This is a genomic window from Amycolatopsis sp. TRM77291 (genome assembly GCF_054166285.1).
The window spans coordinates 5226085-5283755 of sequence record NZ_JBSZHF010000001.1; the positions used below are offsets into that span (position 1 = coordinate 5226085).

Annotated in this window: 44 protein-coding genes and 1 pseudogene (1 of these 45 running past the window's edge); 17 read left to right on the top strand and 28 right to left on the bottom strand. The window is 69.5% G+C overall.

The genetic code is table 11. The features are described 5' to 3' along the window. Positions 1-177: 177 nt before the first annotated feature. Positions 178-1668 carry a chitinase gene (locus ACXIZN_RS24195; protein ID WP_257488653.1) on the bottom strand — a complete coding sequence of 497 codons (1491 nt, stop codon included), beginning with the start codon at positions 1666-1668 and terminating at the stop codon, positions 178-180. A 161-nt stretch (positions 1669-1829) separates the two neighbouring features. On the opposite strand from ACXIZN_RS24195, the gene ACXIZN_RS24200 reads away from it, so the two are divergent. Then, a complete protein-coding gene (locus ACXIZN_RS24200; RefSeq protein ID WP_457957032.1) occupies positions 1830-4193 on the top strand; it encodes a Tex family protein in 2364 nt (787 codons plus the stop codon). Positions 4194-4262: 69 nt separating this feature from the next. On the opposite strand, the gene ACXIZN_RS24205 is transcribed toward ACXIZN_RS24200, so the two are convergent. Beyond that, a complete protein-coding gene (locus ACXIZN_RS24205) occupies positions 4263-5993 on the bottom strand; it encodes an acyl-CoA dehydrogenase (RefSeq protein ID WP_457957033.1) in 1731 nt (576 codons plus the stop codon). Between the two features lie 25 nt (positions 5994-6018). Beyond that, on the bottom strand, positions 6019-7356 hold the full coding sequence (locus tag ACXIZN_RS24210; RefSeq protein WP_457957034.1) for a serine hydrolase domain-containing protein: 1338 nt from the start codon (positions 7354-7356) through the stop codon (positions 6019-6021). Between the two features lie 276 nt (positions 7357-7632). On the opposite strand from ACXIZN_RS24210, the gene ACXIZN_RS24215 reads away from it, so the two are divergent. Further along, positions 7633-9297, top strand: coding sequence for a DEAD/DEAH box helicase (locus tag ACXIZN_RS24215; protein ID WP_457957035.1), 1665 nt, complete (start codon positions 7633-7635; stop codon positions 9295-9297). 530 nt (positions 9298-9827) lie between these two features. Here the strand turns inward: ACXIZN_RS24215 and ACXIZN_RS24220 are convergent. The 4 genes from ACXIZN_RS24220 to ACXIZN_RS24235 are packed head-to-tail and all read right to left on the bottom strand — an operon-like array spanning position 9828 to position 13609. Next, the gene (locus ACXIZN_RS24220; RefSeq protein ID WP_457957036.1) at positions 9828-10844 is read right to left on the bottom strand and encodes an iron-siderophore ABC transporter substrate-binding protein; all 1017 of its coding nucleotides are present in this window, start codon (positions 10842-10844) and stop codon (positions 9828-9830) included. A gap of 27 nt (positions 10845-10871) precedes the next feature. Continuing rightward, positions 10872-11765, bottom strand: a complete 894-nt coding sequence (locus tag ACXIZN_RS24225) for an ABC transporter permease (RefSeq protein ID WP_126737371.1) — start codon at positions 11763-11765, stop codon at positions 10872-10874. After that, positions 11752-12534, bottom strand: coding sequence for an ABC transporter ATP-binding protein (locus ACXIZN_RS24230; RefSeq protein ID WP_257488660.1), 783 nt, complete (start codon positions 12532-12534; stop codon positions 11752-11754). The genes ACXIZN_RS24225 and ACXIZN_RS24230 overlap by 14 nt, the downstream gene beginning before the upstream one ends. 16 nt (positions 12535-12550) lie before the next feature. Further along, on the bottom strand, positions 12551-13609 hold the full coding sequence (locus ACXIZN_RS24235) for an ABC transporter substrate-binding protein (RefSeq protein WP_457957037.1): 1059 nt from the start codon (positions 13607-13609) through the stop codon (positions 12551-12553). A gap of 216 nt (positions 13610-13825) precedes the next feature. Between ACXIZN_RS24235 and ACXIZN_RS24240 the strand changes: the two genes are divergently transcribed. Further along, positions 13826-15346 carry a sensor histidine kinase gene (locus ACXIZN_RS24240; RefSeq protein WP_457960590.1) on the top strand — a complete coding sequence of 507 codons (1521 nt, stop codon included), beginning with the start codon at positions 13826-13828 and terminating at the stop codon, positions 15344-15346. Here the strand turns inward: ACXIZN_RS24240 and folP are convergent. Further along, positions 15343-16209 carry a dihydropteroate synthase gene (gene folP / locus ACXIZN_RS24245; protein ID WP_126737369.1) on the bottom strand — a complete coding sequence of 289 codons (867 nt, stop codon included), beginning with the start codon at positions 16207-16209 and terminating at the stop codon, positions 15343-15345. The genes ACXIZN_RS24240 and folP overlap by 4 nt on opposite strands. A 237-nt stretch (positions 16210-16446) precedes the next feature. Here folP and ACXIZN_RS24250 point away from each other — a divergent pair, with 237 nt between their 5' ends. Then, complete coding sequence (locus tag ACXIZN_RS24250; protein WP_457957038.1) at positions 16447-17607, top strand: glycoside hydrolase family 88/105 protein; 1161 nt, start codon at positions 16447-16449, stop codon at positions 17605-17607. A 144-nt stretch (positions 17608-17751) separates the two neighbouring features. Continuing rightward, positions 17752-18756 carry a winged helix-turn-helix domain-containing protein gene (locus tag ACXIZN_RS24255; protein WP_457957039.1) on the top strand — a complete coding sequence of 335 codons (1005 nt, stop codon included), beginning with the start codon at positions 17752-17754 and terminating at the stop codon, positions 18754-18756. A 283-nt stretch (positions 18757-19039) separates the two neighbouring features. Here the strand turns inward: ACXIZN_RS24255 and ACXIZN_RS24260 are convergent, their stop codons facing one another. Then, positions 19040-20611 (bottom strand): alkaline phosphatase D family protein, encoded by a 1572-nt coding sequence (locus ACXIZN_RS24260; protein ID WP_457957040.1) that lies wholly within the window; start codon positions 20609-20611, stop codon positions 19040-19042. Between the two features lie 43 nt (positions 20612-20654). Then, the gene (locus ACXIZN_RS24265) at positions 20655-21311 is read right to left on the bottom strand and encodes a hypothetical protein (RefSeq protein WP_457957041.1); all 657 of its coding nucleotides are present in this window, start codon (positions 21309-21311) and stop codon (positions 20655-20657) included. 143 nt (positions 21312-21454) lie between these two features. On the opposite strand from ACXIZN_RS24265, the gene ACXIZN_RS24270 reads away from it, so the two are divergent. From ACXIZN_RS24270 to ACXIZN_RS24285, 4 genes are all read left to right on the top strand, one after another. Beyond that, positions 21455-24406: a BTAD domain-containing putative transcriptional regulator gene (locus ACXIZN_RS24270; RefSeq protein ID WP_457957042.1), complete on the top strand. Its 2952-nt coding sequence runs from the start codon at positions 21455-21457 to the stop codon at positions 24404-24406. Between the two features lie 107 nt (positions 24407-24513). After that, complete coding sequence (locus ACXIZN_RS24275) at positions 24514-25740, top strand: hypothetical protein (RefSeq protein ID WP_457957043.1); 1227 nt, start codon at positions 24514-24516, stop codon at positions 25738-25740. Between the two features lie 143 nt (positions 25741-25883). Continuing rightward, the gene (locus ACXIZN_RS24280) at positions 25884-27269 is read left to right on the top strand and encodes an FAD-binding oxidoreductase (RefSeq protein ID WP_457957044.1); all 1386 of its coding nucleotides are present in this window, start codon (positions 25884-25886) and stop codon (positions 27267-27269) included. 93 nt (positions 27270-27362) lie between these two features. Next, the gene (locus ACXIZN_RS24285) at positions 27363-28583 is read left to right on the top strand and encodes a glycoside hydrolase family 88 protein (RefSeq protein WP_457960591.1); all 1221 of its coding nucleotides are present in this window, start codon (positions 27363-27365) and stop codon (positions 28581-28583) included. Between the two features lie 168 nt (positions 28584-28751). Here ACXIZN_RS24285 and ACXIZN_RS24290 read toward each other — a convergent pair. Next, positions 28752-29168: pseudogene (locus ACXIZN_RS24290) on the bottom strand (DUF4396 domain-containing protein); the annotation flags it as partial. Between the two features lie 270 nt (positions 29169-29438). Between ACXIZN_RS24290 and ACXIZN_RS24295 the strand changes: the two are divergent. Then, positions 29439-30455, top strand: coding sequence for an autoinducer 2 ABC transporter substrate-binding protein (locus ACXIZN_RS24295; protein WP_457957045.1), 1017 nt, complete (start codon positions 29439-29441; stop codon positions 30453-30455). 1 nt (position 30456) lies between these two features. On the opposite strand, the gene ACXIZN_RS24300 is transcribed toward ACXIZN_RS24295, so the two are convergent. Next, positions 30457-31662, bottom strand: coding sequence for a DUF6923 family protein (locus tag ACXIZN_RS24300; protein ID WP_457957046.1), 1206 nt, complete (start codon positions 31660-31662; stop codon positions 30457-30459). Between the two features lie 4 nt (positions 31663-31666). Beyond that, positions 31667-32431 carry a bestrophin-like domain gene (locus ACXIZN_RS24305; RefSeq protein WP_457957047.1) on the bottom strand — a complete coding sequence of 255 codons (765 nt, stop codon included), beginning with the start codon at positions 32429-32431 and terminating at the stop codon, positions 31667-31669. Between the two features lie 454 nt (positions 32432-32885). Here ACXIZN_RS24305 and ACXIZN_RS24310 point away from each other — a divergent pair, with 454 nt between their 5' ends. Continuing rightward, positions 32886-33911, top strand: a complete 1026-nt coding sequence (locus tag ACXIZN_RS24310; protein ID WP_457957048.1) for a family 2 encapsulin nanocompartment cargo protein polyprenyl transferase — start codon at positions 32886-32888, stop codon at positions 33909-33911. A gap of 57 nt (positions 33912-33968) precedes the next feature. On the opposite strand, the gene ACXIZN_RS24315 is transcribed toward ACXIZN_RS24310, so the two are convergent. Further along, positions 33969-35096, bottom strand: coding sequence for a CapA family protein (locus tag ACXIZN_RS24315; RefSeq protein WP_457957049.1), 1128 nt, complete (start codon positions 35094-35096; stop codon positions 33969-33971). 89 nt (positions 35097-35185) lie between these two features. Between ACXIZN_RS24315 and ACXIZN_RS24320 the strand changes: the two genes are divergently transcribed. Beyond that, on the top strand, positions 35186-35605 hold the full coding sequence (locus ACXIZN_RS24320) for a hypothetical protein (RefSeq protein WP_457957050.1): 420 nt from the start codon (positions 35186-35188) through the stop codon (positions 35603-35605). Positions 35606-35751: 146 nt separating this feature from the next. Here ACXIZN_RS24320 and ACXIZN_RS24325 read toward each other — a convergent pair whose 3' ends face one another. From ACXIZN_RS24325 to ACXIZN_RS24350, 6 genes are all read right to left on the bottom strand, one after another. Beyond that, positions 35752-37068, bottom strand: a complete 1317-nt coding sequence (locus ACXIZN_RS24325) for a DNA polymerase IV (protein ID WP_457957051.1) — start codon at positions 37066-37068, stop codon at positions 35752-35754. Further along, the gene (locus ACXIZN_RS24330) at positions 37055-37378 is read right to left on the bottom strand and encodes a winged helix-turn-helix domain-containing protein (protein WP_093932096.1); all 324 of its coding nucleotides are present in this window, start codon (positions 37376-37378) and stop codon (positions 37055-37057) included. Before ACXIZN_RS24330 ends, ACXIZN_RS24325 begins: the two co-directional genes overlap by 14 nt. Then, a complete protein-coding gene (locus ACXIZN_RS24335) occupies positions 37375-38004 on the bottom strand; it encodes a hypothetical protein (protein WP_126737190.1) in 630 nt (209 codons plus the stop codon). The genes ACXIZN_RS24330 and ACXIZN_RS24335 overlap by 4 nt, the downstream gene beginning before the upstream one ends. A 20-nt stretch (positions 38005-38024) precedes the next feature. Beyond that, positions 38025-38756, bottom strand: a complete 732-nt coding sequence (locus ACXIZN_RS24340) for an ABC transporter permease (protein WP_457957052.1) — start codon at positions 38754-38756, stop codon at positions 38025-38027. Continuing rightward, the gene (locus tag ACXIZN_RS24345; RefSeq protein WP_457957053.1) at positions 38753-39655 is read right to left on the bottom strand and encodes an ABC transporter ATP-binding protein; all 903 of its coding nucleotides are present in this window, start codon (positions 39653-39655) and stop codon (positions 38753-38755) included. Before ACXIZN_RS24345 ends, ACXIZN_RS24340 begins: the two co-directional genes overlap by 4 nt. Before the next feature lie 142 nt (positions 39656-39797). Continuing rightward, positions 39798-41354, bottom strand: coding sequence for an alpha/beta fold hydrolase (locus ACXIZN_RS24350; RefSeq protein ID WP_457957054.1), 1557 nt, complete (start codon positions 41352-41354; stop codon positions 39798-39800). A 290-nt stretch (positions 41355-41644) separates the two neighbouring features. On the opposite strand from ACXIZN_RS24350, the gene ACXIZN_RS24355 reads away from it, so the two are divergent. After that, positions 41645-42817: a macrolide family glycosyltransferase gene (locus ACXIZN_RS24355; RefSeq protein WP_457957055.1), complete on the top strand. Its 1173-nt coding sequence runs from the start codon at positions 41645-41647 to the stop codon at positions 42815-42817. A gap of 126 nt (positions 42818-42943) precedes the next feature. Here ACXIZN_RS24355 and ACXIZN_RS24360 read toward each other — a convergent pair whose 3' ends face one another. The 5 genes from ACXIZN_RS24360 to ACXIZN_RS24380 all read right to left on the bottom strand — a co-directional run bounded on the left by ACXIZN_RS24360 (position 42944) and on the right by ACXIZN_RS24380 (position 48752). Then, positions 42944-44680, bottom strand: coding sequence for an aminotransferase class V-fold PLP-dependent enzyme (locus tag ACXIZN_RS24360; protein WP_457957056.1), 1737 nt, complete (start codon positions 44678-44680; stop codon positions 42944-42946). Next, complete coding sequence (locus tag ACXIZN_RS24365) at positions 44677-45444, bottom strand: amino acid ABC transporter ATP-binding protein (RefSeq protein ID WP_306856040.1); 768 nt, start codon at positions 45442-45444, stop codon at positions 44677-44679. The genes ACXIZN_RS24360 and ACXIZN_RS24365 overlap by 4 nt, the downstream gene beginning before the upstream one ends. Further along, positions 45437-46339, bottom strand: a complete 903-nt coding sequence (locus ACXIZN_RS24370) for an amino acid ABC transporter permease (RefSeq protein WP_126737183.1) — start codon at positions 46337-46339, stop codon at positions 45437-45439. Before ACXIZN_RS24370 ends, ACXIZN_RS24365 begins: the two co-directional genes overlap by 8 nt. Then, on the bottom strand, positions 46326-47294 hold the full coding sequence (locus ACXIZN_RS24375; protein ID WP_457957057.1) for an ABC transporter substrate-binding protein: 969 nt from the start codon (positions 47292-47294) through the stop codon (positions 46326-46328). The genes ACXIZN_RS24370 and ACXIZN_RS24375 overlap by 14 nt, the downstream gene beginning before the upstream one ends. Before the next feature lie 240 nt (positions 47295-47534). Beyond that, positions 47535-48752, bottom strand: a complete 1218-nt coding sequence (locus ACXIZN_RS24380; protein WP_457957058.1) for a glycosyl hydrolase family 8 — start codon at positions 48750-48752, stop codon at positions 47535-47537. Positions 48753-48894: 142 nt separating this feature from the next. Here ACXIZN_RS24380 and ACXIZN_RS24385 point away from each other — a divergent pair, with 142 nt between their 5' ends. Next, complete coding sequence (locus ACXIZN_RS24385; protein ID WP_457957059.1) at positions 48895-49296, top strand: PPOX class F420-dependent oxidoreductase; 402 nt, start codon at positions 48895-48897, stop codon at positions 49294-49296. A gap of 56 nt (positions 49297-49352) precedes the next feature. On the opposite strand, the gene ACXIZN_RS24390 is transcribed toward ACXIZN_RS24385, so the two are convergent. The 3 genes from ACXIZN_RS24390 to ACXIZN_RS24400 all read right to left on the bottom strand — a co-directional run bounded on the left by ACXIZN_RS24390 (position 49353) and on the right by ACXIZN_RS24400 (position 53521). After that, positions 49353-50558, bottom strand: a complete 1206-nt coding sequence (locus tag ACXIZN_RS24390) for a GTPase (RefSeq protein ID WP_457957060.1) — start codon at positions 50556-50558, stop codon at positions 49353-49355. Beyond that, positions 50555-52321, bottom strand: coding sequence for a dynamin family protein (locus ACXIZN_RS24395; RefSeq protein ID WP_457957061.1), 1767 nt, complete (start codon positions 52319-52321; stop codon positions 50555-50557). The genes ACXIZN_RS24390 and ACXIZN_RS24395 overlap by 4 nt, the downstream gene beginning before the upstream one ends. A 123-nt stretch (positions 52322-52444) precedes the next feature. After that, positions 52445-53521 (bottom strand): IniB N-terminal domain-containing protein, encoded by a 1077-nt coding sequence (locus tag ACXIZN_RS24400; RefSeq protein WP_457957062.1) that lies wholly within the window; start codon positions 53519-53521, stop codon positions 52445-52447. Positions 53522-53815: 294 nt separating this feature from the next. On the opposite strand from ACXIZN_RS24400, the gene ACXIZN_RS24405 reads away from it, so the two are divergent. The 3 genes in view from ACXIZN_RS24405 to ACXIZN_RS24415 are tightly spaced (at most 6 nt apart) and all read left to right on the top strand, a layout consistent with a single transcriptional unit that may run on beyond the window. Next, positions 53816-54949, top strand: a complete 1134-nt coding sequence (locus tag ACXIZN_RS24405; RefSeq protein ID WP_457957063.1) for a molecular chaperone DnaK — start codon at positions 53816-53818, stop codon at positions 54947-54949. Beyond that, complete coding sequence (locus tag ACXIZN_RS24410) at positions 54946-57297, top strand: LuxR C-terminal-related transcriptional regulator (RefSeq protein ID WP_457957064.1); 2352 nt, start codon at positions 54946-54948, stop codon at positions 57295-57297. Before ACXIZN_RS24405 ends, ACXIZN_RS24410 begins: the two co-directional genes overlap by 4 nt. A gap of 6 nt (positions 57298-57303) precedes the next feature. Beyond that, on the top strand, positions 57304-57671 hold the 5' portion of the coding sequence (locus ACXIZN_RS24415; protein WP_457957065.1) for a VOC family protein. 97 nt of this gene lie beyond the right edge of the window; 368 of the gene's 465 nt are visible here — the first part of the coding sequence; its start codon is at positions 57304-57306; the stop codon falls past the right edge of the window.

Below are 57671 nucleotides of genomic sequence, written 5' to 3' on the forward strand. Positions count from 1 at the left end.
CCCCGGCCGCTCTGCGCCTCCCCCTCACCCCGCTCTGACCTCTTATGCATTTCGTCCTCTGGATGCGGTAGTTCGCCCTGCCAACTACCGCATCCAGAGGACGAAATGCATGACGTGGAAAGGGCGGGGCACCGTCGCCCGCGCGACGACGGTGCCCCGCCCCGGTCTACTGATGCGTCACGGGAGGCCGGCCAGGCCCGCGCTCACCGTGTTCGACCACGCGTAGCCCTGCGAGGCGTCCCAGTTGATCGACCAGGTCATCGCGCCCCGGATCGTCGGGTACGTCGTCGAAGGCTTGAACGACCCGCAGTTCGTGCCCTTCGCCAGGCAGTTCAGCGCGTTGACCGTGTTGCCGGGCGCCTGGTAGCCACCACCGGCCGCCGAGGTCGACGCGGGCAGGCCGAGCCCGACCTGGTCGGCCCGCAGGCCGCTCTGCAGCTGGATGCAGGCCAGCGCGGTGAGGAAGTCGACCGTGCCCTGCGAGTAGACCTTCTGGTCGCAGCCGAGCATCGAGCCGCTGTTGTAGTACTGCATGTTGACGATCGTCAGGATGTCCTTGACGTTCAGCGCCAGCTTGAAGTACTCCGCCGCCGGGCTCTGCATGTCGATCGTCTGCGGCGCCATGGTGATGATCGAGCCGCCCGCCGCGTGGATGCTGCGCAGCGCCTGCGCCATGTAGGTCGCGTTGACGCCGTTCTCGAGGTCGATGTCGACGCCGTCGAAGCCGTAGGTCGCGATGAGCGACTTCATGCTGTTGGAGAAGTTCGTCGCCGCGGCCGCGGAGTCGACGCGGATCGTGCCCTTCTCACCGCCGACGGACAGGATGACCTTCTGCCCGCGCGCTTGCGCCGTCTTGATGTCGGCCTTGAACTGCGCGTCGGTGTAGCCGCCGAGCTGGCTCGACAGACCGGAGTCGAGGGTGAAGCTGACCGCGCCCGGCGTGGCCGTCGCGTCGGCGAAGGACACCGCGATGATGTTGTACTTCGTCGGGACGTCGGCGAGCTTGAGCGCCTTCGCACCGTTGTAGAAGTTCTGCCAGTAGCCGGTGATCACGTGCTTCGGCAGGTTCCCGGTCGGCGGGGTGCTCGTCGTGGTCGTCGGCGGGTTGCTGGTGGTGGGGGTCGTGGTCGTCGGCGTGGTGGGGGTCGTCGGCGTCGTGGTGGGCGATCCGCCGGGGCCGTCGAGGTTCACGTCGTCGGCGAAGTACGCGGGCTGGCCGTACCAGCCGTGCAGGTAGATCTCGACGCTAGTGGTGGACGCGCCGGTGGTGAAGCTCAGCGAGAGCTGCGACCAGCTGCCGCCGCCGGGGGTCCAGGTGTTCTTGTCACCCGTCCCGGTGCCGGTGACACCGAGATAGGTGTAGCTGCCCTGCACCCACGCCGAAAGCGTGTACGCGGTGTTGGCCTTCACGGCCACGCTCTGCGAGCAGCGGGCGTTGTCCTGCCCCGCCGGGGTGGCGCTGAGCGCGCGAGTGCCCGAGTGGACCGGCGTGGTGACCACCGCGTTCGCTCCGGTGCAGGTCCAGCCGCTCGTTGTCCCGAGTTCGAAGCCGGGGTTGGTCAGGATGTTGGCGGCCGAGGCACTGCCCGAGACCGCGAAAGTCACCCCCAGGCACACGGCCAGTGACGACAGCAGGGCGAGGAACGCGTGTTTGGGCTTCACTTTCACGACTGGCCTCCACGAACGGGTGATGTCGGCCACATCAAAATGGTACAGACCAATACAACTGTCAAGGGTTCGGTTAGAGGAGGCCATACGAAAGTCGGCTCGGCACGAGCGGCAGAATGCAGGGTCCGAGAGCACCCGAGGGCGGATTCAGGAGCGTGGGAGTGAGCGTGCAGGGCCTGCAGACAGTCGAGCAGAAGATCGCCGAAGAACTCGGTGTGCGCGAAGGGCAGGTCAAGGCGGCCGTCGACCTGCTGGACGGCGGATCGACCGTGCCGTTCATCGCCCGGTACCGCAAAGAGGTCACCGGGATGCTGGACGACACCCAGCTCCGCACCCTCGAAGAACGCCTCCGCTACCTGCGGGAACTCGGCGAGCGCAAGGTCGCGGTACTGGAGTCGATCCGCAGCCAGGGCAAGCTGGACGAGGCGCTCGAAGCGTCGATCATGGCGGCGGACACCAAGTCCCGCCTCGAAGACATCTACCTGCCGTACAAGCCCAAGCGGCGGACGAAGGCGATGATCGCCCGCGAGGCCGGTCTGGAGCCGCTCGCCGACGGGCTGCTGAGCGACCCGAACACCGACCCGCAGGCCGCCGCCGCGGTGTTCGTCGACGCCGACAAGGGTGTCGCGGACGCGCAGGCCGCGCTGGACGGCGCCCGCGCGATCCTCGTCGAACGCTTCGCCGAGGACGCCGACCTGATCGGCGAACTGCGCGAGAAGATGTGGGCGGAAGGACGTCTGGCCTCGAAGGTCCGTGACGGCAAGGCCGAAGAGGGAGCGAAGTTCTCCGACTACTTCGACTTCTCCGAGCCCTACACCAAGCTTCCCTCGCACCGGATCCTCGCGATGTTCCGCGGTGAGAAGGAGGAGATCCTCGACCTCACGATGGAGTCGGAGGAGCCTTCGGAGGAACCGCGCACCGGGCCGACCGAGTACGAGAACCGCATCGCCCACAAGTTCGGCATCTCCAACGAAGGCCGCCCCGCCGACAAGTGGCTCGGCGACACCGTCCGCTGGGCGTGGCGCACGAAGATCCTGCTGCACCTGGGCATCGACCTGCGGATGCGGCTGCGCCAGTCGGCCGAGGACGACGCCGTCCGCGTGTTCGCCGCGAACCTGCGCGACCTGCTGCTCGCCGCCCCGGCCGGCACGCGCGCCACGATGGGCCTCGACCCGGGCTTCCGCACCGGCGTCAAGGTCGCCGTCGTCGACGCGACCGGCAAGGTCGTCGCCACCCACGTGATCTACCCGCACCAGCCCGCGAACAAATGGGACCAGTCCATCGCCGAACTCGCCGCGCTCTGCGCCCGGCACAAGGTGGACCTGATCTCGATCGGCAACGGCACCGCGTCGCGCGAGACCGACAAACTCGCCGGCGAGCTGATCAAGAAGCACCCGGAACTGAAGCTGACAAAGGCCGTCGTCTCCGAGGCCGGTGCGTCGGTCTACTCGGCGTCGGCGTTCGCGTCGCAGGAGCTGCCGGGCATGGACGTCTCGCTGCGCGGCGCGGTCTCCATCGCGCGACGGCTGCAGGACCCGCTGGCGGAACTGGTGAAGATCGACCCGAAGTCGATCGGTGTCGGGCAGTACCAGCACGACCTGTCCGAGATCTCGCTGTCGCGTTCACTCGACGCGGTGGTCGAAGACTGTGTGAACGCCGTCGGCGTGGACGTCAACACGGCGTCGGCGCCGCTGCTGACCCGCGTCTCGGGTATCACGACGACCCTGGCGGAGAACATCGTCGCGCACCGCGACGAGAACGGGCCGTTCAAGACGCGGAGCGGGCTCAAGGAGGTCGCGCGGCTCGGCCCCAAGGCCTTCGAGCAGTGCGCGGGCTTCCTCCGGATCCCGGACGGCGACGACCCGCTCGACTCGTCCTCGGTGCACCCGGAGGCGTACCCGGTGGTGCGGCGGATCCTGTCCTCCACCGGCACGGACATCCGTTCGCTGATCGGCAATTCGCGGACGCTGCAGGCGCTGAAGCCCACGGAGTTCGTCGACGACACCTTCGGTCTCCCGACGGTGACCGACATCCTCGCCGAACTCGAAAAGCCGGGCCGCGACCCGCGTCCGGCGTTCAAGACCGCGACCTTCGCCGACGGCGTCGAGAAGATCGGCGACCTCAAGCCGGGTATGCGGCTGGAAGGCGTCGTGACGAACGTGGCCGCGTTCGGCGCGTTCATCGACGTCGGCGTGCACCAGGACGGCCTCGCGCACGTCTCGGCGCTGTCGAAGAACTTCGTCAAGGATCCGCGCGAGGTCGTGAAACCCGGCGACATCGTCAAGGTGAAGGTGCTGGAGGTCGACGTGCCGCGCAAGCGGATCTCGCTGACCCTGCGGCTGGACGACGAGCCCGGCAAACCCGCTCGCGAGCAGGGCGGCGGCGGTCGTGACCGCGGCCAGCGTCAGGGCGGCGGTCAGCGTGGCGGCCAGGGCGGCCGTGGTGGCGGCCGGGACCGCGGCGGCAACTCCGGTGGCGGCGGCGCCATGGCGGACGCGCTCCGGAAGGCCGGCTTCGGCAAGTAGGTCTCAGCAGTACATGAAGGCCCCCATCCTGTACCTAGGCGCAAGGATGGGGGCCTTCATGTACTCGGGTCAGGGATTCATGGCGTAGGCACCCGAGAGGTCCCGCACGAGCGACCACACGTGGTCGAAACGCGCAGCGTCGACGACCGGCTTCCGGATCGAAGCGAGCGCGAGCGCCTGCTGCGCGTCCGTCGAGGACGCCTTCCCGTGCAGCTCGATCGCGGTGAGGCTGAAGGCCTGCACCAGGATGGCGAAGATCTGGTCGACGACCTCGGTCTCGATCCCGGTGATCTCGGCCTGCTCCAGCACCAGCTGCCCGTAGACGACCAGCGTGAACAGCTCGGTCAGCGCGAGGCCGAAGTCGATGTCCTGCTGCTGCGCCTCGTCCGGGGCCGCGTCGGTGAACAGCTTCACCAGCGCCTCGGCCTGCTCGGTGAACCGCGCGACGTTCGGGATCGCGGACGCCTTCGCGTACGCCTCGCGCCAGTCGTGGAACCGCACCTTGGACAGTCCGCGCGCGGGGCCCTGCCGGAACAGGAACTCGTCGTCAGCCGCGTCGGACCGGGTCGGCACCGGCTCGTAGGCCTGCGGCGCGAACAGGTACGCGGGCACGAACTTCGCGATCAGCGCGAGGTTCACCGCCACCGTGCCTTCCAGCTTCGGCAGGCCGTCGATGTCGTTCTTAGACATCGCGAGGTACGTGTCCGCCTCGAAACCCTTGGCCGCCACCACATCCGCGACCAGGCCGATGACCTTCTGCGCCTCGGTGGTCACCTTCATCTTGGTGATCGGGTTGAACAGCAGGTACCGGCGGTCGTCCGCGTTCGCGCTGCGGAAGTAGTCCACGGCGCGGTCGGAGAACAGCTTCATCGCGACGAGCCGCGCGTACGCCTCGACGAATTCCCGGCGCACGTGCGGGAAATCGGTGACCTTCTTGCCGTAGAGCACCCGGTTGTGCGCGTGCGTGATCGCCTCGTACAGCGAGTGCGTCGACATCCCGATACCGCCGAAGCACAGGTTGAACTTGCCGATGTTGACCGTGTTCAGCGCCGCGGAGAAGGCGTCGGCGCCGACGTGCAGAATGTCCTCTTCGGACACCGGATAGTCGTTCAACTCGAACTCGGCGACGTACATCTGCGACGGCACGACGTTCTTCACCACGCGGTAGTTCGGGTGCTCCGAGTCCGCGTAGAAGAACACGTACTGGTCCGGGCCCTCGACGCCGTCGATGCGGCCGAACACGGACACGGTCCGCGCGCAGTTGCCGTTGCCGATGTAGTACTTCGACCCGTTCGCGCGGTAGCCACCCTTGCCGTCCGGGGTGAGCACGAGGTCCGACGAGTAGATGTCGGCCCCGTGCTCCTTTTCGGACAGTCCGAACGCGGCGACGCCGCCGGCCGCGAGCGAGTCCGCCGCGCGTTTGCGGGCGGCCTCGTTCGCGCTCTGCCACACCGGGCCCAGGCCGAGGATGGTGACCTGCCACGGGTACCAATAGTTCAAGCCATAAAAGCCGAGGATTTCCGAAAGCGCCGCGACCCGCGCGGTGTCCCAGCGCTTGTCGGGGTTCCCCTCGGCGTTCGCGCCAGGAGTGAGGAACGTCGAGAACAGGCCTTCCTTGCCCGCGAACTCGATGAAGTCCGCGTAGAAGGTCCGATCGTGGTAGTCCTCGACGAGCTTGCGCTTGCCACGCTGTTCGAACCACTCGATGGCGGCACGCAACAGGCGACGCGTCTCCGGGTCGAACTGCTGGGGGTCGTACCCACCCGGGTTCAGCAACAACGCGGTCGCCTTTTCGCTCATGGTCACTCCTGGTCAGCCGAAGTTACTACCCGGTAACCGTAGCGCCTCGCGTCGCCGTCCGGCCACCGAACTCGATCGAAGTCACCTCCCCGTGGTCGTTCCGCAGGAAGCGCGCGGTGGGCTTGCGGGTGTCGGCGGCGGGGGCGATCGCGTCGCCGCCCACGAAAACGGCCTCGAACGGCGGCGGCGACGGGAAGCCCTCGATGTCGGCGACCAGCTGGGCCCAGAGAGCGCCGTCGCGGTCCTCGACCACGAACGCCAGGTCACCGGTCTGGTAGCGGCCCAGGTACTCGGCGATGTCCGGCTGGGGCACCGGCGGCGGGGTCGGGAGCGGCGGCAGCCCGACCAGGTGTTCCAGGCACCAGTCGACGATCTTCGCGCCCAGCGCGGACCCGCCCGCGCTGTTGGTCAGCACCGTGACGGCGAAGTCGTGTTCCGGCAGGGTGACGAAGTCCGACAGCTGCAAGTTGCTCACGTTGCCGCCGTGCCGGACCAGCCGGGCGGTGCCGTGGGTCGTGTGCAGCCAGCTCAGCCCGACCTCCTCGAACCGCAGCGCGGCCTTGCGTTGCGGCGCGCGCATGAGGTCGCGCGTGGCTTCGCTGATCGGCGGCTCGCCCTCGGCTTCGCCGGTCAGGAAGAACCGGGCCCATTTCAGCTGGTCTCCCGCCGTCGACCACAGCCCGCCGCTCGCGCTGTCCGCACGGGTGAGTCCCACGGTGTGCTCGACCGCCGGTTCGCCGTCGTGCAGCACGTGCCCGACGGCGTGACGGCGCGTGAGCACTTCCCAAGGCAGGTAATACGACTCGGTCATGCCGAGCGGTTCGAGCAGCCGGGCGCGGACCACCTCCTCGAAGGGTTCGCCCGCCACCACCTCGACGACCCGTCCGGCCAGCTGGAATCCGGCGTTGCAGTAGGAGAACACCTCGCCGGGCGGGAAGTTCTGCGGCAGGTCGCCGAACTTCGCGATCGCGAGGGCCAGCGCGTCGTCACCCCACCCGGTCGTGAAGTCGACGTCGCCGAGGAAACCGGCGGAATGCGTGAGCAGATGACGCAGGGTCACCGTCTTGCGCGCCACCGGATCCGCCAGCGGGAGATCGGGAACGTAATCGACGACCGGCCTGTCGAGATCCAGCACACCGTCTTCGACCAGGGCCAGCGCGACGGCCGCGGCGAAGGTCTTGCTGGTGGAGCCGATCATGAACAGGGTGCCGGGATCGACCGGAAGCCCGGTGTCCACACTGGACACTCCAGTGGCGAATACCGACTCCTCGCCCCGGTAAGTCACCCCCACCACCGCTCCGGGGACGTTCGCGCGACGCGCCTCCTCGTCGAGCACCCCTTGCAGTTCCTGAACGTTCGACACCCGTGTCCCCTTTCGTCCGGTCGGGCCAGCGTTTCACCGCGACGCCGCCTCCCGCTCGTCCGAACCGACGAACATCACCGGGCCGGTGCGGGCGATATCACGTAGCCCGGGAGATCACGACCCAGTACACTGGACGACGCGGTCCGCTCAGTTCTGCCTCGGGCCGCGTTTCGTTGTCGAAGACCACGCGCCGCGGCCCCCCGAGGTCTGCGCCGGGCAGGACAACCGTTCCTATCCTTACGGAGATACCAGGGCGCGCTTCGCGCCCACACGCTTATGAGCACACCTACTTTCACCGAACTCGGCCTGCCCAAGACCATCGTCGACGCGCTCGCCGAACAGGGCGTCACCAGCCCGTTCCCGATCCAGGCCGCCACGCTGCCGCATTCGCTGGCGGGCCGCGACGTCCTCGGCCGCGGCCGCACCGGCTCCGGCAAGACGTACGGCTTCGTGCTGCCCGTCCTCGCCCGGCTCGCCGAAGGCCCGACCCGCCGCCGTCCCGGGCGCCCGCGTGCGCTGGTCCTGGCGCCGACGCGCGAGCTGGCGACCCAGATCGAGGCGTCGTTCCTGCCGCTGGCCAAACCGCTCGGCCTCAAGGTCACCACGATCTTCGGCGGCGTCAGCCCCAACCCGCAGATCACCCGGCTGCGTGACGGCGTCGACATCGTCGTCGCGTGCCCCGGCAGGCTCGCCGACCACATGCGCTCCGGCGAGGCGAAGCTCGACCACATCGAGATCACCGTGCTGGACGAGGCCGACCACATGGCCGACCTCGGCTTCCTGCCCGACGTCCGGCGCATCATGGCCGAGACGCCGGAGCGTGGGCAGCGCCTGCTGTTCTCCGCGACCCTCGACGCGGGCGTCGACGTGCTGGTCAAGCGCTTCATGCACGACCCGGTCACGCACAGCGTCGACTCGGCCCAGTCGCCGGTCTCGACCATGAAGCACCACGTGCTGCACCTGGAGGAGACCCACCGGCTGCCGGTGCTGATCGACCTCACCGCCGCGCCGGGCCGCACGCTGGTGTTCACCCGCACGAAGCACCGCGCCAAGCAGCTGACGCGCAAGCTCATGGCCTCCGGCGTGCCGGCGGTCGAACTGCACGGCAACCTCGGCCAGACCGCGCGCACGCGCAACCTGGAGGCGTTCGCCTCCGGCGCGGCGAAGACGCTGGTCGCCACCGACATCGCCGCGCGCGGGATCCACGTCGACGACGTCACGCTGGTCATCCACGCCGACCCGCCGGTCGAGCACAAGGCGTACCTGCACCGCTCCGGCCGGACCGCGCGGGCCGGGGCGTCCGGCACCGTCGTCACGCTGATGACCGACGCGCAGGTCGGCGACGTCCGCGACCTCACCCGCAAGGCGGGTATCAAGCCGACCACGACGCAGCTCGGCCCCGGCCACCCGCTGCTGTCGGAGCTGGCGCCTGGTGAGCGTTCGTTCACCGCGTCGCCGCGGCGGCCGATCGTGGACACGCGGCCGAAGCGGGTCAGCGCCAGCGGCGAGGCCATCCCGGGCAAGGGTGAGGACGAGGACCGTCCGGCCAGCGGTGGGCGTGGCGGCCGCGGTGGACGTGGCCGAGGCCCGTCCGCCGGTGGCCGTGGTGCTTCCGGTGGCGGCCGTGGCTCTTCTCGCGGCGGTCGTGACGCTTCCGGCCGCGCTTCCGACGGACGTTCGCGTCAGCCTCGCGCCGAGGGCGACCGCCGAGGTGCTCCCGCCGGCCAAGGCCGTCGCGCGGGCGAGTCCGCCGGACGTCGCGAAGGCGCGCCCAAGGGCGGTGGCCAGGGTCGTCGCTCCGCCGACTCCCAGCCGCGCCGCGGCTCCGGTGCCGCAAAGTCGCAGTCCTCGCGGACCCAGTCCGGCGGTGCTCCGGCCCGTCGCGGCGGTGCCGCCGCGTTCTCCTCCGGGACCCGCGCCGGCTCGCGCCGCTCGCGCTAACGCTCCCCGCCTCCCGTCACGCGAGTTACGCCCCCAATCACGCGAGTTACGTCCTCAATCACGCGTGTTCCGGCGGCCGTCACGCGTGATCGGATGGACGACACGTGAGTCGTCCGCCTGATCACGCGTGTCGACCGTCTGATCACATGAGTCGGCCGCTGGATCACACGTGACGGCCGTCGGCTCTCACGGGTTTGAGGGCGGACACGTGTGTCTGGGGACGTAACTCGCGTGATTGAGCGCGTAACTCGCGTGGCCAGAGGCGTAACTCGCGTGATTGGGCGCGTAACTCGCGTGAGCAGAGGCGTAACTCGCGTGGGTTGAGGCGTAACTCGCGTGGGTGGGGGCGTGACTCGCGTGGGTGGGGGCGTGACTCGCGTGGAGGAGGGCGGATCAGGCCTGGCGGGCGGCGGCGCGGGCTTCAGCGGCCGCCCGACGCTCCTCGAAGCGCGAAGCCTGCGTGTCGAGGGCCTTCAGGAACTGGTCGAGTNTTCAGGACGTCAGGTGTCTCGAAAGTGGCTTTCGCGACATCAGGAGCCGGCGACGGCCGCCAGCTTCGGCACCAGTTGCTCGATCGCGTACGGGATGCTCAGCACGGTGTTGAACGAGATCGCGGCCCCGACCGGCGGGTTCTCGTAGGTGATGAACAGGTCCCGCTTCTCCGCCGACACCTTCAGCCGCTGGTACACCGGATCGGCCCGCACCCTGGTCTCCGCGTTGACGTCGGAGTTCAGCCACACCAGGCGATCCGCGTCGAACAGGTCGAACCGTTCGGACGAGACCTCGACGACGTTGTTCTCCGGTCTGCTCAGTGCCTTGACCGGTTCGAACGGCCGGAAGCCCAGCTCGGCCATGAAGATCATCTTCGGGTCGGTCGTGGTGAACGCGGAGAATTTGCCCGCCTCGAAGGTGTCGGCGACGACCATCGTCAGCTTCGCGAACCCGGGGTGTTCGGCCCGTGCCTGCGCGAACCGCCGGTCGATGCCGGCGATCAGGTCTTCGGCCTTCTGCGGGAGCCCCAGCGCGCGGCCCACCATCCGGGTCATCTCCTGCCACGGCGCCGCGTAGTCCTCGTACTTCGGCGGCTGCGCGACGACCGGCGCGAGCTGCGAGAGCTTGTCGTACTGCTCCTTCTTCATCCCGCTGTACTGGGCGAGGATCAGGTCCGGCTTCAGCGCGGCGATCTTCTCGAAGTTGAAGTCGTCCCGTTCGCCGACGACCTCCGGCTGCTTGTCACCCCAGCGAGCCTGGGTCCACGGCCACTTCCCGTACGGCCGCTCCTTGAACCAGTCGACGGCGCCGACCGGCCGGATCCCGAGCGCCAGCACGGCGTCGTGGTCGGACAGGCCCAGCGTGACGATCCTCGAAGGCTGCTTCTCGACCGTCGCCGACCCGTATTTGTGCTCGACGGTCACCGGGAAGGTGCCCCGGGACTCCGCCGGCACCAGGCTCTCGTCGGCCGATTGCGAAGAACCACAACCGGCCACCAGCAACGACATCATCAGGGCGGTCAGGGTCGCCTTGACCCGCACCCCAGTAACGGACATGCGGGTAAGGCTAGCCTGACCAAAGTCCTAAAGGGACGCGGTGAGACCACGCGCACGTAGGACCGAACGTTCCAGCGGACGGAACACCACCAGCTCGATACCGACGCCGACCAGCAGGATCAGGAAGATGGCCGACATCACGGCCTCCATGCTGTTGAACGACGAGCCTTCGTGGAGGTACGCGCCGAGACCCTTGCCGAGTGCCGGGGACAGCGCGATCAGCTCGGCGGCCATCAGCGAACGCCACGAGAACGCCCAGCCCTGCTTGAGCCCGGCGAGGAATCCGGGCAGCGCGGCGGGCAGCAGGATGTGCCGCGCGGACGACAGCCTGCTCGCCCCCATCACCTGGCCCACCCGCGGCAGGATCGGCGGGATCTGGTCGATGCCGGCGACCAGGCCGTTGGCGATCGACGGCACCGAGCCCAGCAGGACCACGAAGTAGATCGACGCGTCGTTCAGCCCGAACCACAGGATCGCCGCGGGCACCCAGGCCACCGACGGAAGGCTCTGCAGCCCGGTCAGGAACGGCCCGACCGCGGCCCGGACGACCCGGACCTTCGCCACGAGCAGCCCGAGCGGGGTCCCGATGACCACGCCGATCAGGAAACCCAGCGCGGCCCGATGGACCGACGTCCAGACGAACTCGAAGATCTCACCGTCGACGGTGATTCCGACGAGTTCGTCCCACACCGCCAGCGGCGCGGGCAGCATGGCCTCCGGCCAGAACGCGGCGGCCCACAAGGCCTGCCACAGCGCGACCAGCAACACCAGGAAGACCACCGGCGGCACGAAGCCGCGCAGGAATCGCTTCCCCCGGCTCTCCCGGCGTTCCCCGGTGGGGGTGTCGAGCGAATCGAGCCCCGCGCCGACGGCCTCGTCGGCGTCTGCCGCCGCGGTTTCGGGGCGGTCAAGCCGCGGCATGGGTACTGATCACCTCCCGGAGGTGACCGGTGATCTCCAGCGTCAGCTCCTCGGCGTCGGAGGCCTGGACGTCGCGCCATTCCCGCACGACCCGGCCCGGCCGCGACGAAAGCAGCACGACCCGCTGGCCGAGCCGGACGGCCTCGCGGACGTCGTGGGTCACGAACAGCACCGACGTGCCGGTGCTGCGGTAGACGCGCAGCAGTTCACCCTGCAGGACGTCGCGGGTGATGGCGTCGAGCGCGGCGAACGGCTCGTCCATCAGCAGCAGCGACTGCTCCGGGTCACCGCCGACGCGCAGGGTGGCGGCCAGCGCCCTGGCGAGCGCGACGCGCTGCCGCATCCCGCCGGACAGCTCGTGCGGCCGCTTGTCGCCCGCGCCGCCGAGGCGGACGAGTTCGAGCAGTTCGGCCGCCTTCCGGCGACGTTCGGACCGGCCGAAACCGGCGAGACGCAGCGGCAGTTCGACATTGCGGGCCGCGGTCAGCCACGGCATCAGCGCGGCCTCCTGGAACATGACCGCCGGCCGGGAGGTCTCCAGGGTGATCGAGCCCGAGGTCGGCCGGTCGAGACCGGCGACCAGGTTCAGCAGGGTGCTCTTGCCGCAGCCCGAGGCGCCGAGGAGACAGACGAACTCGCCGGGGGCGACCGTCAGATCCATCCCGTCGAGGGCCACGACGGCGCGGCCGGTCGGCCCGAAGGCCTTTCGCACCCCGTCGAGGCGCACGGCGACACCGGTGGACAGGCCGGGCTCCAAGGTGGTCGTCATCGCTGATCCCCTCCGGTCACTTCGTCAGCCCGGGCGCGTTCACGCCGGGCTTGCCCTGCTCTTTGAGCACGGCGTTCAGCGGGCCGAAATCGGCGAACCCCTTGAGGTCCACCGCGGACTTCACCACGCCCGCGGTCACCGAGTCCTGCGCGAGCTGGCTGAAGGTCGACGCCACCGGGTCGATGCCGAGTTCGATACCGGAGAACGCGCGGTCGAGAACGGCCTCGCTCAGTGTGCTGCCCGCGAGGGCCTTGAGCTCGCCGTTGACGACCTTCTTCGCCTCGGCGGGGTTGGTCTTCGCCCACTCGATGGCGGCGAGTTCACCCTTGAGGATGGCGGTGACGGTCTCCGGGTGCTGCTGCAGGAATTCGCTGCGGACGATCACGACGGTGGTCGGGAACTTGCCTTCCGGCCACAGCGTCTTCTCGTCCAGCAGGACCTTCGCGCCCGCGTCCAGCACGAGCCGCGAGGACCACGGCTCCGGCAGCCAGCCGCCGTCGAGCTCGCCCTTCTTGAAGGCGTCGAAGGTCTTCGGGTTGTCGAGGTTGGTGATCTTGACGTCGGGCAGCTTCTTCTCGGCGACGAACTTCTTGAGCGCGACGTCCTGGGTGTTCGCCAGCGACGGCGTCGCGATGTTCTTGCCGGTGAGCTGCTCGGGCGCGGTGATCTCGGGCTTCACGACCAGCTGCGCGCCGCCGGTGACCGCGCCGGAGACCAGCTGGATGGAGCCCTTGGACTTGGTGAAGGCGTTGATGGCCGGACCGGAGCCGATGAACGCGATGTCGAGCGAGTCGCCGAGCAGCGCGTTGACCTCTTCGGGTCCGGCGTTGAACGTCTGGGTGGTGAGCTTCGTCGAGCCGAGCTCCTTGGCGAAGAAGCCGTTCTTCGCGCCGATCAGCGCGGGCGCGTGGGTCACGTTCGGGAAGTACCCGACGCGCACCTCGGCCGCGGCACCCTGGCTCTTCTGCTCCACCTCGGTACCCCGGTCGGCACGCGAGCACCCGGCGATCCCGCTGGCCAAGGTCAAGGCGGCGAAGGCCGCGGCCAGCAAGCGGATTCTGTGGTGGGTGCGCACGGAAGGTCGCCTTTCGGAGGGTACGACTCGGCTCGGGTGGTGGCGCGAGAGTCGCATGTTCACCCGCGTACCTGCATCGCCATCCGAATGACGGGAAAGATGCTGAGAATCCTTGACACCAGGCGGAACACCTGTTCCACATTTCAGGACCGGTGTAACGGATCGGGCCGAACGGGCGAATCACGCTTAGTGGTGACGCACCCTCGTACCGTCGCGATGGCGGGCGTGCTGACCGCCGGGATCGGGATGGGCGTCGTCGCGTCGACGCTCAAGATCGCCGACGGCACGCACACCGTGCTCGACACCACCCTGTCCACGACGACGGGGTTCCTCTTCCTCCTCGCCGGCGCCGTCGCGCACGTGCGCCGCGCCTCGAACCCGATCGGCCTGCTCATCGCGCTGGCCGGGCTCGCGTTGTTCACCGAGGACCTGCAATTCGCCGGCGAACCGCTGGTGCACACGGCCGGTCTGGCGCTGTCGGCCGCGTCCAGCCCGGTGATCGCGCATCTCGTGCTCGCCTTCCCGCACGGGAGACTCCGGTCGCGCTGGGAACGGGTGCTCGCCCTCTCCGCGTACGCCGTGGTGTTCGGGTCGGCCGTCCTCGGCCTGCTGGTCAACGACGATCCGCAGAACCTCGCCGCCGTCGCCGCCTCGCCGGAGGCCGAACATCTGGTCAAACGGCTGCTGGAGCTGGTCGGCGCGCTGATCGGCGGCGGGGTCGTGGTGGTGCTGCTGTATCGCTGGCTCACCGGGCGGATTCCGCAGCGGCGGTTGCTCTCCCCCGTCCTCGCGATCGCCGTCGTCGGCGCGGTGAGCACCACGATCGGCAGCGCGCTCGGCTCCGGGCATCCGCTCGCCGAACCCCTGCTGGACGTCTACCGGATTTCGTTCTGCCTGTGGCCGCTGACGTTCCTGATCGGCGTGCTGCGGGCACGGGTCGGCAACGCGGAGATGATCCGGCTCCTGCTGGAACGCGACGGCACCGGGCTGGCCGCGCTCGTGCAGGACGACGAGGTGTGGAAGGACAGCCGGTCGATCGACGCGCTCAACGCGGCCGCCGGGCTGGTGCTGGACAACCAGCGGCTCGCCGCGGAACTGGAGGAGCGCCTCGTCGAGGTCCAGGCCTCCCGCGCCCGCATCGTGGCCGCCGCCGACGACGAACGGCGGCGGGTCGAGCGGGATCTGCACGACGGCGCCCAGCAACGCCTGGTCAGCGTCGTCCTGCTGCTGCGGATGGCGGAGCGCCGGCTCGGGGACGAACTCACCCCCGCCGTCGCGACTCTGCTGAGGAGCACCATCGACGAACTGCAGGCCACGGTCACCGAACTGCGGGAGCTCGCGCGCGGACTCCGCCCCGCGATCCTCACCGAGGCCGGCCTGATCCCCGCGGTCCGGTCGCTGCTGGACCGGGTCCCGCTCACCGTAGATCTCGCGGGCGCGGACGTACCGCGGCTCAGCGGTGCCGTCGAGGCGACGGCGTACTTCGTCGTCTCGGAGGCGGTCACCAACGCCTTGAAACACGCGCGGGCGGGCGAAGTCCGCGTGTGCATCCGCGTCGAGGACGACGGCCTGCGCGTGGACGTCCACGACGACGGCACCGGCACGGCCGACCTCGGCGGCGGCTCCGGGCTGCACGGCCTCCGTGACCGGGTCCGCGCGCTCGGCGGCGAGCTGACCGTCGCGAGCGAACCCGGCTCGGGCACCACGGTTTCGGCCGTCATTCCCTTGGACGGCTAGGCGAGCCCTCGGATGGCGCGTGACGGCGGCCGCGTCCCCTGGATGGACGCGACCATCTCCAGCACCTGACGCGTGCGCCGCACCTCGTGCACCCGGAAAACCTTGGCCCCCTCGGCCACCGCCCAGGCCGTCGCGGCGAGGGTGCCGTCGACCCGCTCCGCGAGCTCGACGCCGAGCGTCTCGCCGACGAAGTCCTTATTGGACAGTGCCATCAGCACCGGCCAGCCGGTGTCGGCCAGTTCCCGCGCGTGCCGCAGCAGCGCCAGGCTGTGCCACGTGTTCTTGCCGAAGTCGTGCGTCGGATCGATCAGCACCCCTTCACGCGGGACGCCGAGCGCGACGACGGCTTCGGCGTGCGCCGTCGTCTCCGCGACGACGTCCGCGACGACGTCCGGGTAGCGCACCCGGAAGGGACGGGTCCGCGGGACGGCGTTCCCGGTGTGCGAGCAGACGTAGCCGGTGCCGAACTCGGCGGCGACCTCGGCCAGTTTCGGATCGGCTCCCGCCCAGGTGTCGTTGATCAGGTCCGCGCCCGCCTCCGCCGCGCGCCTGCCCACCTCGTGGCGCCACGTGTCGACGCTGATCACCAGGCCGGGGTGCAGTTCGCGGATCCGCTCGACGAACGGGACCACCCGTCGGATCTCTTCCTCGACGTCGACCTCCGCGCCGGGGCCCGCCTTGACCCCGCCGATGTCGACGATGTCCGCGCCGTCGGCCACCGCCCGGTCGACGGCGGCGAGCGCGTCCGGATCCGAGAAGGTCGCCCCCCGGTCGTAGAAGGAGTCGGGGGTGCGGTTGACGATCGCCATGACCAGTGCGCGGTCCCGGGCGACGCGGCGCCCGCGGAAGGTCAGCTCGTTCACGCACCGATCGTAGGCGAGCGGACGCCCGGCCGGTGAGTACCGCCCATCGGGACCGTCCCGGCGACCGGGAGCGCCCATTCGAGTGGCGTATCTGATATATGACGTAAGAGATCGGATCTCTCTTGACTCGCCGTCGAAGCCGCGGGTAGACGTTGTTCAGCCGGGATGGCGACGGACGGCGGATCGGCATCCCGGCCACTCACTCCCCCGGTTCCCCCGGCGCAGGAAGGGCCTCGAATGTCCCCAGATCCTCTTCGCGCGGCACGGCTTTCCCGGCGCACGGTCCTGGCGGGAACCGCGGGCGCCGTCGGCGCGCTCGCCCTGCCCGGCGTGGCCGCCGCGGCGCCGGTGGACTGGTCGCGCGCCGTCGTCGACTCGACGATGAAGCGGCACACCCCGGCCACCCTCGGCGGCTGGGGATACACCCGCGGGCTCTACCTCTACGGCCAGTACCTGGTGTACAAGCGCACCGGCGAGCAGTCCTACCTCGACTTCATCCTCGCCTGGTACGACAGATTCGTCACCGAAAGCGGGATCTCCAACAACTTCACCAATCTGGACGCGATGCGCTCCGGGCAGATGTTCCCCTTGCTGTACACCGAAACCGGTCAGGCGAAGTACAAGACCGCGGCGGACCAGTTGCGCGCCAGGTTCCCGTCCTATCCCCGTACGTCCGACGGCGGGATGTTCCACGCCACGAGCCGGGTCGGCCAGCTGTGGGCGGACGGCGTGTACATGGCGCAGCCGTTCCTCGCCCTGTACGGCAAGACGTTCAGTGATACCGCCTACTGCTACGAAGAGGCCGCGAAGAACGTCAGCGTCTACTTCGACCGGCTCAAGGAGCCCGCGAAGGGCCTGCTCTACCACGCCTACGACGAAGACGGCTCGGAACCGTGGGCGTCGGGCCCCGGGCGGCATTCGAAATTCCACTGGGGCCGCGCGATCGGCTGGCTCGGGATGACGGCGATCGACCTCCTCGAAATCCTCCCCCGCGACCATCCGCGACGCCGTCGTCTCGTCGACGTCGTGAAATTCCTCGCCGCGGGGTACGCCCGCTGGCAGGACCGGGCTTCGGGCCGCTGGTTCCAGGTCGTCGACCGGGGCGGCGACAAGGACAACTGGCTGGAGACCTCGGCTTCGGCGATGTACACCTTCCTGCTCTCCCGCGCGGTGGAACGCGGCTACGTCGGCCCCGAGTACCGGCCCGTGGCCGCGAAGGGGTATCGCGGGGTCTTGTCCCAGGTTTCGACCGGAGCCGACGGAATGACCGACATCTCGAACATCTCCGAAGGCACGAACGTCGGGGACACGGCGTATTACTACGCGCGTAAACGCAACACCAACGATTTCCACGGTCTCGGCGCGTTCCTCATCATGAATGAGCAACTCGCCCGCTGAGGACGCCGCATCGGCCGAAGGGCGCTTTCCCCGCTTCCGACCTGGGGAAAGCGTCCTTCGGCCGTTTCGCGGGCGGATTCCGGGTATTGACCCGAGGCGCTAACATCGCGTGCTGCGACGCCCACTCCCAGGAGGGACGACCGGATGCGCGAGACGCCGCCCCCGGCTTCTTATACCCGGCTCGAACTCGGTGACACCAGCACGATCCCGGTCGGTGTGACGGTTTCCCCGCACATCTCCCTGGTTTCGATGCTCGTCGAGGTCGTCGGCGGGTACGACCGCGGCCTGCCCGCCGCCTGGCGCCGTCAGGTGGGTTCGGCGATCCCGGAGCAGGGCTACCGCGCGGCGAGCTCGCTCGCCCGCCGCGGCACCTCGGTGCAACCGGACTTCATCGTCCCGATCAGTCCCGGTGAGGACTCTTCCGCCGCGGCTCAAGCGGAAATGCTGCGTGAGCTGACGGAATCGGACGTCCTGAAAGGCCTGGAAGAGGTCTTCGGCGACCGGGTGCCCGCGCAGTGGCGGCAGGCCGCCGACCATCCGAGACGCTGGGCCGCCTCGCTCGCGGACGCCTTCACCGCGACCAGGCTGGCGACCGAAAACCTCTGGGCCAAGGCCCGCCCCCTGCTCGACCGCGAGATCGAACGGATCGGCGTCGCCTCCGTCCGTGGCGGGACCGACGCGGTGCTCGGCCTGCTGCGGCCGCATTTCCGGTTCAGCGACGGCTGTCTGCTGCTGCCCGACGCCGAGCCGGCGAAGTACGCCGTCCGTGGCCGCAAACTGATCCTGGTCCCGATGCTCGCGGGCAGCCGTTCGGTGGTGTCCAACTTCGACGAAGAGGACGCCGTCTGGATCGGCTACCCGCTGCCGGGGATCGACGGCCTGCTCGACGGCGGCAAGGCCGAACCGGCCCCCGGCGTCGACGGGCTCGACCTGGTCGTCGGCGCCCACCGCGCGAAACTGTTGCGGCACCTGGGAAAGCCCGCCCGGATGGGTGAGATCGCGAATCTGCTGTCCTGCGCCGCGAGCACCGCGACCTACCACTGCGAACAGCTCGTCTCGGCGGGGTTGATCCAGCGGCACCGCGAGGGCCAGGTGGTACTCGTGGCCCGGACTCCTCGCGGTGACGCGCTGGTGGACCTGCTGTCCTGACTCAGGCCACCCGGCACGTTGCGAAAGTGGCTTTCGCAACGCTGCTCCCGCCGCCCTGGCGCCGCCGCCCCTGGTGTCGCGAAAGCCACTTTCGGGACACCTGATGTCTCGAAAGTGGCTTTCGCGACCCTTCCCCAGTCGCTAAACCCGCTGGAGCCCCGGCTTCCCCGCTTCGACCACGTACGAACGGTCCGCGGCCAGGACCACCTTCGAGAAGTCGTACTCGCTGGTNTTCGGGACACCTGATGTCTCGAAAGTGGCTTTCGCGACCCTTCCCCAGTCGCTAAACCCGCTGGAGCCCCGGCTTCCCCGCTTCGACCACGTACGAACGGTCCGCGGCCAGGACCACCTTCGAGAAGTCGTACTCGCTGGTGTCCGAAACCGTCATGAAGTCCGCCCGCATCTGCGTTTGCGACGCCGTCACCCGGACATAACCGCGCTTTCCCCGGCAGTACTTGATATGCGGGTTGTGCGACAGCCACGTCGACGACGGATCGGTCGCGGTGTCGCTGTTGCTCGTGACCGAGGTCGTCACCAGTTCCGAACCGAACACCGGGTCGCTGTGGTTGAAATAGTCGCGGCGCAGGTCGGCCGCCCAGTGCCGGTGGACGTCGCCGGTCAGCACGATCGGGTTCGGCACCTTGCGGTCCACGATGCCCTTCGCGATCCGGTCTCGGGAAGCCTCGTAACCCTGCCAGGAATCGGGGCTCTCACAGGTCGCCTTGTTGCCGTCGCCGTCACGAGTGGCGAAGAAGACCTGCTGGCCCAGGAAATCCCACTTCGCCGGGTGCGTCTCCAGCGCCTTCAGCAGCCAAGCCTCCTGCGTCGTGCCCAGGATGCTGCGCGACGTCGAACGCATGTCGGTGCACGACGGGCCCGTCGTACCGGACGGATCGGTCACCTGCGCGTTGCGGTACTGGCGCGTGTCGAGCATGTGGAACCGGGCGAGGTTGCCCCAGCCGAACTGCCGGTACAGGCGGATCGACGCGCCGCTCGGCTTCGCGGTGGACCGGATCGGCATGTTCTCGTAGAACGCCTGGAAACCGGCGGCCTTGCGCTCCGCGGTGGCCGGGCTGGTGGTGCCGTTCCAGTTGTTCATCACCTCGTGGTCGTCGAAGACCACGACCCACGGCGCCATCGCGTGCGCGTTCTGGAGGTCGGCGTCGGTCTTGTGCTGCGCGTGCCGCGCGCGGTACTGGGCGAGCGTCGTGACGTCCTCGGTGAAGGCCAGCCTGCGCGGATTCCGGTCGGCGGCGGCGCGGCCGGACTTCCGCTCGTACATGTAGTCGCCGAGGAACAGCACCAGATCCGGGTTGTCGGCGAGCATGCCCTTGTACGAGTGGTACCAACCTTCCTCCCAGTGCTGGCAGGAGGAGAAGCAGTACTTCAGCTGATTGACCGCGGCACCGGCGGCGGGCGCGGTCCGCGTCCGGCCGACCGGCGAGATGTGCCCGCTGGTCTTGAACCGGTAGAAGTACTCCCGTCCCGGCTCGAGCCCCACCGGTTCGATGTGGACGCTGTGCCCGGAAGCGCGGGCCGCGGTCACGGTGCCCTTCTGCACCACCGAGGAGAACGCCTGGTCGTTGGCGATCTCCCAGTCCACTGTGTACGAAGCGTCCGGCATACCGCCGAAACCGTCGGGGTTCAGCGGGGCGGGGGCGAGCCGGGTCCACAGCACGACACTGTCCGGCAGCGGATCACCGGAGGCGACCCCGAGCTGGAACGGGTCGTGGATGGCGGGCGCCGCCGCCAGCGTTCTCGCGTTCGCCCACGAAGGCACCGTCGACGACAACGCCGCCGCCGAAACCGCCGCGGCCCCACCGAGGAGTACCGCACGCCGATTCACCTGGCCCATGAAAATTCAACCTTTCGAAGTGGGGAAAGAACGGGGAGGGATTTCACGCGGCGTAATCGGTGATGCCGCCACTACAGGCTTCGAGCGCCGGATTGGCGGCGGCGTCGGCGACGCAGACCTTGTAATAGACCCACGATCCCTTCGCGACCGGCACGGCCTTGTCGACGTGGGTGCCGTTGCCGCCGGAGGCCCAGACGTAGAACGGGCCGGCGCCGCCCTTCAGCCAGTACGCGACGACGGCGGACTTGCCGTCGGCGTTCCGGTCGTAGACCAGGAAATGCGCGTCCGACGAGCGGAACTGCCCCTCCCCCGCGCAAACGCCGGTGGAACATTCGGCGCTGCCGGAACCGACCCCGCAGTCGGGTGCGATCCGCTGGTCGGAGCCGGTGTAGACGTAGCCGTCCGAGATGTAGCCGCCGAGCGCGGGGACGTAGTCCCACAACGTCGTGGTGCCCAGCGGACCGGTGACCGAGGTCCCGATCGTCTGGCAGTCGATGGTCACCGTGGCGCCGTTGGCCACCGTGCGCACCGCGGTCGCGGAGGTGCTCGGGGCGCGGCGGACATTCAGCGGATCACCCGCCGTCTTCACGGTCCCGGTGGCCGCGGCCAGTGCGGGAGTGGCTCCGGCGAGGCCCAAGGCGCCCGCCGTCACCAGCACGAGAAAGAAACCGGCGAGCCGCCGGACACTTGAACGCTTCATGACCGCAGCGTCGACCGGCGTCGTACACATCACGTACAAACGCCGGCCGCTGTCTGCACATGCATGCGAATGGATCTAGCCAACCATGGCGGGACGGCAATATTATCGGCGGATATGGGGCTCCTGCCGTATTGGCGGTTTAGGTGACTATTCTCGGGTTTCGCGTTCTCGGTCCGCTCGAAGTGGCGGTGGACGGGCAGGTGGTGCCGCTCGGCGGGCCAAAACCCCGGCTGCTGCTGGCCGCTCTCCTGCTCCAGCCCAACGTCGTCGTCTCCACCGAACTGCTGATCGAGGTCCTCTGGCCTTCGTCGGCTCCCCGTTCGGCGGCGGCGAACATCCGCACCTACGTTCATTCGCTCCGCAAACGCCTCGCCGACCACGACCCCGAACTCGGGGAACGCATCGGAAGCCGGGCGTCCGGCTACATCCTCAAGGCCGCCCCCGACGAGATCGACCACATCCGCTTCGGCGAATTGGCCGCCCGCGCGCAGGACGCGCTCGGCCACGGGGAAGCCGAATCGGCCCTCGACCTGCTGGATCAAGCGGAAGCGCTGTGGCGCGGAGAAGTTCTCGAAGGCCTCCCCCACGACCACGGCTGGGGCGCGACCGTCGCCAGGCTGACGGAACTGCGGCTCGCGGTACAGGAACAGCGGCTGCGCGCGCGGATCGAACTCGGCCGGACCGCCGAGGCCGTCGCCGAACTGCGCGGCCTGGTCACCGAACATCCCCTGCGCGAAGAGCTCTGGCAGCAGCTGATCGTCGCGCTGCGGGCCGACGGCCGCACCGCCGACGCGATCGAGGCCTACGAAACGGCCGAAAAGGTGCTCGCGGAGGAGCTCGGCACCGAGCCGGGCCCGCGGCTGCGGGAGCTGCGGGCCTCGCTGGTCCTCACCCCGTCCGCGACCCAGGACGCGGTGGCCGCCGCCCTCACCGTGCCGATGACGCCGGTCTGCCAGCTGCCGCTGGACCTGCCGGATTTCACCGGCCGCGACGAGGTGGTCAGCGCGCTCGTCGGCCTCTTCCACGAGCGTCGTACCCAGGGAAAGCCCGCGATCGCGGTGCTCTCGGGGGCGCCGGGGATCGGCAAGTCCTCCGTCGCGATCCGGGTGGCGCACGCGGTCCGCGACGATTTCCCGGACGGTCAGCTGCACGTCGACCTCGCCGGGACGTCGTCCTCGCCACGTCCCCCGATGACCGTGCTCGCCGAGTTGCTCCGCGCGCTGGGCGTGCCCGACGCGGGGCTGCCGCGTGATCTCCCCGAGCGCGCGGCGTTGCTGCGGTCGCGGCTCGCGACCCTGCGGATGTGCGTCGTCCTCGACGACGCCGGCAGCGCGGCGCAGGTCCGCCCGCTGCTGCCCGGCGCGGGTTCCTGCGCGATGCTGATCACCAGCCGGATCCGGATGCCGGATCTGGCCGGGGCCACCCCGGTCGACGTCGACCTGCTGCCCGAAGCCGAGGCCGCGACGCTGCTCGAAGGGATCGTCGGCACCGAAAGGGTCGCGGCGGAGCCGGAGTGCGCGACCGCGATCCTGCGCCACTGCGGATATCTGCCGCTCGCGATCCGGGTCGCCGGGGCGAAGCTGACCCACCGGCCGGGCTGGACGTTGCGCGTACTGGCCGACCGGCTGCGCGACGAAAGACGAAGATTGGACGAACTCCGCGTCGGCGATCTCGCCGTACGGGCCAGTGTCACGCTCAGCTACGACCTCCTGCCGATGTCGGCGGCGACCGCGTTCCGCGGCCTCGGCGGGCTGGGTTCGGTCCAGTTCCCCGGCTGGGTGGTCGCGGCCCTGCTCGGCCGCACGCACGGTGAAGACGTCCTCGACGTGCTGGTGGACGCTCATCTGGTCGAGCTCAGCGGCTCGGACGCCACCGGCGAACCCCGTTACCGCCTGCACGACCTGTTGCGGTGTTACGCCCTCGAACTCCGGGCGCAGGACGTCCCGCTGAAGGCTCGCGACGCCACGAAACGAGTGCTGGAGGGTTATCTCGCGCTCGCGGTCGAAGCCGCGGACCGGATGCCGATCCATTTCTTCGGGCTCTACCGGGACGACACGGCCGTCCAGCCCGCGCTACCGCCGGGCACCGCGCATCTGATCGAGGATCCGGCCGCGTGGTTCGCCGCCGAACGGCACACCTGTGTCGCCGCCGTCTCGCTCGCCGCCGATCTGGGCTTCGACTCGCTGGCCTGGCGTCTCGCCGCCGCGCTGGCACCGTACTTCGACCAGCGCGGTCACCAGGACGACTGGATGCACACGCACGCCGTCGCGCTGGCCGCCGCCCGCCGGTCCGGCGAGGTCCGCGGCGAGGCGATCATCCAGCGCAACCTCGGGCAGATCCAGCTGTACCAGGACAGTTACGCCGAGGCCCTGATCGCGTTCGAGCAGTCGCAACTGCTGTTCGACAAGATCGGCGACACGCGGGGCGCGGCGATCGCGCTGGCCGGGCTCGGCACCGTGCTGCGGATCAAGGGCGAGGACACCGTCGCGCTGGAGCACTGTCACGCGGCACTCGACCAGTTCTCGGCGGCCGGTGATCCGCACGGCGAGGCCGTCGCGCGGATCGCGATCGGCGCGGTGTGGCTGGCGCGGCGCCGGTACGCCGACGCGGAACGCTGGTTCACCGAGGCGCTGGAGCAGTCCGCCCGGATCGGCGACCGGCACCGCGAGGCGCACGCGTTGAAACGGCTCGCCATGCTGCGCCAGCACCAGGGCAATCTCTCCGGTGCGCGGGAGCGGGTCGACCGTGCCATCGCGATCTTCAACGAACTCGGCGACGACCATTGCGTCGGCTACGCGAACCAGAACCTCGGCGAGCTGTATCTGCACAGCGGCGACCTGGCCCACGCGCAACTGCTGCTGGTCAATTCGCTGAGCGTGCACCGGCGCAACGGGGACCGCCGGTCCGAGGCCGAGGTCTCGCAGTTGCTCGGCGAACTGCACGAGGCGCTGAGCCAGCCCGAGCGGTCACGGACGTATTCCGAACGCGCGCTGGCGTTGTGGCGGGAACTCTCCGCGCGCCCACAGGAATCCGCGCTCGCCTCGCGCCTTCAGGAGGCGGCCGAAGCGTCGTACGACGATTCCGCGAGCGCCTGAGGGTTCACCCACCGCAACCAGGTGCCGACTCGCTTTTGTATCGATCGTGTACACGCCCCGGCGAAGCTCCCTTCGTAGCAACCGAGAGTGCTCGAAGGGAGACCGGAATGGTCCGGACCGTTAAGGCCCGCCGGGTGATGGCGGCCGTGCTGGCCGTGGGGGCGGTCACCGCCTTGGCAGCCAGCCCCGCGAACGCGGCGCCCGAAGGCAGCTGGCGCGCCGACCTGTCCACTGTGGACAGCGACGACGTCAACGTCCGCAGCGACGGTGGCGTGCTCAGCCTGGAAAACGCCGCCTGGCACAGAAAACCCGACTCCATCGGCAGCCAGGGCTACCTGCTGCTCGCCGAGCAGAAGCTCGGGAAGCCGGTCAACCGCGTCACCGCCCAGGTCACCGCCGACGCGCCGAAGGGCACCGAGGTCGAGGTCGACGTCCGGGGCAAGCTCAACTCCCAGGACTGGACGGAGTGGACGCCCACCGAGGGCGGCGCCGCCCAGCTGTCCGCTTCGGTCTCCACGGTCCAGGTCCGCATCGGACTGCGCACGGTGACCGACGGCGTGACCGCGAAGGTCAGCGACGTCACCCTTCAGGGTGAGCTCGGCCCGCAGACCAACGCGATCGGCGCGGCCGCCGCCGCGCTGACGTACAAGGTCTACGGCACCCGCGAAGGCCTCGTCGGCGGCACCACCGCCAACGGCCACGTGATCAAGTCCCGCGACCACTTCGTCGCCCTCCCCTCGGGCCGCGGCCTCGCGCCGAAGAACACCGGCAACTACACCGTCCGCGTCTGCCGCACCGACAACAGCCGGTGCGAGTACGCGCCGGTGTGGGACGTCGGCCCGTGGAACACCAAGGACGACTACTGGAACCCGTCGGCCACCCGCCAGATGTGGAAGAACCTGCCGCAGGGCAAGCCCGAGGCGCAGGCGGCGTACCAGGACGGCTACAACGGCGGCAAGGACGAGTTCGGCCGCAAGGTGGCCAACCCGGCGGGTATCGACCTCGCGGACGGCACCTTCTGGGACGGCCTGAAGATGACCGACAACGGCTGGGTCAACGTCTCCTACCTGTGGACCGGCTCCGGCCCGACCGGCGTCATCAGCACCGCGGGCGACCCGATGAACGTCCGGGCCTCGGCGAGCACCACCGCGGCGATCAAGGGCCTCGCGGCGAACTACGCGAAGGTCAACATCGAGTGCTACGTCGAGGGCGAGACCGTCACCGGCAAGTTCGGCACCAGCAACGTCTGGGACCGGATCGGCCCGGGGCACTACGTCTCCGACACCTACGTGCAGACCGGCTCGGACCTGCCGGTGGCGCCCAAGTGCTCGTGACACTCCCCTGATCGCGAAGGCCCGGCGTACCCCATAACGCCGGGCCTTCGCCCTTACGTCCGCCCTTTCGCCCACGCGGACGGACCTTGGGCGTTGCCTGCCACTCAGAGACCGTGCGGTAGCCACGACCTGAGGGGGTCCGCATGAATCCGCCCGAAACGACCACGCTGCGCGAAAAACTGTCCGGCACGGTGGTCACCGCCGCCGATCCGGGTTACGACGCCGCCCGCGCCGTGTGGAACGGCGACATCGACCGGCGCCCGGCGGTGGTCGCCGAATGCGCCACGCGCGAGGACGTCGTCACCGCGCTGGCCTTCGGCCGCGAGAAGGGACTCGAGATCACCGTGCGCGGCGGCGGGCACAGTTTCAGCGGTTCCGCCGTCGCCGACGACGGGCTGTTGATCGACCTCGGCGGGCTGCGCCGGATCACCGTCGATCCGGGCACCCGCACCGCGCTGGTCGGCGGCGGCGCGCTCTGGGCCGACGTCGACGAGGCGACGCAGCGGCACGGGCTCGCGACGGTCGGCGGCACGGTGAGCGACACCGGCGTCGGCGGCCTCACCCTCGGCGGCGGTTTCGGCTGGCTGACCGCGAAACACGGGCTCACGATCGACAATCTGCTCTCGGCGGAGGTCGTGACGGCCGACGGCCGGATCCTGCGGGCTTCCGAGGCGGAGCATCCGGATCTCTTCTGGGCGCTGCGCGGCGGGGGCGGGAACTTCGGCGTGGTCACGGAATTCGAGTTCCGGCTGCACCGCGTCGGCCTCGCCGAAGTCGGGCTGTTCTTCTGGACGCTGGCCGACGCGCCCGAGGCGATGCGCTTCGCGAAGGACGTGATCGCGTCCTTGCCGTCGGGCACCGGTTCCATGCTCGTCGGGCTCAACGCGCCACCCGCGCCCTTCGTCCCGCCGGAGCTTCACCTCGCGCCGGGTCTCGCGCTCGTCGTCGCCGGCTTCGACGGTCCCGAACGGCACGCCAGGCTGGTCGAGCGGATCCGGGGCGGCCTGCCCGCGGCGTTCGAACTCGTCACGCCGATGCCGTACGCGGAGCTGCAGAAGCTGCTCGATCCGACCGCGCCACGGGGAATCCTCGCCTACGAGAAGTCGCTGTACGTCGCCTCGCTGTCCGAAAAGGTCATCGACGTGATCGCCGCGTGCCTGCCGGACAAGGCGTCGCCGACGACCGTGCTGCCGATCGTGCCGCTGCAGGACACGTTCTCGACGGTGCGCGAAGACGCGACCGCGTTCGGCGGACCGCGGACGCCCGGGTTCGTCGTCGGGATCGCGGCCACCGCCCCGACTCCGGAACTCCTGGCCGCCGACCGCGTCTGGGCGCGGACGCTGTGGGAGGAACTCCTGCCGCATTCCAGCAACTACGGCGGCTACCTGAACTTCATGAACGAATACGACGAAGACCGGGTGCGCACGGCGTTCGGCACGGAGAAGTACGCGCGGCTGGCCGCCATCAAGGCGGTGTACGACCCGGACAACGTGTTCCGGCACAACGCGAACATCCGTCCCGCTGAGTGAGCCTTTATTCACAACCGTGAACGGTCTTCACAATCCCGTCATCGTCGTGCGAAACTCCCGTGACGCATTTCCCACTGACGAATGGCGGGCATTGTGAGCGTTTCCCGGCGAACCCTGTTGACCACCGCGGCCGGTGCCGCCGTCGCGGCGACGACGATCACCCCGGCCGCCGGAGCGGCCGAGGAAACCACCGACAGCCTAAGGACTTTCCGCCGAACGGCCGATTACGCGGTGACGAAATTGCGGGCGGTCGCACCCGGCGTGACGGCCTTTCCGGAGATCACCCGGTTCGAGAAATGGACCTATTCGCAGAACGGCGGCTGGATCGGCGGATTCTGGCCGGGCACCTTGTGGCTCGCCTCCCTCTACAGCGGCGATCCGCAATTCCGCACCCTCGCCATGGCGTCGGCGGAAAAGCTCGCGCCGCGCCAGTACGAGACGCGGGACCACGACCTCGGATTCCTGTTCTATCCGTCGTGGGTGACCGGCTGGCGGCTCACCGGCGACGAGAAATGGCGCACCGGCGCGCTCAACGCCGCCGCGTCGCTCATCCAGCGCTACAACGAAAAGGGGAGGTTCATCCGGGCGTGGGGCGCGCTCGGCACGCCGGGCAACGCCGGCCGGGTCATCATCGACACGATGATGAACCTGGATCTGCTGACCTTCGCGAGCAAGCAGACCGGTGACCGGAAGTACCTCGACATCGCCGTCTCCCACGCGAAGACCACCGAACGGGTCTTCCTGCGCCCGGACGGCTCGACGCCGCACGTGTTCGACTTCGATCCCGAAACGGGCGCCGAGATCGGGCCGGACACCGTGCAGGGTTACAGCCCGGCGTCCTGCTGGTCGCGCGGACAGGCCTGGGGGATCTACGGCTTCACCACGATGTACCGGCGTTCCGGCGACCCACTGTTCCTGCGGACCGCGCAACGCCTGGCCGACTTCGCGCTGCGCGCCCTCACCCCGGACAACGTGCCGGTGTGGGACTACCTCGCTCCGCAGGCACCTCACGACATCAAGGATTCCTCCGCCGGTGCGGTGATGGCGTGCGGCCTGCTCGACCTGGCGAAGGTCGCGAACCGGCCGCACTACCGCGAGGCGGCGATCCGGATCCTGACCGCGTTGTGCGACACCTGCTTGACCACGAAGTCCACCCGCGCCGAGGCGATCGTGGCGCGCGGGACGCGCAACCGCCCGGCCGAGGACGGCGTCGAGGTTTCATTGCCCTACGCCGATTACTACCTGCTGGAAGGTCTTCTGCGGGTGCTGATGCCGAAGGAGATCGACAAGGCGATCGACCTGTCGAGCGTCTGAAGGTAGTGAGGGCCTCCTTCACTACCTTCAGGGTAGGGAAGGAGGCCTTCACGGACCTCCGAGCGGCCATGCCGCGAAGAGCGCTCAGTGCGCGTGGTGCCCCTCGTGGCCGCCGTGACCTTCGTGACCACTGTGCCCCTCGTGACCACTGTGGTCACCATGCCCGCCGTGGTGCGCGTGGACCTTCGCGTGCCCCAGCCCGCGCCCGATCATCCACTTGTTCACCGGCACCGTCAGCACGAACGCGACGGCCAGCGCGAACGCCAGCGCGCCCCAGAACAGCAGGCTCGCGAGCCCCGCCTCCATCGCACCGGGCACCACCAGCATGACCCCGTTGTCGACGATCTCCATGACCGCGATCGACACGGTGTCGGCCGCCAGCGCCACCTTGAGCGCGGTGCCGAACGGCAGGCCCGACTTCAGCACGCCGCGCATGGTCAGCGCGTAACCGAAGACGAAGGCGAGCGCCACGGCGAGGATGATCGTCGCCACGTTGCCGAGGCCGAGCGCCGTGCCGATCACCATGCCGAGGACCTCACCGATCGCACAGCCGGTGAGGCAGTGCAGGGTCGCCGACGCCGCCATCGACCAGCTTGCTCCAGGACGTGTCTCGTTCATGCGGGAAACCATACCCCCCACCCGTATAAACGGCGCAGTGATCCCCGTCTCGCGATCGCTCAGCGTCATCCCCGTAGGCCGACCCGGTAATCAGCCCAGGTCGATGAACTCACTTCCGTAACCCTTTGCGCTCATCCGGTTGACCGGGGTAACCGAAGACCCCTAGTTTCGCCGGAGGTCTCCACCGCGCGTAGACCGTTCGGCTGGTTCAGGTAGTTCCGTGACTATGGGGTGGAGATGCGAGGGCCGACGAAGACGCTCGTCGTTGCCACTGTGCTCGCTTTGGGCATGGTGTTCGGGCTGACCGGCTGCGGTGGTGAGGAACCGGCGGAGACGGCGGCGAAGCCGCTCCGGATCGTGTTCGTGCCGAAGGTCGCGGGCATCCCGTACTTCGAGGCGATGAACACCGGCGGGCAGGCCGCGGCCAAGCAGCTCGGGGTCGAATGGGCCTCGACCGGTCCGGTCACGGTGGACCCCGCGGCGCAGGTCTCCATCGTGCGCGGCCTCGTCGACCAGCAGGTGGACGTCATCGCGATCGCGCCGAACGATCCGAGGGCGATCGCACCCGCGATCACCGAGGCGCGGGCCAAGGGCGTCCATGTGATCACTTCGGACACCGACGCGCCCGGCACCGATCGCGAGCTCTTCGTCAACCAGGCGACCCCGGAGGGTATCGGCAAGGCGCTCACCGACGCCCTGATGAAGAAGATGGGGAACGCGGGCAAGTACGCGATCGTCTCCTGCGGCGAGACCGCCGAGAACCTCAACGCGTGGATCGCCGTCCAGCGTGCGTATACCGCTACGGAGTACCCCCATGCGCAGCTCGTCGAGACGGTCTACGCCGGCGAGGACAAGGACAAGGCCACCGCGCTGGCCAAGGGGCTGATGGCCAAGTACCCGGACCTCACCGGCCTGGTCGGCGAGTGCACGACGTCCGCGCCCGGGGTCGCCGAGGCGGTGCGGTCGCAGCAGAAGATCGGCCGCGTCTTCACCGTCGGCGTCGGGACGCCGCAGGCGATCAAGCCGTACCTGCTGGACGGTTCCGCGTCGCTGTCGGTGCTGTGGAACGTCGAATCGCTCGGCTACCTCACCGCGTGGGCGGGCAAGCAGGTCGCCGAGGGCAAACGGCTGAGCCCGTCGAACAAGGTCAACCTCGAACTCCCCGCGATCAAGTACGAGGAGGACACGAAGACCGTGCTCCTCGGCGACCCGCTGCTCATCACGCGCGAGAACGTGGACCAGTTCAAGTACTGACTCACCGGCCCCGCCGGACGGCACCCGCCGCCGCGCCGCCGCCGAGGATCAGCACCAGCGCGGTCAATCCCCACCGCCGCTTCTCCTTCGTGCGGGCGAGGGAATCGGTCTCCGCCGCCTCCTTCCGTTCCCGGGGCGCGGCCGAACGAGACGGTTTCGGCGCGGGAGCCGGCGGCGGGATCACCTGAGGCGCGGGAGCCGGCGCCGCGCTAGACGACGGCGTCGGCGAAGGGCTCGGTGACGAAGACGGACTGGGCGAAGGCGTCGAGGACGGGCTGGGGGACGGCGTCGGAGTCCGAGTGGAAGAAGGCGTCGGACTCGGCGTGGGGGTCGGAGATGGCGTGGGCGTCGGCTTTGGCGGTTCGGGCTTTGGCGGTTCGGGCGCGGTGAGGCAACCCGCGGCGTCCGAACCCGCCAGCGGCGGGCCCGAACGCACCACGGTCACCTGCCCGCTCCGGTCGAGGCGGTAGAGCACGCTGCGCCCGCCGATCCGGTTCGCCATCGCGTACAGGGCGCCGTCGCGGCCGAGGACGACGGAGCCGTAGACGTCGGCGGGCGGGAAACGCGCGTCTTCGGCTTCGCGGACCTTGCCGGATACCGGATCGATGGTGATCACGGCGCCCTTTCCGCGCCAGGTGGTGGACACGCCATAGAGCAATCCGTTGTGGTATGCGAAATCGTTGACGTCGTGGGCGAGCGTGATCGGCCGCAGGAACACCGTCCTGACGATCCGCAGGTACCGGTCCCCCGGCGACAAGTCCACTGTGTACAGTGTGCCGTTCCTGAGCAGGTACCAGGAATTCCCGCCGATCGCGCCGGCGGTCACCCCGGCCACGGGGCTCCACACCGGCAGCCGGTTCCCCGCTCGGGTGATCGGGCCGAGATCCCGGGTCTTACCCTCACGGTCGATCGTCACCGCGTGCGTCCCCCGGCCGAGTCCCTCCGCGACACCGAAGACGAGGTTCCGCGACGCGGAGTAGCCGAGCGCGTTGAGCCGGTGACCCGGCTCGGTCACCCGCGAAGTGGCCCCCGATCCGGCGTCGAGCCAGCGCAGCTTCGACTTCCCGTGCGACCCGGTCTCCGCCTGCACCACCAGGCAGGATTCGGCGGCGCGCGCGGCCATCGGGGTCAGCAGTGCCGACGCGCCCACCAGACCGGCGACGGCCACCGTCGCCGCCGTCCGCGTCAGCCGGTCCACTGTGCTCACCGGCTCAAGAGATCCTCGCCAGCGCGGAGGAGAACGCGTCCGGCGGGATCCGCACCCCACCGCCGAACGGGTTCTGCAGCTGGTAGATCGCGAACAGCAGCAACGTCACCGTGCCGGCCAGCGTGGACACGATCACGAGATGCGCGGCCAGCCGGGTACCGCCGAACAGGTTGGGCAACAGCGCCGAGACGAGGCTGCCGAGGATGAGCGCGAACCAGACCACGCCGCCGACCCGGCCGCCGACGACCGCGTTGAGCCGGTCCTGCCGGGCCTCGTAGACCTGCCAGAGCTGAGTGGACGCCTCGGCCTTGCGTTCACGGAGCCAGTCGTCGTCCGACGGGGCCTTGTCCACCGCCTTGCGCAACATGTCGAGCTGTGTCCAGCCGAGATCGGGGAGGCTCGTCTCGCCCCCGGCCATCAGCGGCCACTCCTTCTTTTCGACCGTGGTGATGTACTCCGCGCTCAGCTTCCGCACCTCGTCCTTGACCTCGGCCCCGAGCGAATCGGCGGCCCAGACGGCGGCGACCAGGCTGTCCGCCTCGTGGTAGGAGCCCTCTCGCGCCGCGGTCGCGGAGTCGAAGAGCGAGATCAGGATGAACGCGACCAGGACGGCGTGCAGCCCGCCGACGATGGTGAACACCTGGCCGGCGGCGTCGTTGTTGTCGGGGCGTCCCTCGTCCCAGCCGAACCTGCGGACGAGGTAGCCGACGAAGCCCGCGAGGGCGGCCGCGCCGACGACCCAGGCGATGCCGGTCAGGTAAATACCCATTCGAGTCCTTCCAGGCGGAGACTGCCGAAACTAGTTCACGCTTCCACGAGCGGAAAAGACCGGTTGAATCAATTCATACCAGCGGCGGACGGCACACTGCCGAACATCACCGGCTCGGCCCAATTTCTCAGCACTCGAAACAATTTCCGCCACGCGCCGGAAAGGCGCGTCACCGGTCGGAGAGCGCGGCTTCACGACCGAGTGAGCGGCCGCCACGAGAAGTCACCGACCTTGCCACATCCTGGCATTTCCCGTGGCTTCGGCACCCGAACGGCCGCCCCCGGCCACGCGTCCGGGTCGGTCCGGCAAACAGGTGAACCTCTCCGTCGACCCGATCGAGTTGTTTGTCCGGGCATTACGCCTTGCTATGTTGACTTTGCACCCGCCCCGCTCGAATGGGTATCCGAGAATTGCGGAAAACAGCAGTTCACCGGGTCGACCGAAAGGGAGTCCGTTGACGACAACCGAGACCCGTACCGGAGCACGTCCAGCCGGCGAAGTGCTGACCTGGAGCCGGAATCTGCTCGATCCGGCACTGCGCGACGCCGTCGACGGCCTGCCCGAATCGATGCGGCTCATCGCCGGCTACCACTTCGGCTGGTGGGACGAACACGGACGTCCGTCCACTTCGGACAGCGGGAAGGCCTTGCGGCCCGCGCTCGCGCTGTTGTCGGCACAAGCGGCCGGCGGGCACGCCGAGATCGCCGTCCCGGTGGGTGTCGCGGTGGAACTGGTGCACAACTTCTCCCTGCTGCACGACGACGTGATGGACTCCGACACCACCCGGCGGCACCGGCCGACGGCGTGGACCGTTTTCGGCACCGGCGCGGCGATCCTCGCCGGGGACGCCCTGCTGTGCCGGGCCTTCGAGGTGCTGGCCCCGTTCGGGCAGGACGCGTTGCGGGTGCTCAGCACCGCCGTGATCGATCTGCTGGAGGGACAGAGCGCCGACCTGAAGTTCGAGGAACGCGGTGACGTCGACACCGCCGAATGCGTGCGGATGGCCGAGGGGAAGACCGGCGCGTTGCTCGGGGCGTCGTGCACGCTCGGGGCACTGGCCGGGGAAGGGAGGCGCGATCAGGTGGACCGGCTGACCGAGTACGGGAGGGCACTCGGGCTGGCGTTCCAGCACATCGACGATCTGCTCGGGATCTGGGGCGATCCGGCGGTGACCGGGAAACCGGTCCACTCGGATCTGTCCAACCGGAAGAAGTCCCTGCCGGTGGTGGCCGCGCTCCACTCGGGGACGGAAGCCGGGCGAGAACTGGATGCCTTGTACCGCAAGGAAAACCTCGACGTCGCGGAATTGCCCCACGCGGCGGCACTGGTGGAACGCGCGGGCGGCCGGGCGTGGAGTCAGGAGCAGGCCGACGCGCTCCTGACCGGCGCGCTGCACCATCTCGCCGTCTCGAACCCGGTGCCCCGCCCAGGCGCCGAGCTCGCGGCCCTCGCGAAACTGGTGGTGCGGCGACGGTATTGAAGGCGGGCGCGGTAAGGCAGGGGCGGGCGGGGAAGAGCCCGCCCCTGTCCCGTCAGGTCAGCGACCGGGCCGGGTCAGCCCCTGGTCGCCCGCGCCACGGCTGAGGACGACCTCGTCGGTGGCCTTGAGCGCTTCGGCGCCGGCGTTCCCGGCCGGGCCCGCGGTCAGGTCGAGCAGGCGGATCGGCGGGCCGAGCTGGACCAGCGTCGGGACGTATTCGGCCTTGTCGACCTTCCAGCGTTCGCCGTCCCGCACGAACCGGAACCGCGCGGCCGCGCCCTGTTCGGTCGACCCCCTCGGCTCCGAATGGCGGGCGACGCTGTTGCCGAGGCCGTAGGCGACCCATTTGCCGCTGATCTGTTCGAAGGGCTGCACGACGTGCGCGTGATGGCCGATGATCAGGTCGATCGAGTCGTCGGCGAGCAGTTTCTTCGCCAGTGAGCGCTGTTCGGCGGTCGGGTCGTGCTGGTATTCGGTGCCCCAGTGCAGGCTCGCGAGGACGACCTGCGCGCCCGCCTTCCGCGCGGCCTTGGCCTCGGCGATCACGTCTTCGGCGTCGATCTGGTTGACCAGCCAGGGTTTGCCCGCGGGCACCTTGATCCCGTTGAAGCCGTAGGAGAAGGAGATCTGGGCGACCTTGACGCCGTTGACGTCGACGATCAGCGGTTTCTTCGCCTCTTCGGCCGAACGCGCCGAACCGGTGTGCTTGATCCCGGCCTCGTCGAGTTTGTCCAGCGTCCTGGTCGCACCGTCCACACCCTGGTCGATCGTGTGGTTGGACGCCGTCGAACAGGTGTCGTACCCGATGTCCTTGAGCGCGTCGACGATCTCGGGCGGCGCGCTGAACGACGGGTAGCCGCTGTACGGCCCGCCCTTCGGCGCGATCGGGGTCTCGAGATGGCAGATGCCGAGGTCGGCCCCGGAGATGAGCGGTTTGATCCCGGCCAGCAGGGGCCGATAGTCGATCTTGCCGCCGCCGTCCTCCTTCGCCTGGCCGGTCAGCGCGGGGTGGATCAGCACGTCACCGGTCGCGACCACGGTGAACGACCCGTCCGGCGCCCGGCTCGCCGCCGGCGCCTCGGACGTGGCGGGCCGCGGCTCCTGTTCCGGAGCGCCGCCGCACCCTGCGAGCAGGAGGGCGGCGCCGAGGAGGGCGGTGGTCTGGCGGGCACGAGAGCTGAACATCGGTTCCCTCGATCGGGTGAAGGTCTCCCCATCCTGCCTTACGGCCGGTCACTGGACAGCGTCACGCCTGATCGCGGAGTATCGCTGCCATGACCGCGCACTCCCGGTGGGTCCTGATCGGTTTCGTCGTCGTCGCGTTCTGGGTCACCGCCGCGTGCGGTTCTTCGCCCGACCGGACGACGGCGGACGGCGCCGCCGGGGCGATCGCGAACGCGATGACAGACGGCGACAATCCCGCGCTTCTGGCCTTGACCTGCCCGCGCACGCCGGACAAGCCCGCCGCTCCGGACGAGCTGGTCTCCGGCGAAACGCCGGTCACCGTCGGCAGTGTCGACCAGAAGGGGCAGGCCGCCATGGCGGTCCTGAACGACCAGCGGAACGAGAAACGCGCGTACGGCGCGCTGCTGATCGAAGGCGACGACGGGAACTGGTGCATCTTCGGCTTCCGCAACTGCCCGCGCGACGTGAAGGTGACCAGCGCGAACTTCGTGACGGTCTGCCGCGGCTGATTCGCGACGAACTCGCGTGATCGAAGTCCGCACTCGCGTGATCAGAGACGTAACTCGCGTGATCAGAGGCCGCACACCGTGATCGCCCTCCAATCACGCGAGATACGTCTCCAATCACGCGAGTTACGCGTTCGAGCACACTCCCCTCAGGCCAGGCAGTCGCCGGGCTCGCCCCGGCGCAGTGCCGGATCCTCCTGCGGGAAGGTCCGCGCCACCCCCGGCCCGCTGGTGCGCGTCTCGAACCGGACGGTCACCCGCCCGTGCCCGGCGCCCTGCACCCACCCGGTGCCGTACGTGTCGTGCACGACGTCGTCCCCAGGCCGCCAGCTCGACGAGACCACGGTCACCGGCGCGGGAGCTCGCTCGACCAGCGGGGTCTCGGCGGCCGGAACGGAAAGCGTGAACAGCGGATCCTGATGCGGTACCGAAAGCCCGGAGAACGCGACCCCGGCCAGCCGCACCCCGCCGAACTCGGTCGGATCGATCAGCAGCCGTTCCGCCATCGCGGCGAGCTGGTCGAATTCGTCGGTGGGCGAGGCCATCGTCTCCGAACGCGTCACGGTGCTGAAGTCGGTGTGCCGCAGCTTCACCACCACCGTCCGCGCGACGCGTTCGGCGTTGACGAGGCGCCGGTGCGCGTGCACGGCGAGGTCGCGGACCTCGCGCCGCAGGCTCGCCAGGTCGATCAGGTCCCGGTCGAACGTCGTTTCGGCGCTGACCTGCTTGAGTTCCGCGCGGTCGGACACCGGCCGGTCGTCGACGCCGGTGGCCAGCCGCCGCAGGTCCCGCCCGACCACACTGCCCAATGTGGACACCGCGTCGGCGTCGGAGAGCGCGGTGAGCTGGCCGAGTGTCCGGACGCCGATCGCCCGCAGTTTCCCTTCCGCCACCGGGCCGATCCCCCACAGGACCCTGGTCGGCAGCGGCGCGAGGAAGTCGCGTTCGGTGCCCTGGTCGACTACGAGCAACCCGTCCGGTTTCGCCAGATCCGACGCGACCTTCGCGACCTGCTTTCCCGACGCCGCCCCGATCGACGCCACCAGGCCGATCTCCGACCGGATGTGCTCCCGCAGGCGGGCGCCGAACTCCCGCACCTCGTCCGAGGAAGCACCGGCCAGTGAAGGAGGTTCCGCGAAGGCCTCGTCGAGGGAGATCCGTTCCAGCACGGGCGCGTACGTGGCGACGAGGTCGAACACCTGGGTGCTCAGCAATTCGTACAGTTTGAACCGCGGCGGCAGGATCACCCCGTTGGGCGGCAGCAGCCGCCGGGCCTGCGACATCGGCATCGCCGATTTGATCCCGTGTTCGCGTGCCTGGTAGCTCGCCCCGGCGACCACGCCGCGCGGCCCAGCGCCGCCGACCAGCACCGGGCGCCGCGCCAGGGTCGGCCGGGTCAGCTGTTCACAGGAGGCGTAGAACGCGTCCATGTCGAGGTGGATGACCCACCGGTCATGCCCGCCCATCGCCCGGCACCTCGAGAAGACGGTGCAGGGCCTTCGTGTACTCCTCGAACGCGGCCCGGCCACGGGTGGTCAGCTCGACGAGCGTCACCGGCGTGCGGTGCTCGAACGCCTTCGTGATCTCGACGTAGCCGGCGTCCTCGAGTTTGCGCAGATGGGTCGACAGGTTGCCCGGCGTCATGTCCAGCAGTTGCTGCAGCCTCGGGAAAGTGATGCTGTCCCCCTGCCCCAGGCTCGACAGCGCCACGGTGACCCGCAGCCTCGCCTGTGCGTGGATCACCGGATCGAGCTGGGGCAGCCCGTCTTCGCTCATCGCGCCCGCACCAGGAAGACCAGCGACGCCACCAGGAAGCCACCGCCGCCCGCGAGGCTCAGTACGAGGAAGTTGTACGGTCCCCCGGCCAGCACGCTCGCCGCGCCGCTCGCGATGATCCACACGCCGAGGCCGTACTGCAGCCTGCTCTGCCACAGCATCCCGCCGGCGAGGTACATCAAGCCGGTCAGCATCAGCGAAGTGCCGGACCACAGCAATGGGATCAGCTCGGTGTCGAGGCCGAGGCGGATCAGCGCGGTGTTCACCACCGTGAGCCCGCCGAACGCGATCATCCAGCTCCACCCGTACATCGCCCCGACGAGCCGGGACGGCCCGTGTACGCCACGGCTCGAGCGGATGCCGTAGATCGCCGAATACACCATGGCCCCGGCGAACCCGGCGACGGTGATCGCGCCGGCGGCCCACAGCGGCATCAGCGCGGTCGGCGGGGCGGAGAGGTAGATCAGCCCGAAACCGAACAGCCACACCAGTCCCCAGACGGCGAGCAGCACCGCCGGATTCGGCCCGATCTCGCGGCGGGTCTTCTCCGCCTGCGTGGCGATGAGCGCCAGCGACTCCTCGGGCGTCATCGGCCGCTCGTCGCCGTCCCGTTCATCCTCCACCACCTCGGAAAACTAACACGGGTTCACAGTCTCGCCGTGTCTAGCCGGAACCTCGCCATCACCACGAGCGCGGGGATCACGAGCCACGCCGCTAGCACCGCGATGGCGGTCAGCGTGCCCGAACCGCCGAGCACCGGTGCGCGGCCGATCTCACCGAGCCAGTACGTCGGCATGAGGTGTCCCGCGGTGTTCATCCAGCCGGGCAGGACCTGCAGCGGAATCCACAATCCGCCGAACATCCCCAGCGGCAGCATCAGCGCGCCGGTCACGGCCTGGACGGTGTCGCCCTTGCCGAACAGGCCGATCATCAGGCCCAGCACCGCGAAGGGCAGCGTCCCGAGCCACAGCGTGCCGAAGATCGTCAGCCATTGGCCGGTTTCCAGCCGGATGCCGCGGATCATCCCGGCCGCGAAGATCACCAGCAGCACGGGCAACGCGACGAACAAGCCCGCCGACACCTTGACCATCAGGTAGCCCGGCGCCCGCATCGGGGTCAGCCGCAGGGTTCGCTGCCAGCCGTCGGTGCGCTCGGTGGCGACGCGGGTGCCGGTGAACAGCGCGGCGGTCATGGCGCCGTACGCGGCCATGTTCACCATGGTCACCGTCGCGGTCGAGACCCCGGGAGCGATGTCGCGGGCGCCGAAGATCCCGCCGAACAACAGGAACATCGCCAAGGGCATGCCGATGGTGAACAACGCGAACTGCGGGCTGCGGACGATGCGCTTGATCTCCAGCGCCAGGTAGTTCAGGTTCATCTCACGGCCCCCTCGGTCTCATCGGCGGTCAGCGCGATGAAGGCTTCTTCCAGTCCCACAGCGGTGATTTCGATGTCCGCCGCGAGCGGGAACTCGCGCAGCAGGCCGCGGATGGCGGCGTCGGAATCGGCGCAGCTCAGTTCCGCGTGCCCGGCGCGCAGTACCGCGCGCGACACCCCGGGCAGCGCGGCGAGCGTGGCCTCGGTGGCTTGCGGGACGACGGCACGCAGCACGCGTCCGGCGACCGCGGCCCGGACCTCACCGACCGGACCGTCCGCGACCACCCGGCCGTGCCGCATCAGTACGACACGGTCCGCGTAGTCCTCGGCCTCGGCGAGGTAATGGGTCGCGAAGAGGACCGTGCGGCCCGTCTCGGTGTACTCGCGCATCGACGCCCAGAACCGGCGGCGCCCGTCGACGTCCATGGCCGCGGTCGGCTCGTCGAGCACCAGGAGGTCCGGATCGCCGACCAGCGCGAGCGCGAACCGCACCCGCTGCTGCTCGCCACCGGAAAGCTTCCCGCAGCGGCGGTTCGCGTATTCGGCGACGCCGGCGCGTTTGAGTACCTCCCCGACCGGCAGCGCGTTCCGGTGCAGCGAGGCGAACAGGCCGACGAGTTCGGCGACCGTCGCGTCCCGCAACAGCGTCCCGTTCTGCGCCATCGCGCCGACCATCCCCCGGTCCATCGCCTCGCTCGCGCTGAGCCCCGCGACCCGCACCTGACCGGAGTCCGGCCTGCTCAGGCCCAGCAGCATGTCGATGGTGGTCGATTTGCCCGCACCGTTCGGCCCGAGCAGCGCCACCACCTCCCCCGGTGCGGCCCGCACGCTGACGTCGTCGACGGCCAGGACGTCGCCGAAGCGCTTGACCAGCCCTTCGAGGCTGAACGCGTCCGCCATGACTTTCCCCCTTCGAGCACTCTGAAGCACAAAGCTCACTCGCACTTTGTAACACAAAGTCCCCTGCCGTGGAAACCCAGAAGTCCGTGAAGGCCTCCCTCCCTACGCTCAAGGTAGGGAAGGAGGCCTTCACGGACTTGCGTTAGGCGGGCACCCGGGAGGTGGCCGCGTCAGGAACCGAAGCGGGTGCCGGAGGCGGCACCGGGAGCGGCAGCGGCGCGCATTCGACGTCCGCCGTGCGCCCCGGCTTGCGGTCGGGCAGCGCACCGGTCGCCAGATAGTCCGCGATCCGGTTGTCGACGCAAGCGTTTCCGCGCGGGGTGATTGCGTGGCTCGTGCCGCCCGGCTGACCGATCAGGCGAGCACCCGGGAACCGGCTACGCACCTCGAGGCTGCCTTCGTACGGCGTCGCCGCGTCGAGCGTCTCGCCGATCATCAGCACACTCGGCACCTTCGAGCCGTCGACCTTCACCGGCTTGGCGGGCTTCGCGGGCCAGTACAGGCAAGGAGCGTTGAACCAGGCGTTCTGCCACGTGAAGTACGGCGCCTTCTCGTACGTCCGCCAGTTGTCGCGCTTCCACTGCTGCCAGCTCGGCGGCCACTTCACGTCGGTGCACTGGACGGCGAGGTAGACGGCGTACCCGTTGTCGTCACCGCGGCCACCGAAGGCCTCGAACAGCCCCTTCATCGTCTGCCAGTCGCCCTTGTTGACGAACTTCGCGAGCGCGTCGCCGAGCAGCGTCCAGCGCAGCTGGTAGTACGACGCCTGCTGGAAGACGTCGAGGAACTCGTCCGGCCCGATGTAGCCGCCTGCCGGAACCGCCGCCAGCTTCTTCAGCTGCTCGTCGAAGACCTGCTTCACCGCGGCCTGGGTCTTGCCGAGGTGATAGACGCCGTCATGCGAAGCGACCCAGCCGAACCAGATGTTGAGGTTGACGTCGAAGGCCATGTCCTGGTTCAGGTTGGCCTGGTACCAGACGTTGCGAGGGTCCACAGTGGAATCGAGGACCATCCGCCGGACGTGCTGCGGGAACAGCGTCCCGTAGACCTGGCCGAGATAAGTGCCGTAGGAGTACCCGTAGAAGTTCAGCTGCTCCACGCGGAGCGCCTTGCGGATACTCTCCATGTCCTTGACCGTGTCGGTCGTCTTGATGTTCTCCAGCAGCGCGCGGCTGTTCTTCTCCGCGCACGCGTCGGCGTAGGACTTCGAACGCTGCAGCCAGGTCTTCTCCAGCTGCCGCGTCGTCGGCACGTAGTTCGGCCGGTTGTAGTCCATGTAGTCCGGGATGCACGAAAGCGCGGGTTTGCTGGACCCGACACCGCGCGGGTCGAAACCGACCCAGTCATAGGCGTCACCGGCGCGGTTCGGCACACGCGTCCCGCGGGTGGCGAGCAGCAGCCCGGAGCCGCCGGGGCCGCCAGGGTTGGTGAGCATGACGCCCTGGTACTGCGCGTCGGGTGTCTTGTGCTTGACGCGGCTGAGCGCGAGCTGGATCTTCTCGCCGCGCGGCCGCGAATAGTCCAGCGGAACGGGCAGGTAACCGCATTCGGCACCCGCGTTGATCAACGTCTGGTCGGTACAGGCGCCCCAGGTGATCGTCTCGGTGGGTTGCGTCTCTTCCGCGGCGACGGCGGGCGTGGTCACCGCGACCGACGCGAGCGTGGCGACGGCCAGCGCGGTGATGAGCACACGTCTCAAGGTTTCTCCCTTTCCCTCCAAAGGTGAAAGCCCCGAAACCCTATCCACGTCCATGACCTGCGGAAGCCTTCCGGCGAAGGTCCCTACCAACGGCGGGTCCCGATCGCGGCAAACCGGGCAACCGGTTAATCGGTTGGGCGGGTTCGCGGGGATCGCTAGGCTGTCGATCATGATCTACTTCATCCGCCTGCGCACCGCCTGAGACGGCGTGACCGCAGGGCCGCCCGCGACCGGGTGGCCCCCTTTCTGCGCGCCGTCTGACTTCCCTTCACGGATTCGGACAGGACATCATGCAGAACCAGCACATCGCCATGATCGGCAGCACCGCGCCCAGTCACATCTATCCGTCGCTCGCGATCATCCGTGAGCTGGTCGCTCGCGGGCACCGGGTCAGCTACGCCGTCGGCGAGCCGCTCACCGGGCTGATCGAGCCGACCGGGGCCGAGGTGGTCGCACACCCGTCGATCCTCCCGCTCGGTGATCAGGCGGCGTGGCCGGAGGATCCGGCGTCGCAGATGCGGGTCTTCCTCGACGAGGGCATCCAGGCGATGCCGGTGCTCACCGGCTTCTACGACGACAACCGCCCGGACCTGCTGCTGTACGACATCGGCGGCCTCCCGGCTCCGCTGCTGGCCAGGCGCTACGACGTCCCGGCGGTGCAGCTTTCCCCGACGTATGTCGCCTGGGAAGGCTACGAAGAGGACATGGGCGAGATGCTGACCGCGATCCGGACCTCACCGTCCGGAAAGGACTATTTCGCCACGTTCACCCGCTGGCTGAACGAGAACGGCATCGAGGCCGACGCCTGGGACTGGATCTCCCATCCGCCCCAGGTCCTCGCGCTCCTGCCGAAGGCGATGCAGCCGAATGTCGAACGCGTGCCGTCGTCGGTCCGGTTCGTCGGCCCGGCGCTGGACCCGGAACGCCTCGCCGACCGGAGCTGGACCCCGCCGTCCAGCGGCAGGAAGGTCCTGCTGATGTCGCTCGGCACGGCGTTCACCGATCAGCTCGACCTGTTCCGCGCCTGCGTGGACGGGTTCCGCGACTCGGACTGGCATGTCGTCATCTCGATCGGCCAGACCGATCCGGCCGAGCTCGGGCCGCTGCCGGACCACATCGAGGTCCATCAGTTCGTGCCGCAACTCGCGGTGCTGGAGGCCGCGTCGGCGTTCATCACGCACGCCGGCATGGGCGGCAGCACGGAATCGCTGTGGTACGGCGTGCCGACCGTCGCGATCCCGCTGGCCACAGACGGTTTCGGCAACGCCGCGAAGCTGGCGGAACTCGGCGTCGGTGAGCAGCTCCCGGCCGACGAGGTCACGGCCTCGACGTTGCGGGCCGCGGTCGAGCGGGTCGCCGGATCGCCCGAGGTGGCCGCGCGGCTGGCCGAGGTCCAGGCCGAGACGCGCGGGAACGGCGGCATCGACAAGGCCGCCGACGCCGTGGAGTCCTTCCTAAGCTAGGCCCCTTCACGTAACTCGCGTGATTGAAGCCGTAACTCACGTGATTGAAGCCGTAACTCACGTGATTGGGGCCGTAACTCACGTGATTGGAGGCGGAACACCGTGTTACGCCTCCAATCACGCGAGTTACGCGGTTCCGCCCGCCCGGATCTCGTTCAGGTAGTTGTAGATCGTGTACCGGGTGACGTCGAGTTCCCCGGCGAGGTGGTCCACCGAATCCTTGATGAGGAAGAACCCGGCCTCGTCCAGTTCGCGGACGACGGCCGCCTTGTGCCGTTTCTTCATCAGGTCCACCGGGATCCCGGCCTTCGCCACCGCGCGCCCCACCAGGAACCGCTGCAGGCTGTCGACGTCCGGCGGGAACGTCTCGGGTTCGTGCCCGTCGGCCTTCGGCGCGCCGTCGGACAGCCGGTTGACGCACAGGCAGCCGATCGCGACGCCGTCGGCGTCCCGCAGGAACAGCGTCGAGGAGCGGATCGCCCGGCCGTCGGGGCCGTGGGTCTCGTAGTTCGTCAGGTCCTGCGTGGTGCCGCGGCGGACCAGGCCCAGCAGCAGATCCGTCATCGGCCCGCCGACCGTCCGGCCGGTGAGGTCACCCGCGATGGCGACGATCGAGTCCGGCAGCCTGCTCAGGTCGTGCAGCAGGACCTCGTTGCCCGGCCCCAGCATCGCCGCGAGCGCGTGCACCGCCGGGACGAGCGCGGTGAGCAAATCGCCCGAAGCCGCCGAAGCGACGACCGGCGCTTCGAACACCGTGACCGGCTTCTTCAGCCGCTCCAACGCCGTCCGCACCTGTTCGGCCGCGCTCGCCGGAGTCGACGCGTGCGGCGACAGCCGGACGTGTTCCGGCCGCACGGTCGCGGCGATCCCGGCGTTCGCCAGCGCGGAGCCCACCTGTTCGGCCGCGTGCCCCGGCAGCGTGAAGGCGAGGATCCCCGCCCGCCGGTCGACGGCCGAAACCACTTCCCCGCCCACGGATTTCACGACCTCTTCGAGTTCGCCGACCCGTTCGGCGATCCGGCCGGCGATGGCTCCGACGCCCGCCTCCTCGACCAGCTCCAGCGCGGCCGCGAACGCGCCCGACGTGATCGGGCTCAGATTGGAGATCGACCACGAGGCCGCGGTCTCGTCGGCGGGATGGATCTCGTCGTCGAACAAGCCCGGATCGCGGGCGCCGGTCCAGCCGGACAGGATCGGTTCCATCCGCTCCAGCGCGCGGTCGGACAGCACGGCGAAACCGGTGCCCCAGCCCGCCCGCAGCCACTTCTGCCCGCCGACGACGAGCACGTCCGCGACCTCCCACGGCGCCTCGGTCACCCCGAAACCCTGGATGCCGTCCACCACGAGCAGCCGGTCCCCCACCGCCTCCCGGATCGCCGCCAGATCGGCGCGGTAGCCGGTCCGGAAGTCGACCGCGCTCACGCTGACCAGTGACGTCTTCGGCGTCAGCGCCGCCTTGACCGCGTCCGCGGTGACGTTCCCGAGCGGCAGCCGCCGCACGGTCAGCCGCCCCGCCTGTTCTGCCCGCGCCCACGGGTAGGTGTTGGCCGGGAACTCCGCCGCCGACACCAGCGCCTCGCCGCCGGGCGCGTTGAACGCCGCCTGGAACAACCCGAGACTGGTGTGCGGCAACAGCACCGTGTGGTCGGTGTCGCTGCCGGAAAGCCGCGCGGCGGCGGCCTTGGCCCTGGTCTCCTGCCGCATCAGGTCGTCCACAGTGGACGGGCCGGCTTTGGTCGAGGCGTCGAGCAGGCTCGCCGTCGTGTCGAGCACGGCGTGCGACGGCGGGCCGAACCGCGCGAAGTCCAGGTACCCGGCCGGTTCGTCGAACTGCAGCAGGTACCGCGGGGAGATCCGCGTCATGCGAGGACCCGTGCCAGGAACTGCTTGGTCCGCTCGTGCTTCGGGGCGCTCAGGATCTCCCCCGGCGGGCCGGTCTCGACGACCACGCCGTCGGCCATGAACACCACCTCGTCCGCGGCCTCGGCCGCGAACCCCATCTCGTGCGTCACCACGACCATCGTCATCCCCTCCGCGGCCAACGTACCCATCACCGCCAGCACCTCTCCCACGAGTTCCGGGTCGAGCGCCGACGTCGGCTCGTCGAACAGCATCAGTTTCGGTTTCATCGCCAGCGACCGGGCGATCGCCACCCGCTGCTGCTGCCCGCCCGACAGCTGCGCCGGGTAGGCGTCGGCGCGGTGCGCGAGGCCGACCCTGTCGAGCAGCTCGAGCGCCTGCTCCCGGGCCTCTTCCATGGGGACACCGAGCACCCGCACCGGCCCTTCGACGACGTTCTGCAGCGCCGTCCGGTGGCCGAACAGGTTGAACCGCTGGAACACCATGCCGATGTCGCGCCGCTGCCGGGCGACCTCGCGTTCCTTCAGTTCGTACAGTTTGCCGTTGCGCAACCGGAACCCGATCGGCTCGCCGTCCACCCAGACCTGACCGGCGTCGATCGTCTCCAGATGGTTGACACAGCGCAGGAAGGTGCTCTTCCCCGCGCCCGACGGGCCGAGCAGGCAGACCACCTGTCCTTTGTGGACTTCGAGGTCGATCCCGCCCAACACCTCGGTGTGGCCGTAGCTCTTGCGGACGCCGACGGCCTTGAGCAGTGGCTCAGACACGTTCACTCCTGACCAGCGGGGCGGTGCGCAACGCCTTGGCGGCGCGGGAGAACGGGCTCTTCGACCGGTCTTCGGAGTCGAAGGCGCGTTCCAGATAGTGCTGCCCGACCCCGGCGACGGTCACCACGACCATGTACCAGACGGCGGCGGCCAGCAGGGTCTCCATCACCAGCAGGTTGTTGGACGAGATGTTGTTGGCGGCGTGGATCAGTTCGGTCACGCCGATCACCGACGCCATCGACGTCCCCTTGAGCATGTTGATGAAGTCGTTGCCCGTCGGCGGGATGATCACCCGCATCGCCTGCGGCAGCACCACGCGGCGCAGCGTCGCGCCCGGCGACATCCCGATCGACTTCGCCGCCTCGGTCTGTCCACTGTCGACACTGTTCAGCCCGGCGCGGACGATCTCCGCCATGTACGCGCTTTCGTTGAGCGCCAGGCCGAGCAGCGCCGCGGTGAACGCGGTGATCAGCACGTTGGTCTGCTCGTGGAGCAGGTGGCCGCCGAACGGCAACGGGATCGAGATGAACTCGAAGACCAGCGCCAGGTTGTACCAGATCAGGATCTGCAGCAGCACCGGAAGCCCGCGGAACAGCCAGATGTAGCCCGCCGCGAACCAGCGCGCCACCGGATTCGCCGAGCGGCGCATCAGGGCGATCACGATCCCGATGACGATCGCCGAACCCTGCGCGATCACCGCGAGCAGCACGGTGTTGAGCAGGCCGACCGCCATCACCCGGTACCACAGGAACTCCGGGACCGAGTCCCACTGGATCTGCGCGTTCGCGAGCGCGATCCCGAGCAGCACCAGCAGCGCGAGGATGACGACGGCGCTGACCCAGCGCCCCCAGTGCCTCAGCCGGACGATCGGCAATGGCTCACTAGCTTCCGCCATTGAGCTTCGCCTCCTTGACCGCGCCCTGCTCGACGCCCCAGGCCTGGAGGATCTTGCCGTAGCCACCGTCGGCGATCAGCGACTGCAACGCCTTCCGGATCGACTCCGCGAGCGGCTTGTTCTCCTTGTTGACGCCGATCCCGTACGGCCCGCCGTTGATCGGCTCGCCGGGGACGACCTCGAAGAACTTGCCCTCGCCCGCGGTCCGCGAGATGTACACCGCGCTGGGCAGGTCGTTGAGGATGGCGGCGACCCGGCCCGTGCGGAGCTGGTTCTGGTTCTGGGTATCGGAATCGGTCGCGGTCACGGTCAGCGCGGGCTTGCCCGCCTGCGCGCACTTGCCGTTCTGCTCTTCGGCGAACTTCTGGTGGCTCGTCCCCTGCACGACCGCGACGTTCTTGCCGCACAACGTGTCCGGGCCGGCGATCTGGTCGGGATTGCCCTTGCGGACCATGATCGTGATACCGGACGAGAAGTAGTCGACGAAGTCGATCTGCGCCTGGCGGGTCTTGGTGTCGTTCATCGCGGCCATCGTGAGGTCGACGCGGCCGGACTGGAGGCTGGTGATCAGCGAACCGAACGCCATGTCCTGGTGGTGCACGGTGACGCCCAGCTTCTTGCCGATGGCCTTGGCGAGGTCGACCTCGTAGCCGATCGGGGTCTTGCCGTCGGCGGCGTAGAAGTTGTTGGGCGCGGACTGCAGGTTCGAGGCCAGGTGCAGCATCCCGGCCTGCGCGTACTTCGCGGGAAGGGTGCCGGCGACGGCGGCGTCCTTCTGGACGGACTCGATCAGCGCGGCCGTGTCCGGGATCGCGGCGGGAGCGCCCGGGGCGGCGGGTTCCTGGCCGCCGGCCCCGTCGGGCCCGCCTCCGCAGGCCGCGGTGACGAGCGCGGCCAGGCCGGTGAGCACGGCCAGGCGCCAGGTTCGGGTCAGGGTGAGCGGCGTCGACGGCATGACGGACCTCCACGGGGGCTTCAGGTGGTCGCCGACGCTACAACTGGCTGTTGAAGAGGTCAACTCACAGTTGAAATCCTGTCCGGTGGATGTCCGTTTCGCGCGCGATGCCCCCTCACGCGCCCCAGGCCGGGGGGGCCTGACCGTCCTGGTACATGAAGGCCCCCTTCCTTGCGTCTGACGCAAGGAAGGGGGCCTTCATGTACTGAGCGAAGGGCGTGACCCTTCATGCGAGTCACATCAGACCGCGATGTAGTTCCCCGAGAGGATGAGCAGGACCTGCAGGGTGATGCCGGTGCCGTAGTAGTCCTTGGCGTTCGGCGTCCAGGTCGTGATCGAGGTCCACAGCTTGTCGAGCCAGGCCTGGCTGCCCGGGTCGTTCATCGCCGCGATGGCGAACGACGCGGTGAAGCAGGGGTGCTGGCCCGTCTGCCCCGGGATCTTGGCGCCCGACAGCAGGTAGCCGGTGGTGATCTTGGCCGGGTCGCCGCCGGTGTTCTGCTGGATCCAGGTGTTCATCTTCCGCACCTGGCCCTGCGCCGGGCTCCCCGACACGGTGATGCCGTCGACCCCGAGCCGCCACGGGTCCCGGCAGGCGTTGTAGCTGTACTTGTCGTCCTTGCCCTCGAGGAAGTCGGAGGGAGCGGGCTTCGGCGTGGAGTTCGTGTTGACCACGAAGTCCGGGATCAGGCCGGTCTTCGGCGCGTACTGCTGCTGCAGCTGCGTGACCGCCTGCTCTTGCCGGGTCCGCACCTGGCCCCAGAACGAGTCTCCGGTGGCCTTCTCGAACGCGCGAAGGTGACCGGGCATCCAGTCCGAGGAACGCGAGCTGTTGATGTACTTGCCGCTGTCGGCCCAGTCCGCCAGCCGCATGAACTTGGTGGTGGGGTGCACCTCGCTGCGCTTGATCGCCTTGATGATCCGCAGCGCCTCGGCCTTGTAGTTCACCGAACCGCCACTGCCCCAGACCTTGTCGGCGAGGAGCAGGCCGTAGGCGATTTCGAGATCCCCGTCGGTCGCCGAGTCGACACCGTTGACGCTCGTGCAGCTCTCGTTCTGCTCGGCGGCGTGCAGGTCCTTGTCGATCGACGAAGGGTGCGCCTTCACGAACTTCAGGATGCCGTCGAAGACCGTGCGCGCCTGCGAGTCCTTGCCCGCCATCATCGCCGCGATGGTCATCCCGTAACCCTGACCCTCGGCCACGAAGGCGTGGTCGGCGTCCGGCGCCTTGACCGCGTACGTACCCGCACCGCACTTGGTGGTCAGGAAGTTCTTCTTCCAGTAGTCGTAGTACTTGGCGAGCGCCGCGTCCTGCGCCGACTGGGACACGGACGGGCGCAGAACGCCCGGCAGGTAAGGGGTCCCCTGAGTGGTCACCGCGGCGGCGGGGGCGGTCGTGGCGACCAGCCCGGCGGTCAGCGCGGCCGCGGCCAGCACTGTCCGAACGGTCTTTCTCATCGGCTCCTCCGGAAACGTCGTTGATGGCGGCGGCGCGTTTCGAGAGTGACAGCCGGATCGGGCAAAAACAAGAGAGTTAAGAAAGTTTCCTTACTATTACCTCAAATGACGCCTGTGTGACGCGTACCTTAGCGTTGACGCCATGACGATCGACCTGAGCGCGCGCGGCGAGTCCTTCCGGGAATTCTGGACCGAACGGCACCTCGCCACCCTGACCACGGTCCGCCCAGACGGGACCCCGCACGTCGTCGCGGTGGGGGTCACGGTGGACTTCGAGGCGGGGATCGCCAGGGTGATCACGTTCCGTTCGTCCAAGAAGGCCCGCCTGGTCAAGGAAGCGGGCGAACAGGGCATTCCGGTCGCCGCCTGCCAGATCGACGGGCCCCGGTGGTCCACTTTGGAGGGACGCGCCGTGCTGCGCGAAGACCCGGAGTCGGTGCGCGACGCCGAGAACCGCTACGCCGCGCGCTACCGGCAGCCCAAGCCGAACCCGGAGCGCGTGGTCGTCGAGATCACCGTGACCCGGGTGCTGGGCAACGCCTGACCCGCGAGCACCAGCCGGGTGCGCCGGTCGGGGATCAGCCCGGTGACCGGCAGGCGTCAAGCCACGAACAGGCTGAGCAGCCCTTCGACCGAGCGCACGATCACGCGGGCGGCCGCGCGTTCGGCGTGCGCGGCGTCGGCCCGTTCCGCCTCGTGCCGCCAACGGACGAGCGCGCTTTCGGCACCGGCGTGGATCTCGGCCGGATCCACGTCGGGCGCGAGCCCGAGCCGCTCGGTGGGCGCCAGTCCCTGCGCGCCGAGCAACCGGACGGCCTCCTCGGCGAGCTCTCCGGACAACGCCGTGCGGCCGCCTCGGATACCGGCGATGAGCCGCAGTTCCCGGAAGTCGTGCGCCGCCGCGGCGAAACGCTCCACGCGCGCGGCGAGCCGGTCGCCGTGCGGAAGTGGTTCCGCGGCGAGAAGACCTTCCAGCCGCACCACCGCCGTGCGCGCCTTCAGCGCCTCGGCGCGCGCGACGAAGGACCCCGCGAGCGTGTCCCTCAGGTCACCGAGACCGCTGCGGTGCACGAGTTCCGCCGACAGTTTCAGCCTGCTGTCGCAACCGGTGCGGATCAGCGTGATCGCGAGCCGGACGCCGTAGAGCCCGAACCGCGACACCAGATGCTTCCTCGACTCCGGCGGGACCCCCACCGGGAACGGATCGTCCACAAAGGAATCGACAGACAGGAGATACCGTTCCAGTTCCGGCCGGGAGACCGACGCCAGCGCGCGCAGCACCTCGAATTCGTCGTCCCGCAGCGCTCGCCCCGCGTACCCGAGTTGCCCGGCGACCGCGATGACGCCCTGGAATCCCGCGCAATCCGGGTTCTCGCGCCAGGCCCGTCGCGCGAGCTGTTTCGCGGTGAGCAAGGCGTCGATCCGGCCCGCGCCGACCTCGTCCGCGTGGGCGAGCACCAGTACGGAGTTCACCGCGGTCTGCCGCGCGAACGCCGAACCGCCTGCCTGCCGGGTGCCCGCGAGTTCGTCGGGGTCGAGATAGCGCACCAGGCGCACCGTCGCGTCGATGTGTTCGGCGGGTGCCGGGGTGTCGAACAGCTCGATTTCGCGCAGGGCCCGCGTCGGCCATTCCGCCAACGCGGAGACCAAAGTGGACTTTCCGGTTCCCGGCGTGCCGGTGAAGCCGACGCGCAGTGGTTCGTCCAGTCGCTCCAGGCATTCCCGCAGCATCGACACCGCGTGCGGGCGATCCCGGTAGTGCGCCGCGGCTTCGTTCAGGAGTTCCCGGACGTCCAGGGGGGTCACGCCGAAAGCTCCCGGCGCGGCGTGGCGCCGGTGCCGAGCGCCCCCGCCTTCCGGTGCAGGGCGGCCAGCCGGTCGATCTCCTTCTTGACCCGCTGGGTGCGCCGGTCCCGTTCGGCGGAGCCGGCGATGATCAGTTCTCGTTGCCGCGTCAGCTCTTCGGACAGCTGGTCGGACACCGCGGCGAAATGATCGCGCAGGCGCCGCTGCACCTGACGGACCTCGTCCTTGATCTCCTTGCTGAACCGGATGAACACGTCGTCGACGTGGCGCTGCGCGGCGGCCTTCGCCAGCGCTTGACGTCGCTGCAACCGTGTCCCGCCTTCGTCGCGCACGCTCTTGGTCGCGAACGCGACACCGGCGCCGAGCGACACGGGGTTGATCAGCGGCAGCCCGGCGAGACTGGTGACCAGGCCGAACATCAGCACGCCGCCGTAGGAACCGCGCAATCCGGTGAAGAGTTTCTGCCCGATCTTGAACCGCTCGATCTTGGGTGCGCCGACCTCGGGGATCGAGTCCACGCCGGATCCGGTCAGCGGCAGGTCGGGCGCCTGGCCGTAGTGCGGGCCGAAGGTCGAGGCGACGGCTTGCGCGATCCACTCGGACCGGTCGGACACCCAGTTGTAGTTCGTCTCGACGGCCTCGGCGAGGTTCTCTTCCAGCCAGGTCTGGAAATCCGGCCAGATCTGCACGGGGTCGCCTTCGTCGAAGGTGCGGTCGATATGCCGCACGATCATCCGCGTCCGCTCGCGCAGGTCGTACTCGGCGTCGGAGATCAGGTCGGTGATCTCGTCCGACAACATGTTCTGCCAGCGGACGTTCTGCCGCCGCAGTTCCTCGGCGCGCCGTTGGGCCTGGTGCAGCAGCGTGACCTGGTCGACCCCGTTGTCCTGCGAGACCGCGTTGAGCCGGGTCTGAAGTGTCTCGACCAGCTCGACCGCCGCCGCGCGCACGCTCACCGCGGCGGCGAGCGCACGGGTGCGTTCGATCGGGCGCGCGGCCTGCTCCCCCACCCAGTTCAGCAGTTCCGGGAAACCGGACCGTCCGTTGAGGACGGCGTCACCGGCCTTCGCGGCGGCCTGGCGCACCGTCGCGGACACCGGGAAGACGTCGGCGACGACACCGGTCTCCGAGAGTGCCGCGCGGTTACGGGCCGCGAGTTCCCGCCAGTCCGGGCTCACGTCGATCTTGGTCAGCGCCAGCACGAGCGCCGGGCACCAGGTGCGGATATGCCTTGCCAGCGCGAGTTCCGCGGGCTGGAGTTCCTGTGTCGCGTCGGAGACGAGGATCACCGCGTGCGCGTCGGCGAGGACGTCGAGGGTGGCCGCCGTGCGCGGGGACCGGGGATCCCCGATCGCCGGGGTGTCCACCAGCACCAGCCCCGTGCCGAGCAGTTCGCGCGGCAGGCCGACTTCGACCCGGCGCAGCGAACCGGGCGGCCGGACTTCGAGTTCCTTGGCCAGCTCACCGACCGGCACGCTCTCCCTGGCATGCCCGACCAGGGTCGCGGCGGGATCGGCGGCGTAGCCGATCTCCGTGGGAACGGCGGGTGTACTCGCGTCCCCGACCGCGCAGACCGGCGCGTTCAACAGCGCGTTGAGCAGGTAACCCTTGCCCTGCTTGGGAAAACCGACCACCGCGATCCGGGTGCCCGGCGCCCGCTGGTCGCGTCTGCGCCGGAGGCGTTCGGCCAGGTCGGCGCGACCGTGGGCGGCACAGGCGTCCAAGGTCTCGTTGAGCACGTCGAGCCAGGCGGGGGCTGTCACGGGGATGCAGTGTTCCCTTAACCAAGCGCGGAATCAATGTGGCATGGGCCAACAATGCCGTGCGGGCCCCGCGACCTGGTGCGGTCGCGGGGCCCTGACACACAAAGCTGAAAGATGTTCGTATCAGCCGATGTGGATGTCGTTGTTCGACGCGATGTCACCGGTGCCGATGGTGACGTCACCGATGTTGCCGATGGTGCCGGTGACGTCGGAAACGGTGTCGTGGACCTCGGAGACGCCCGCGTGGTTCGCGACGTTGGCGACCTCGTTGGCCACGTTGCCCGTGACCGCGCCGGTCACGTCGCCGTGGTTGTTGGCGACGTCACCGTAGTTGTTCGCGATGTCGTGCACCTTGGTGGTGACGTCGGCGACGTCGACGTGACCGATGGTGCTGGTCAGGTCGCCCACCTCGGACAGGAAGTCCGGGGCGTCGCCCGCGACACCGTCGGTGCGCGGCAGGTCACCGGTCAGGTCGCCGACGGCCGGGACCGAGTCGACGGCCGGAACCTGGACGGCGTCCACGGCGGGGACCTCGGGGGCCAGGCCGGTCGCGGTGTCGACGGCGGCGTTGGCGAGGTCGCCGGCCTGACCGACGGGCGCCGCGTCGATGCCACGCGAAAGGTCGTCGGTCAGGCCGAAGCTGCCGACGGTGTTCTGCGCGAGGGCGGTCACGCCGGCGGCGGCGTTCGACACGTCGGTCACGTCGGAGACGACCGGGACGTCGGCCAGGCCCGGGACGTCGACCGGCAGGTCGCCGACGGCGGGCACGGCCGGGACGGCGGGCAGGCCCAGCTCCGGCAGGCCCGGCACGGCCGGGACACCCGGGAGACCGGTCTCGGGCAGGGCCGGGAGGGCGTCGGCACCGGGGACGGCGACCGGCAGGCCGGCGGTCAGCGCGGTGAGCTGGTCGATCGCGCCCTGGACGCCGTCGGCGCACTCGCCGTCGGTGGAGTTCGTGACGCCACCGAAGCCGGCCAGGCTGTCAGCGGTGGCCGCGGTGTTCCCGGTGAGGTCGGTGACGGTGCCGACCGGCACGAAGTCGAGTACCAGCGGGACGACCTCGTGCACGTCGGCGGCGTTGATGTCACCGAGGCCGGCGTCGGCCAGCACCTGCTGCGGGTCGTTGGCGAACGCCGCACGGGCCGCGGTGTCGTTCAGCAGGTTGAGCGTGAAGTCGTGCAGGGTCTGGACGGAACCCATGAAAGGACTCTCCTGGAGGTCTAGTCGGTGGGGAAGGCACAGCGGCCGGAGGGCACGGCTGAGCGCAGGTCACCGAAGCTAGTGAGCCGGTGCCTCCGGGCACATCGGGGATCACTCCCGGTCGTCGCTCACTCAGCCAATAGGGGATCGGTATGACATCGTTAGGGCGTTAGGGGCTTAACCGAGACGCACTCGGTTGGGTTTAATGCCAACCCTCACCCGGATGGGTCAAGCCGTTCAGGTGAGTGGCCCTATTTGGTCCTTAGGGGCTGGTCAAGCGAAGGAGGATGCTCGTTGCCCTACGTCCTCGGCATCGATATCGCCTCGACCCGCACCACCGCCGCCACCTGCGTGGACTCCGGCGACGGCTGGGGCGTGCCCGAGCCGTCGTGGCTCGGCGCGCGCGGCCCGGCGGCGGCGTCCGCGGTGTTCCTCGACGACGACGGCTACCTGCTCACCGGCGACGCCGCGGTCGAGGCGGGCCGGTCCGCGCCCGCCCGCCTGCTCACCGGATTCCACGAACGGGTCGGCGACGACGTCCCCGTGATCGTCGGCGGTGAGCGGTTCCCGCCCGAATCCCTCAGCGCGGTCCTCGTGGACGCCGCGGTGGACCAGGCGGCCGAACGCTTCGGCGAGAAACCGCGCCACATCGTGCTCACGCACCCCGTCGGCTGGGGTTCGTTCCGCCGGGACCTGCTGCGCCGGGCACTGGCCGAGGCCGGATTCCCCCGAGCGGCGCTGGTCGCGGCGCCCGTGGCCGCCCTGCACGCGTACCTCGCCCCGCACGGCGGCGTCACCGCCGGGGTCTGCGAATTCGGTCCGGACGGCGCGGTGGTCACGATCGCCGCCGCCGGGGTCAACGGCTGGCAGCCGGTCAAAACGGTGGAAGGCGTCGAACCCGCCGAGGCCGTCGGCAAGGTCTTCGAGCTCGCGCACGGCGCCGGGATCCCGCCACACTCCCTGGCGGGCATCGTGCTCTGCGGCGAGGCCCCGCCGGTTCCCGGCCGGACCCCGTGCCCCGTCTTCGCGTCGAGCGACCCGGTGCTGACGGTGGCGATCGGGGCGGCCAACATCGCCGCGCGACGTGACCTTCCTCAACCCGCCGGGGCGGGATCGGCCGTCGAAACCACCCTGCTCCCCCGGGTCGACGTGCCGGAAGAGCTCACCGAGCGGCCCGAACGGCCACCGGTCGACATCACCCCCTTCCCCTTGCCAGAACGCACCGGGGCGGCGAAACTGCTCAGCCGGCGCAAGCCCCTCGTCGCCGGAGCCGCGGTCGTGGTGCTGGCCGCGACCACCCTGCTGCTCACCCTGACCACCCGAGAAGCCACCGCGGACAAGGGTCCCGAAGCCACTCCCACCACTTCGAGCTCGTGCGCGCCGGCCACCCCCGGTGCCACGCCGTCCACCCCCGAAGGTCGCTGTTGAACGCACTGCTCGACAAGCCCGGCATCATCCATCCGGGTGCCCGGAGCCTGCTCGACGAGGTGACCACCGCCCCGGAACTCCCGGTGCGGGTCACCGTCGTCGCCCCCGGCGGGCACGGCAAGACCCATCTGCTCGACCGGCTCGGACGTCACTACGCGGCGGCGGGGGTCGAAGCGCTGCTGGTCGACGACGCCGATCAGCTCGACGACGACGAGATCGCGAAGATCAAGGCACAGGCCGAAGAAACCACGGCGCCCGTGGTGCTGGCGTTCCGGCCGGCGGCACGGACGACGACGCTGCGCGTACTGGCCGATTCCTTCGGCCGGTCGGTGACTTTGGGCGCGTTCGGGGTCGACGACGTCCGGCGGCTCGTCGAGCACGCCGGCGGTGACGCGGCCACGGCGGAGGCCGTCCACGCCAGGACCGGCGGTGTCCCGGGATTCGTGCTCCGCGCGGTCACCGGCAGGCTCGCGGACTTCCGCGGTGAGCTGGAGCAGTTGGACGACGACGTGCACCGCTACCTGATCGCGGCGGAGGCGGGCGCCGGCCGGAATCTCGATCTGCTGGCGGCGTTGCTGAACCGCGACCGCGAAGGGCTGCCCGAGATCTTCGACAGTGCCAGGGCGACCGGCCTGCTCGGTGAGGACGACGCGCTGCTGCCGATCGCCGCCGAAGCCATCCGGACCTGGGGTTCGCCGGGGCGGCGGCTGACGGTGCTGCAGCGGCTGGTGGAACTCCAGTTGCGGGACGGGCTCCCGGTGCTGGAGCTCGCTCGTTCCCTGCTGGGCACGGGAAGTTCGGGCGCGAGCGCGGCGGCGGCCTTCGAGGCGGCCGCCCGTGAGGCGATGTCCGACGACACGAAACTCGCGGCGCGGTTCTACGAGGCCGCGTCCGAGGCCGGTGGGCGCGGCGCGGCGCTCACCGTCGGCTGGGCGCACGCCGCGGCGCTGGCCGGGGACCTCGACACGGCGCTGCGGCTCGGCGACGGCATGCTCGGCAGCACGTCGGACACGGACGCCCGGGCTGCGGGCGCCGAAGTGGCCGCGACCGTGCTGGCGCATCGCGGCGAACTCGCGCACAGTGCCGAGCTGTACCAATGGTCCGGCCGGGCGGGCTCGAAGGCGTTCGCCGCGATCGCGTTGCTGGGCACCGGAAAACTCGAAGCCGCCCGGGGCGTGCTGGAGACTCCCGAAGTCCCGACACTCTTCGCCGGCGCCGCTTCACGGATGGCGCGGGCGATCACCGATTCGGTGTCCGGCTGCGGCGCGGAAACGCTGTCGGCCCTGCTGGGCGCGGCCTCGATGCTGGAATCGGCGGGCGCTCCGGCGCCGCTCCCGGACAGCCCGGCGGCCCTCGCGGCGTTGGTGGGCCTGCATTCCGGCGAACTCGCGCTGGCCGAGTCGGTGCTGAGACGCGCGGTGGACGGCCGGATCGGCGGCGACCTGCTCGCGAAACGGCATCGGCTGCTGCTCGGCTGGGTCGCGATGACCGCGGGCGACCTCAAGACGGCCGCCGAGGCCTTGATGCCGCCGGACGGCCTCGAAGCGCGCGACGAACTCTTCGCCGCCACCCTGCAGCTGGGCCTGGCGCGGCGGTCGAGCGATCTGCCCGGCCTGCAACGCTCCTGGGACCGGGCGTACCAGGCGTCGATGCGGCAACAGCCGGATCTGTATTCGTTGCTGCCACTGGGAGAACTCGCGATCGCGGCCGCACGGGGCGGCGCGGGCGCCAAACTGACTGGCCAGCTGGAACGGGCGCACTCCGTGCTCGACGCGCTCGGCAACCCTCCACTATGGACGGCCACGCTCCGCTGGCACGAACTGCACGCCGCCATCACCGTCGAAGACCACGCGTCGGCGGGCGAACATCTGGCCGCGCTGAACGACTTCGCGTCCTGCGGCCGCTATCCGGCCGCACTCGCCGCCGCCGCGACCGGCTGGCTCGCCGTCCTGACCGGAACCGTCGATCCCGAGGCGATCACCGCGTCCTCTTCGGAACTGCACGAACTCGGGCTCTGCTGGGACGCCTCCCGGCTGGCCGGGCAAGCGGCGATCCGGACCTCGGACCGGAAGGCGATGGTCCAGCTGCTCGAAGCGGCGCGGCAGTTCCAAGGGCGGGCCCCGGAACCCACCACGGCCACCGGGCTGAGCGCGCTGAGCGAACGGGAACTGGAGGTCGCCCGGCTGGTCGTCGACGGGCTGACCTACAAGCAGGCCGGGAGCAAACTCTTCATCTCGGGGAAGACCGTGGAGCACCACATGGCGCGGATCCGGGGGAAACTCGGCGCCGGGGACCGGCGGGAGCTGCTGGCCATGCTGCGGGAGCTGCTCCCGGCGGGCGAGGGCTGACGCCGGGTGAACACCTTCTACCACCTGTGCTTCGTCGTTCGAGACATCGGACTGGCGACCGAGGACCTCACGCGCACTCTCGGCGTGACCTGGAGTCCGGTCCGTGCGGGCACCCTCGGGGACTGGGACTACGAGATCGTGTTCTCCACCGGCGGGCCACCGTTCTTCGAGGTGATCCAAGGGCCCGCCGGCAGCCCGTGGGACGCGACCGACGGGTCCCGTTTCGACCACATCGGCTACTGGTCCAAGGACGTCACGACGGACAAACAGCGCCTGGCGGACCGGGGCGCGCCGATCGAGTTCGACTCGTGCCCCTACGGTCGCTCCTTCACCTACCACCGGCTCGACAGCATCGGCGCCAGAATCGAACTGGT

Excerpts from the sequence above, each read along its gene's own strand:
- ACXIZN_RS24305 (WP_457957047.1), bottom strand. The coding sequence starts at position 32,431 with ATGGGTATTTACCTGACCGGCATCGCCTGGGTCGTCGGCGCGGCCGCC.
- ACXIZN_RS24205 (WP_457957033.1), bottom strand. The coding sequence starts at position 5,993 with ATGAGCGAAAAGGCGACCGCGTTGTTGCTGAACCCGGGTGGGTACGAC.
- ACXIZN_RS24260 (WP_457957040.1), bottom strand. The coding sequence starts at position 20,611 with ATGGGCCAGGTGAATCGGCGTGCGGTACTCCTCGGTGGGGCCGCGGCG.
- ACXIZN_RS24215 (WP_457957035.1), top strand. The coding sequence starts at position 7,633 with ATGAGCACACCTACTTTCACCGAACTCGGCCTGCCCAAGACCATCGTC.
- ACXIZN_RS24255 (WP_457957039.1), top strand. The coding sequence starts at position 17,752 with ATGCGCGAGACGCCGCCCCCGGCTTCTTATACCCGGCTCGAACTCGGT.
- ACXIZN_RS24380 (WP_457957058.1), bottom strand. The coding sequence starts at position 48,752 with ATGAGAAAGACCGTTCGGACAGTGCTGGCCGCGGCCGCGCTGACCGCC.
- ACXIZN_RS24295 (WP_457957045.1), top strand. The coding sequence starts at position 29,439 with ATGCGAGGGCCGACGAAGACGCTCGTCGTTGCCACTGTGCTCGCTTTG.
- ACXIZN_RS24345 (WP_457957053.1), bottom strand. The coding sequence starts at position 39,655 with ATGGCGGACGCGTTCAGCCTCGAAGGGCTGGTCAAGCGCTTCGGCGAC.
- ACXIZN_RS24265 (WP_457957041.1), bottom strand. The coding sequence starts at position 21,311 with ATGAAGCGTTCAAGTGTCCGGCGGCTCGCCGGTTTCTTTCTCGTGCTG.
- ACXIZN_RS24360 (WP_457957056.1), bottom strand. The coding sequence starts at position 44,680 with ATGACGCGGATCTCCCCGCGGTACCTGCTGCAGTTCGACGAACCGGCC.
- ACXIZN_RS24325 (WP_457957051.1), bottom strand. The coding sequence starts at position 37,068 with ATGGGCGGGCATGACCGGTGGGTCATCCACCTCGACATGGACGCGTTC.
- ACXIZN_RS24240 (WP_457960590.1), top strand. The coding sequence starts at position 13,826 with ATGGCGGGCGTGCTGACCGCCGGGATCGGGATGGGCGTCGTCGCGTCG.
- ACXIZN_RS24370 (WP_126737183.1), bottom strand. The coding sequence starts at position 46,339 with ATGGCGGAAGCTAGTGAGCCATTGCCGATCGTCCGGCTGAGGCACTGG.
- ACXIZN_RS24280 (WP_457957044.1), top strand. The coding sequence starts at position 25,884 with ATGAATCCGCCCGAAACGACCACGCTGCGCGAAAAACTGTCCGGCACG.
- ACXIZN_RS24230 (WP_257488660.1), bottom strand. The coding sequence starts at position 12,534 with ATGACGACCACCTTGGAGCCCGGCCTGTCCACCGGTGTCGCCGTGCGC.
- ACXIZN_RS24320 (WP_457957050.1), top strand. The coding sequence starts at position 35,186 with ATGACCGCGCACTCCCGGTGGGTCCTGATCGGTTTCGTCGTCGTCGCG.
- ACXIZN_RS24355 (WP_457957055.1), top strand. The coding sequence starts at position 41,645 with ATGCAGAACCAGCACATCGCCATGATCGGCAGCACCGCGCCCAGTCAC.
- ACXIZN_RS24340 (WP_457957052.1), bottom strand. The coding sequence starts at position 38,756 with ATGAACCTGAACTACCTGGCGCTGGAGATCAAGCGCATCGTCCGCAGC.
- ACXIZN_RS24385 (WP_457957059.1), top strand. The coding sequence starts at position 48,895 with ATGACGATCGACCTGAGCGCGCGCGGCGAGTCCTTCCGGGAATTCTGG.
- ACXIZN_RS24375 (WP_457957057.1), bottom strand. The coding sequence starts at position 47,294 with ATGCCGTCGACGCCGCTCACCCTGACCCGAACCTGGCGCCTGGCCGTG.
- ACXIZN_RS24330 (WP_093932096.1), bottom strand. The coding sequence starts at position 37,378 with ATGAGCGAAGACGGGCTGCCCCAGCTCGATCCGGTGATCCACGCACAG.
- ACXIZN_RS24250 (WP_457957038.1), top strand. The coding sequence starts at position 16,447 with ATGTCCCCAGATCCTCTTCGCGCGGCACGGCTTTCCCGGCGCACGGTC.
- ACXIZN_RS24220 (WP_457957036.1), bottom strand. The coding sequence starts at position 10,844 with ATGTCCGTTACTGGGGTGCGGGTCAAGGCGACCCTGACCGCCCTGATG.
- ACXIZN_RS24275 (WP_457957043.1), top strand. The coding sequence starts at position 24,514 with ATGGTCCGGACCGTTAAGGCCCGCCGGGTGATGGCGGCCGTGCTGGCC.
- ACXIZN_RS24400 (WP_457957062.1), bottom strand. The coding sequence starts at position 53,521 with ATGGGTTCCGTCCAGACCCTGCACGACTTCACGCTCAACCTGCTGAAC.
- ACXIZN_RS24315 (WP_457957049.1), bottom strand. The coding sequence starts at position 35,096 with ATGTTCAGCTCTCGTGCCCGCCAGACCACCGCCCTCCTCGGCGCCGCC.
- ACXIZN_RS24225 (WP_126737371.1), bottom strand. The coding sequence starts at position 11,765 with ATGCCGCGGCTTGACCGCCCCGAAACCGCGGCGGCAGACGCCGACGAG.